General features: G+C 70.4%; 50 protein-coding genes and 2 rRNA genes (1 of these 52 cut by a window edge). 24 read left to right on the top strand and 28 right to left on the bottom strand.

Annotation, left to right across the window (positions count from 1 at the left end; genetic code table 11):
* The 8 genes from DNK56_RS03190 to DNK56_RS03155 all read left to right on the top strand — a co-directional run.
* On the top strand, positions 1-1,463 hold the 3' portion of the coding sequence (locus DNK56_RS03190) for a beta-ketoacyl synthase N-terminal-like domain-containing protein (protein ID WP_111330220.1). 322 nt of this gene lie to the left of the window's left edge; only the last 1,463 of its 1,785 coding nucleotides appear in the window; the start codon falls outside the window, past its left edge; it ends in the stop codon at positions 1,461-1,463.
* Positions 1,460-2,719: a cytochrome P450 gene (locus DNK56_RS03185; RefSeq protein ID WP_111330218.1), complete on the top strand. Its 1,260-nt coding sequence runs from the start codon at positions 1,460-1,462 to the stop codon at positions 2,717-2,719. Before DNK56_RS03190 ends, DNK56_RS03185 begins: the two co-directional genes overlap by 4 nt.
* Positions 2,720-2,777: 58 nt before the next feature.
* The gene (locus DNK56_RS03180) at positions 2,778-3,473 is read left to right on the top strand and encodes a formyltransferase family protein (protein ID WP_241989734.1); all 696 of its coding nucleotides are present in this window, start codon (positions 2,778-2,780) and stop codon (positions 3,471-3,473) included.
* 142 nt (positions 3,474-3,615) lie between these two features.
* Positions 3,616-3,882: a hypothetical protein gene (locus DNK56_RS03175; RefSeq protein WP_111330216.1), complete on the top strand. Its 267-nt coding sequence runs from the start codon at positions 3,616-3,618 to the stop codon at positions 3,880-3,882.
* An 11-nt stretch (positions 3,883-3,893) separates the two neighbouring features.
* The gene (locus DNK56_RS03170) at positions 3,894-4,715 is read left to right on the top strand and encodes a helix-turn-helix domain-containing protein (protein WP_111330214.1); all 822 of its coding nucleotides are present in this window, start codon (positions 3,894-3,896) and stop codon (positions 4,713-4,715) included.
* Between the two features lie 38 nt (positions 4,716-4,753).
* Positions 4,754-5,290 carry a GNAT family N-acetyltransferase gene (locus tag DNK56_RS03165; protein ID WP_446750453.1) on the top strand — a complete coding sequence of 179 codons (537 nt, stop codon included), beginning with the start codon at positions 4,754-4,756 and terminating at the stop codon, positions 5,288-5,290.
* 137 nt (positions 5,291-5,427) lie between these two features.
* On the top strand, positions 5,428-6,267 hold the full coding sequence (locus tag DNK56_RS03160) for an NAD(P)H-binding protein (protein ID WP_111330210.1): 840 nt from the start codon (positions 5,428-5,430) through the stop codon (positions 6,265-6,267).
* A 95-nt stretch (positions 6,268-6,362) separates the two neighbouring features.
* Complete coding sequence (locus tag DNK56_RS03155) at positions 6,363-7,097, top strand: Mut7-C RNAse domain-containing protein (protein ID WP_111330208.1); 735 nt, start codon at positions 6,363-6,365, stop codon at positions 7,095-7,097.
* 40 nt (positions 7,098-7,137) lie between these two features.
* Here DNK56_RS03155 and DNK56_RS03150 read toward each other — a convergent pair whose 3' ends face one another.
* Positions 7,138-7,620 (bottom strand): MarR family winged helix-turn-helix transcriptional regulator, encoded by a 483-nt coding sequence (locus DNK56_RS03150; protein WP_111330206.1) that lies wholly within the window; start codon positions 7,618-7,620, stop codon positions 7,138-7,140.
* Between the two features lie 70 nt (positions 7,621-7,690).
* Positions 7,691-8,155: a hypothetical protein gene (locus tag DNK56_RS03145; RefSeq protein ID WP_111330204.1), complete on the bottom strand. Its 465-nt coding sequence runs from the start codon at positions 8,153-8,155 to the stop codon at positions 7,691-7,693.
* A 120-nt stretch (positions 8,156-8,275) separates the two neighbouring features.
* Here DNK56_RS03145 and DNK56_RS03140 point away from each other — a divergent pair, with 120 nt between their 5' ends.
* The 3 genes from DNK56_RS03140 to DNK56_RS03130 all read left to right on the top strand — a co-directional run bounded on the left by DNK56_RS03140 (position 8,276) and on the right by DNK56_RS03130 (position 10,478).
* Positions 8,276-8,611: a YnfA family protein gene (locus tag DNK56_RS03140; RefSeq protein ID WP_111330202.1), complete on the top strand. Its 336-nt coding sequence runs from the start codon at positions 8,276-8,278 to the stop codon at positions 8,609-8,611.
* Between the two features lie 69 nt (positions 8,612-8,680).
* Complete coding sequence (locus tag DNK56_RS03135; RefSeq protein ID WP_111330200.1) at positions 8,681-9,439, top strand: SDR family NAD(P)-dependent oxidoreductase; 759 nt, start codon at positions 8,681-8,683, stop codon at positions 9,437-9,439.
* A 160-nt stretch (positions 9,440-9,599) separates the two neighbouring features.
* Entirely contained in the window at positions 9,600-10,478 is an 879-nt protein-coding gene (locus DNK56_RS03130; protein ID WP_111330198.1) for a hypothetical protein, read from the top strand.
* A gap of 40 nt (positions 10,479-10,518) precedes the next feature.
* Here the strand turns inward: DNK56_RS03130 and DNK56_RS03125 are convergent, their stop codons facing one another.
* Positions 10,519-11,712, bottom strand: a complete 1,194-nt coding sequence (locus DNK56_RS03125; RefSeq protein ID WP_111330196.1) for an RtcB family protein — start codon at positions 11,710-11,712, stop codon at positions 10,519-10,521.
* A gap of 170 nt (positions 11,713-11,882) precedes the next feature.
* Here DNK56_RS03125 and DNK56_RS03120 point away from each other — a divergent pair, with 170 nt between their 5' ends.
* The 3 genes from DNK56_RS03120 to DNK56_RS03110 all read left to right on the top strand — a co-directional run bounded on the left by DNK56_RS03120 (position 11,883) and on the right by DNK56_RS03110 (position 15,168).
* On the top strand, positions 11,883-12,710 hold the full coding sequence (locus DNK56_RS03120) for a DUF3558 domain-containing protein (RefSeq protein WP_111330194.1): 828 nt from the start codon (positions 11,883-11,885) through the stop codon (positions 12,708-12,710).
* Between the two features lie 131 nt (positions 12,711-12,841).
* A complete protein-coding gene (locus DNK56_RS03115) occupies positions 12,842-13,681 on the top strand; it encodes a DUF3558 domain-containing protein (protein ID WP_111330192.1) in 840 nt (279 codons plus the stop codon).
* 167 nt (positions 13,682-13,848) lie between these two features.
* A complete protein-coding gene (locus tag DNK56_RS03110; RefSeq protein WP_111330190.1) occupies positions 13,849-15,168 on the top strand; it encodes a DUF2637 domain-containing protein in 1,320 nt (439 codons plus the stop codon).
* A 61-nt stretch (positions 15,169-15,229) separates the two neighbouring features.
* Here DNK56_RS03110 and lysS read toward each other — a convergent pair whose 3' ends face one another.
* A complete protein-coding gene (lysS, locus tag DNK56_RS03105; RefSeq protein ID WP_199563901.1) occupies positions 15,230-16,990 on the bottom strand; it encodes a lysine--tRNA ligase in 1,761 nt (586 codons plus the stop codon).
* Between the two features lie 313 nt (positions 16,991-17,303).
* Here lysS and argS point away from each other — a divergent pair, with 313 nt between their 5' ends.
* The 5 genes from argS (at position 17,304) to DNK56_RS35215 (ending at position 23,519) form a co-directional block, all read left to right on the top strand.
* Positions 17,304-19,094 carry an arginine--tRNA ligase gene (gene argS, locus DNK56_RS03100; protein WP_111330188.1) on the top strand — a complete coding sequence of 597 codons (1,791 nt, stop codon included), beginning with the start codon at positions 17,304-17,306 and terminating at the stop codon, positions 19,092-19,094.
* A 180-nt stretch (positions 19,095-19,274) separates the two neighbouring features.
* Positions 19,275-20,060 carry a helix-turn-helix domain-containing protein gene (locus DNK56_RS03095; protein ID WP_111335389.1) on the top strand — a complete coding sequence of 262 codons (786 nt, stop codon included), beginning with the start codon at positions 19,275-19,277 and terminating at the stop codon, positions 20,058-20,060.
* On the top strand, positions 20,057-20,356 hold the full coding sequence (locus DNK56_RS03090; RefSeq protein ID WP_111330186.1) for a DUF397 domain-containing protein: 300 nt from the start codon (positions 20,057-20,059) through the stop codon (positions 20,354-20,356). The genes DNK56_RS03095 and DNK56_RS03090 overlap by 4 nt, the downstream gene beginning before the upstream one ends.
* A 119-nt stretch (positions 20,357-20,475) precedes the next feature.
* Entirely contained in the window at positions 20,476-21,744 is a 1,269-nt protein-coding gene (locus DNK56_RS03085) for a choice-of-anchor A family protein (RefSeq protein ID WP_111330184.1), read from the top strand.
* A 188-nt stretch (positions 21,745-21,932) separates the two neighbouring features.
* Positions 21,933-23,519 carry a serine/threonine-protein kinase gene (locus DNK56_RS35215; protein ID WP_241989733.1) on the top strand — a complete coding sequence of 529 codons (1,587 nt, stop codon included), beginning with the start codon at positions 21,933-21,935 and terminating at the stop codon, positions 23,517-23,519.
* Here the strand turns inward: DNK56_RS35215 and DNK56_RS03075 are convergent.
* Positions 23,489-24,841: a helix-turn-helix domain-containing protein gene (locus tag DNK56_RS03075; RefSeq protein ID WP_111330182.1), complete on the bottom strand. Its 1,353-nt coding sequence runs from the start codon at positions 24,839-24,841 to the stop codon at positions 23,489-23,491. The two genes, DNK56_RS35215 and DNK56_RS03075, sit on opposite strands and share 31 nt — an antisense overlap.
* A 332-nt stretch (positions 24,842-25,173) precedes the next feature.
* Between DNK56_RS03075 and DNK56_RS03070 the strand changes: the two genes are divergently transcribed.
* On the top strand, positions 25,174-25,884 hold the full coding sequence (locus DNK56_RS03070) for a DUF4232 domain-containing protein (protein ID WP_111330180.1): 711 nt from the start codon (positions 25,174-25,176) through the stop codon (positions 25,882-25,884).
* 8 nt (positions 25,885-25,892) lie between these two features.
* Here DNK56_RS03070 and DNK56_RS03065 read toward each other — a convergent pair whose 3' ends face one another.
* Positions 25,893-26,306: a DUF3224 domain-containing protein gene (locus DNK56_RS03065; protein WP_111330178.1), complete on the bottom strand. Its 414-nt coding sequence runs from the start codon at positions 26,304-26,306 to the stop codon at positions 25,893-25,895.
* Between the two features lie 89 nt (positions 26,307-26,395).
* On the opposite strand from DNK56_RS03065, the gene DNK56_RS03060 reads away from it, so the two are divergent.
* The gene (locus DNK56_RS03060; RefSeq protein ID WP_111330176.1) at positions 26,396-26,755 is read left to right on the top strand and encodes a hypothetical protein; all 360 of its coding nucleotides are present in this window, start codon (positions 26,396-26,398) and stop codon (positions 26,753-26,755) included.
* Positions 26,756-26,784: 29 nt separating this feature from the next.
* Here the strand turns inward: DNK56_RS03060 and DNK56_RS03055 are convergent, their stop codons facing one another.
* The 12 genes from DNK56_RS03055 to DNK56_RS03000 all read right to left on the bottom strand — a co-directional run bounded on the left by DNK56_RS03055 (position 26,785) and on the right by DNK56_RS03000 (position 43,904).
* The gene (locus DNK56_RS03055; protein WP_111330174.1) at positions 26,785-27,780 is read right to left on the bottom strand and encodes a MarR family transcriptional regulator; all 996 of its coding nucleotides are present in this window, start codon (positions 27,778-27,780) and stop codon (positions 26,785-26,787) included.
* Between the two features lie 422 nt (positions 27,781-28,202).
* Positions 28,203-31,436: a type I restriction endonuclease subunit R gene (locus DNK56_RS03050; RefSeq protein WP_111330172.1), complete on the bottom strand. Its 3,234-nt coding sequence runs from the start codon at positions 31,434-31,436 to the stop codon at positions 28,203-28,205.
* Positions 31,433-32,698: a restriction endonuclease subunit S gene (locus tag DNK56_RS03045; RefSeq protein ID WP_111330170.1), complete on the bottom strand. Its 1,266-nt coding sequence runs from the start codon at positions 32,696-32,698 to the stop codon at positions 31,433-31,435. Before DNK56_RS03045 ends, DNK56_RS03050 begins: the two co-directional genes overlap by 4 nt.
* A complete protein-coding gene (locus tag DNK56_RS03040; protein ID WP_111330168.1) occupies positions 32,698-34,311 on the bottom strand; it encodes a class I SAM-dependent DNA methyltransferase in 1,614 nt (537 codons plus the stop codon). The genes DNK56_RS03045 and DNK56_RS03040 overlap by 1 nt, the downstream gene beginning before the upstream one ends.
* A 38-nt stretch (positions 34,312-34,349) precedes the next feature.
* Positions 34,350-36,434 carry an N-6 DNA methylase gene (locus DNK56_RS03035; protein WP_111330166.1) on the bottom strand — a complete coding sequence of 695 codons (2,085 nt, stop codon included), beginning with the start codon at positions 36,432-36,434 and terminating at the stop codon, positions 34,350-34,352.
* Complete coding sequence (locus DNK56_RS03030; protein ID WP_111330164.1) at positions 36,431-37,102, bottom strand: Abi family protein; 672 nt, start codon at positions 37,100-37,102, stop codon at positions 36,431-36,433. Before DNK56_RS03030 ends, DNK56_RS03035 begins: the two co-directional genes overlap by 4 nt.
* A gap of 350 nt (positions 37,103-37,452) precedes the next feature.
* A complete protein-coding gene (gene hemB / locus DNK56_RS03025) occupies positions 37,453-38,448 on the bottom strand; it encodes a porphobilinogen synthase (protein ID WP_199563902.1) in 996 nt (331 codons plus the stop codon).
* Positions 38,449-38,586: 138 nt separating this feature from the next.
* Complete coding sequence (locus DNK56_RS03020; RefSeq protein WP_111330160.1) at positions 38,587-40,254, bottom strand: uroporphyrinogen-III synthase; 1,668 nt, start codon at positions 40,252-40,254, stop codon at positions 38,587-38,589.
* A complete protein-coding gene (gene hemC, locus DNK56_RS03015) occupies positions 40,251-41,213 on the bottom strand; it encodes a hydroxymethylbilane synthase (protein ID WP_111330158.1) in 963 nt (320 codons plus the stop codon). Before hemC ends, DNK56_RS03020 begins: the two co-directional genes overlap by 4 nt.
* Entirely contained in the window at positions 41,210-42,592 is a 1,383-nt protein-coding gene (locus DNK56_RS03010; protein ID WP_111330156.1) for a glutamyl-tRNA reductase, read from the bottom strand. The genes hemC and DNK56_RS03010 overlap by 4 nt, the downstream gene beginning before the upstream one ends.
* Positions 42,589-43,356, bottom strand: a complete 768-nt coding sequence (locus DNK56_RS03005) for a redox-sensing transcriptional repressor Rex (RefSeq protein WP_111330154.1) — start codon at positions 43,354-43,356, stop codon at positions 42,589-42,591. Before DNK56_RS03005 ends, DNK56_RS03010 begins: the two co-directional genes overlap by 4 nt.
* Before the next feature lie 272 nt (positions 43,357-43,628).
* Positions 43,629-43,904: a glutaredoxin family protein gene (locus tag DNK56_RS03000; protein ID WP_111330152.1), complete on the bottom strand. Its 276-nt coding sequence runs from the start codon at positions 43,902-43,904 to the stop codon at positions 43,629-43,631.
* A gap of 105 nt (positions 43,905-44,009) precedes the next feature.
* Between DNK56_RS03000 and DNK56_RS02995 the strand changes: the two genes are divergently transcribed.
* From DNK56_RS02995 to DNK56_RS02985, 3 genes are all read left to right on the top strand, one after another.
* Positions 44,010-44,957 carry an HAD family hydrolase gene (locus DNK56_RS02995; protein ID WP_111330151.1) on the top strand — a complete coding sequence of 316 codons (948 nt, stop codon included), beginning with the start codon at positions 44,010-44,012 and terminating at the stop codon, positions 44,955-44,957.
* 286 nt (positions 44,958-45,243) lie between these two features.
* Entirely contained in the window at positions 45,244-46,017 is a 774-nt protein-coding gene (locus tag DNK56_RS02990) for an ECF subfamily RNA polymerase sigma factor, BldN family (protein WP_111330150.1), read from the top strand.
* A 234-nt stretch (positions 46,018-46,251) separates the two neighbouring features.
* Positions 46,252-47,454 carry a DUF5667 domain-containing protein gene (locus DNK56_RS02985; RefSeq protein ID WP_111330149.1) on the top strand — a complete coding sequence of 401 codons (1,203 nt, stop codon included), beginning with the start codon at positions 46,252-46,254 and terminating at the stop codon, positions 47,452-47,454.
* A 28-nt stretch (positions 47,455-47,482) separates the two neighbouring features.
* Here DNK56_RS02985 and DNK56_RS02980 read toward each other — a convergent pair whose 3' ends face one another.
* The 10 genes from DNK56_RS02980 to DNK56_RS02935 all read right to left on the bottom strand — a co-directional run bounded on the left by DNK56_RS02980 (position 47,483) and on the right by DNK56_RS02935 (position 57,610).
* Entirely contained in the window at positions 47,483-48,511 is a 1,029-nt protein-coding gene (locus tag DNK56_RS02980; protein ID WP_111330148.1) for a lysophospholipid acyltransferase family protein, read from the bottom strand.
* Between the two features lie 14 nt (positions 48,512-48,525).
* A complete protein-coding gene (locus DNK56_RS02975; RefSeq protein ID WP_111330147.1) occupies positions 48,526-49,599 on the bottom strand; it encodes an NAD-dependent epimerase/dehydratase family protein in 1,074 nt (357 codons plus the stop codon).
* A gap of 146 nt (positions 49,600-49,745) precedes the next feature.
* On the bottom strand, positions 49,746-49,844 hold the full coding sequence (locus DNK56_RS02970) for a 30S ribosomal protein bS22 (protein WP_003948845.1): 99 nt from the start codon (positions 49,842-49,844) through the stop codon (positions 49,746-49,748).
* A 110-nt stretch (positions 49,845-49,954) separates the two neighbouring features.
* Complete coding sequence (locus DNK56_RS02965) at positions 49,955-50,167, bottom strand: helix-turn-helix domain-containing protein (protein WP_111330146.1); 213 nt, start codon at positions 50,165-50,167, stop codon at positions 49,955-49,957.
* A 127-nt stretch (positions 50,168-50,294) separates the two neighbouring features.
* Positions 50,295-51,110, bottom strand: coding sequence for a phosphatase (locus DNK56_RS02960; RefSeq protein ID WP_111330145.1), 816 nt, complete (start codon positions 51,108-51,110; stop codon positions 50,295-50,297).
* A gap of 77 nt (positions 51,111-51,187) precedes the next feature.
* Positions 51,188-52,360, bottom strand: coding sequence for an acetoin utilization protein AcuC (locus DNK56_RS02955; RefSeq protein WP_111330144.1), 1,173 nt, complete (start codon positions 52,358-52,360; stop codon positions 51,188-51,190).
* Positions 52,329-53,531 (bottom strand): MFS transporter, encoded by a 1,203-nt coding sequence (locus DNK56_RS02950; RefSeq protein ID WP_111330143.1) that lies wholly within the window; start codon positions 53,529-53,531, stop codon positions 52,329-52,331. The genes DNK56_RS02955 and DNK56_RS02950 overlap by 32 nt, the downstream gene beginning before the upstream one ends.
* A gap of 42 nt (positions 53,532-53,573) precedes the next feature.
* Positions 53,574-54,218 carry an HAD family hydrolase gene (locus DNK56_RS02945; protein ID WP_111330142.1) on the bottom strand — a complete coding sequence of 215 codons (645 nt, stop codon included), beginning with the start codon at positions 54,216-54,218 and terminating at the stop codon, positions 53,574-53,576.
* A gap of 70 nt (positions 54,219-54,288) precedes the next feature.
* Positions 54,289-54,405 (bottom strand): 5S ribosomal RNA (gene rrf / locus DNK56_RS02940).
* Between the two features lie 81 nt (positions 54,406-54,486).
* Positions 54,487-57,610 (bottom strand): 23S ribosomal RNA (locus DNK56_RS02935).
* Positions 57,611-57,671: the final 61 nt, after the last annotated feature.

Genomic DNA, 57,671 nt, shown 5'->3' with positions numbered 1-57,671 from the left:
ACGGCGGCTACGACCCGGACCGGGTCGAGGCCGAGGTGGGCGTCTACGGCGCCAACAACCCGCAGACCGCCGCGCTCTACAGCTCCCCGCCGGACCGGGTGTCGGTCGGCCCGGAGGCGATCGAGGCCAGCCTGGCCTGGTCGCCGGACACGATGACGTCCAACGCCCTCTACTACATGGGGCTGACCGGTGAGGCCGTCACGCTGGCCGCGGTCTGCGCCGGCTTCCACTACGCGGTGCACATGGCCTGCCAGTCGCTGCTGCTGGGCCAGACCGACCTGGCGATCGCGGGCGGCGCCATGGTCCGGCTGCCGCATCCGCGCGGGCACCTGTGGGAGGAGAACCGGGTCCTGTCGAAGGACGGCCACTGCCGCCCGTTCGACGCCAACGGCACCGGTACGGCGCTGTCCAGCGGCGTCGTCACGCTGCTGCTCAAGCCGGCGGCGCGGGCGGTCGCCGACCGCGACCACGTCTACGCCGTCGTCAAGGGCTCGGCCGTCAACAACAACGGGGTCAGCGCGATGGCGTACGGCCTGGCGCAGCCGGAGCGGCTGAGCGCCTGCATCGCCGGTGCGATGGAGGTCGGCGGCGTCTCGCCCGACACGGTGTCCATGTACGAGGCGAACGGGCTCGGGCTGCCGATCACCGACGAGCTGGAGGTGCACGCGGCGACGATGGCGTTCGGCAAGCAGACCGGCATCAGCTCGATCGGCGGGGTCAAGGGCAACGTCGGCCACGGCGGTGTGGTGTCGGGCGGCTTCGGCACGATGAAGGCCGTGATGTCGCTCTACCACCGCAAGCTGGCCCGGACGATCAACCTGACGGACGTCAACCCGGACCTCGACTTCCCCAGCACCCCGTTCCTGCCGCAGCTCGAATCGGCGGACTGGCGGCCCGAGTCCGGCATCCGCCGGGCGGGCATCACCTCGATCGGCGGCGGCGGCTACAACGCGCACCTGGTCCTCGAAGAGCCGCCGGCCGCCGCCGAGCGGGAGCCGGAGGCGGCGGGCCGGCCCCGGCTGGCCGTCCTGTCGGCCATGGACGACGAGGCGCTGGCCGACCAGCGGGCGCGGCTGCGGGACCGGCTGCTGGCGGACCCCGGACTGCGCCTGGACGACGTGGTCTTCAGCCTCGCCATGGGCCGCCGGGTGATGGACCGCCGGTGGGCGGCCGTGGTCCGCAGCCGGGAGGAGCTGATCGACATACTGGCCGGTGGCGCCTCCGGCGGCCGGGCCGTCACCACCGCGGACGCGCCCCCGGTGGACGCGGAGTCCTTCCGCCACACGGACGGCGGGATCGCCCCGCGGGACGGGGACCCCTCGGCGCTCCCCGCTCTCGCCGCCGCCTGGGTGGGCGGCCGGCGGGTGGACTTCGCCGCGCTGCACGCCGGGGAGGCCGGTCACCGCGTGCCGCTGCCGACCTATCCGTTCCGGCCGCGCCGCTTCTGGCGTACGGACTGGTGAGCGTGCGCACTCCGGCGCTCGGCACCGTGGACCTCGGCGACCCGGACACCTTCGCGGACCACGACCTGGACGCGTTCTGGCGCACCCTGCGGGACACCGCCCCGGTGTACTGGAACCCTCCGGCCGGCGGCCGCGCCGGGTTCTGGGTGCTCACCCGCCACGAGGACATCCTGGCCACCTACCGGGACGACGTGAACTTCACGTCCGAGCGCGGCAACGTACTGGTCACGCTGCTGGGCGGCGGAGACGCGGCGGCGGGCCGGATGCTGGCCGTGACGGACGGCGACCGCCACCACGAGCTGCGCAAGATCCTCCAGCGGGTGCTGTCGCCCAGGGTGCTGGCCGAGGTCGCGCGCGCCGTACGGGCGAACACCCGGCAGCTGGTCCGCGAGGCCGTCGAGGCCGGCGGCTGCGACTTCGCCGGGCGGATCGCGAGCCGCATCCCGATGACCACGATCTCGAACCTCCTCGGCGTGCCCGAGGAGGACCGGGACTATCTGCTCGGCCTGACGAAGACCGCGCTGTCCACGGAGTCCACGGACGACGAGGACGCCGACGAGGTCGACGAGGTCGACTCCGAGATGGCCCGCAACGAGATCCTGATGTACTTCATGGACGTCGTGGAGGAGCGGCGCGAGTCGCCGGGCGACGATGTGATCAGCATGCTGATCGGCAGTTCGATCGACGGCGTCCCGCTGTCCGACGAGGACGTCGTCCTCAACTGCTACAGCCTGATCATCGGCGGCGACGAGACCAGCAGGCTCACGATGATCGACTGCGTCCGTACGCTCGCCTCCCGTCCCGGCCAGTGGCGGCGGCTCAAGCACGGCGAGGTCGCGATCGACACCGCGGTGGACGAGGTGCTGCGCTGGGCGTCGCCCACGATGCACTTCGGCCGCAGCGTCGTGCGGCCGGCCGAACTGCACGGCGTACGGCTGCGGCCCGGCGAGATCGTCACGCTGTGGCACGCCTCGGGCAACCGGGACGAGCGGGTCTTCGACCGGCCGGGGGAGTTCGACCTCGGCCGCACCCCCAACAAGCACCTGGCCTTCGGCTACGGCCCGCACTTCTGCGTCGGCTCCTACCTGGCGAAGGTGGAGATCGCCGAACTGCTCATGGCCCTGCGGGACTTCACCACCGGTTTCGAGCAGACCGAACCGGCGCGGCGCATCCGGTCCAACTTCCTGACCGGGTTCGCCACGCTGCCCGTGCGGTTGCGTCCCGACCACTCCGGACTGAAAGAGGTCGACCGATGAGCGGCACCCCCTTCAACGACAGCGACGGCGGCGACGGCGCCCGGCCGGTGACGCGCGCGTGAACATCTACATCTCAGGGCGGGGAGCCTTCGCGGTGCAGGTCGCGGAGGCCCTGCTGGACGAGGGACACAAGATCGCCGGGGTGGCCGCGCCCCGGCTGCGCCAGGGGCACTCGGACGAGGCCAACGCCGCGTCCTGGGACCGCCTGCGCTCCTGGGCCTACCCCCGGAGCATCGCGTGGACGGACTCCGGCGAACTGCGCGCGATGCACATCCCGGACGGCGTGGACGTGATCATCGCCGCGCACTCGCACGCCTTCCTCGGCCGCCGGACGCGGGCCAGGGCGGCCGTCGCCACGATCGGCTACCACCCGAGCCTGCTGCCGCTGCACCGCGGCCGGGACGCGATCCGCTGGACGATCCGCGACGGCGACAAGGTGACGGGCGGCAGCGTCTACCACCTGACCGAGCGCACGGACGGCGGTCCGCTCGCCGCCCAGGAGCATCTGCTCGTGCCGCCGGGCTCGACCGCGCAGAGCCTGTGGCGGGAGCATCTGGCGCCGCTCGGCGTGCGGTTGCTGCTGCGCGTGGTCGCGGATCTCGCCGGGGGCCGGCATGTCGAGGTGGAGCAGGACGAGCGGCTGGCGACCTGGGAGCCGGCGATGGGCGCGCCGCCGCTGTTCAAGCCGGAACTCATCGCCCTGCCCGGTTCGACACCCGTCGAAGGAGGCAAGTGGGCCATCCACTCACCGTGAGGACAGGGTGACGTTCTGCGGACCAAAGCGGGCCAGGGCGACAGACCGGTCATAACCGGCCATTCATTGGCCGGAGACTGGTCTTCAGGGGAGCGGGCCGACATGCCGATGCTGGAGGCAACGAGCCTGAAGGAGGCCTGCCATGGGCGACGTGCTGTGGGCCCTGTCCATCCCCGTACTGGTCGGCGCCGGCGGTCTGTACGCGGTCGGCGCCGCGTGGTGGCGGCGCCGGCACCCGGCCCCGCCGTCCCCGTACACGCAGCAGGCCGCCCGGCTGGCCGAGCGGGCGGCACTGGCGGGCGCCGAGCGGATCGTGGACGAGGCGTACGGAACGCTCGGCGCCCTCTACGACGGACAGCCGGGACCGGCCCGCCGGACACCCGCGCGACATGTCGGTGCCGCGTCCTAGGATCGGCCGTCGTGGCAGGTCGTCAGGGGCCCCGGCGCGACACGCGGGGCATCGTGGACGCGTCCGAACTGTTCGCGCGCGTACGGTTCCGGCGCCGTGAGCCCGCGCCCGAACTGCGGCCGTATCTGGAGCACTACTGGCTGATCGACTGGGACCTGACCCGGCCGTACGCCTCCCATCTCGTCCCGCACCCCAGCGTGAACCTCGTCTTCGAGCGCTATCCGGGCTGCGGCGACGAGGAGGCGGGGTACGCGGAGGTGGCGGGCGTCGGCCTGGAGCTGTTCACGCAGAAGCTGGAGGGGCGCGGGCGGGTGTGCGGGGTGCAGTTCCGGCCGGGCGGCTTCCGGCCCTTCGCCCCCGGCGCGCCCGTCTCGCGGTGGACGGGCCGGCGGCTCGCGGCGGCCGACGTGTTCGAGCCGCCCGCACCGCCCGCCGCCGTGCTGGACCCGGCCGACGAGGACGAGCGGGTCGCCGCGCTGGACGCGTACCTGCTGGCGGCCGGGCCGGAGCCGGACCCGCGCGCCGAGCGGGCGATGGCCCTGGTGGACCTGGTGCGCACGGACCGGACGATCCTGCGCGTGGAGGAACTCGCCCGCGCCGAGGGCGTGTCGCCCCGCTCCCTGCAACGGCTGTTCGCCGCGTACGTGGGCGTGGGGCCGAAGTGGGTCATCCTGCGCTACCGCATCCACGAGGCGCTGGAGCGCGCCGCCGCAGGCCCGGCCGCGGACTGGGCGGCCCTCGCCGCGGACCTCGGCTACAGCGACCAGGCACACCTGGTCAGGGACTTCACCGCGACACTCGGCGTCCCACCCACGGCCCTGACACCCCGCTGACTGTCCGAGGCGCGGCCTAGAGTGCGGGCATGGCCGCAATGGAGCAGGGTGCAGGGTCGTCCGTACGGATCGAGCCCTGGGCGCCGGGTGATCTGGAGCTGCTCCGCCGCGCCAACGCGCCGGAGCTGATGGCCCATCTCGGGGGCCCGGAGCCGGAGGGAAAGCTGCTCGGGCGTCATGCCCGCTATCTGGCGCTGAGCGCCGACCGGACGGGCCGGGGGCGGATGTTCCGCATCGCCCTGCCCGGCGTGGCGGAGGCCGTGGGCACGATCGGCTTCTGGGAGCACCACTGGCGGGGCCGGGAGGTGTACGAGACCGGCTGGACGGTCCTGCCGGAGTTCCAGGGCCGGGGCATCGCGTCGGCCGCGACCCGCGCGGTGGCCGGGGCGGCGCGCGCCGAGGGCCGGCACCGCTATCTGCACGCCTTCCCGTCCGTGGCCAACGGCCCGTCGAACGGCGTGTGCCGCAAGGCGGGCTTCACGCTGCTCGGGGAGTACGAGATCGAGTACCCGCCGGGCCATCCGCTGCTCACCAACGACTGGCGGCTGGATCTGCGCGCGGAGGCCACCGCCTGACGCCCGGCGCCGGGGGCCGGGATCGGGGGCCGGTGGGTTTATGCGTTTGACGGGCACCGGGCTCTCCTGGATATTTACCTGCGTCACGCAACCTATGTGCGAGACAGTCACCACCGACCCTCCGAGGAGACCACTCCATGCTCACGCTCGTCACCGGCTGCCGAGGCCGCGTCGGCTCCGCACTCACCGCCCTCCTGCACCAGGGCGGCCACCCCGTCCGCGCCGCCTCGCGCAACGCCGCCGAGCCGGCCCCGCCGCCCGGCGTCCCGGCAGTGACCTGCGACCTCGACGACCCGAGCACGTTCCCCGCCGCCCTGGAGGGCGTGGACGCCGTCTTCCTGTACGCGAACCCCGCGCACATCGACGCCTTCCTCACCGCCGCGCGGACGGCCGGGGTGAGCCACATCGTGCTCCTGTCCTCCAGTTCGGTCCTCGTCCCCGACCCGGCGACCAACCCGATCGCCGCCGAGCACCACGCGGTGGAGCGGGCGCTGACCGCCTCGCCCCTCACCACGACCCTGCTGCGCCCCGGCGCCTTCGCCACCAACGCCTACCAGTGGTCGGGCGCCTTCCGCTCCGGGCGCCCGGTCGGCCTGCCCTACCCGCGCAGCGAGGGCAGCCCCATCCACGAGACCGACATCGCCGAGGCCGCCCTCGCCGTGCTCACCGAACCGGCGCTCCGGGGCGCCGCGTACCACCTGACCGGGCCCGAGTCCCTGAGCGCGGCCGAGCAGGTCGAGATCCTGGCCGCCGCGTCCGGCACGCCGGTCACCGTCGAGGAGATGAGCCCGGCCGCCTGGCAGGAGGCGATGTCCCCCTTCATGCCGGCCGGAGTCGCCGAGGGCCTGCTCATGTACTGGGCGGCCACGGACGGCCGCCGCGCGGAGGTGACCGACGCGGTGGCCACGCTGGCCGGCCACCCGGCCCGCACCTTCGCGGCCTGGGCGACGGAACACGCGGCGGCCTTCCGCACCTGACACGACCGACACACCTGTCGGGCCGGCGCACCTGACGGGCCGACGGCGGGGGAAACCCGTGGCCGGTGCCGTCGCCGCGATGGCATCCTGGCCGGGTGAACGGACCGGAGATCCACCTCGAAGTCGCCCCCGAACTCAGGCTCTTCGTGGCCCATGGACGCCGGCAGGGGCGCACCCCGGTGGTCACGGACGGCTCCTCCACGCTCGGGCACGTCGTCGAGTCCCTGGGCATCCCGCTGACCGAGGCCGGTGAACTCCTCGTGGACGGCCGCCCGGCCCCCGTCTCGCACATCCCGGCGGCGGGCGAACTGGTCCAGGTCCGCCCGGTCCCGCGCCCGCAGCCCGTACCGGGCGCGCCCCTGCGCTTCCTGCTCGACGTGCACCTCGGCACGCTCGCCCGGCGGCTGCGGCTGCTCGGCGTCGACGCCGCCTACGAGAGCGAGGACATCGGCGATCCGGCCCTGGCCGCGCTCTCCGCGAAGGAGCGGCGCGTCCTGCTCTCGCGCGACCGGGGGCTGCTGCACCGCCGGGAGATCTGGGCGGGCGCGTACGTGTACAGCGACCAGCCCGACGCCCAGCTGCGGGACGTACTGGAGCGGTTCGCGCCGGCGCTCGCCCCGTGGACCCGGTGCACCGCCTGCAACGGCCCGCTGGCGGCGGCCGACAAGGACACGGTCGGCCCGCACCTGGAGCACGGGACGCGCCGTTCGTACGACGTGTTCGCGCAGTGCGCGGAGTGCGGCCGGGTCTACTGGCGCGGCGCGCACCACGCCCGGCTGGAGGCGATCGTCGCGGAGGCGGTCCGCGACTTCGGCCCGGTGGCCGGCTGACGGACGAGCCGGGCGGACCGGACGAGCAGGGCGGGCCCGGTCAGGCGTCGCCCTCGCGCAGCCGTGCGATCTGCGCCGCGCTCAGCTCCACGGTGCGCCGCATATGGGTGAGGAGCAGGGCGACCTCGTCGTCGTCGTACGCGTCGAACAGGCTGTCCCAGCCGCCGTTCAGCCGTTTCCAGACCGCGCCGAACTCCGCCATCCGCTCGGGCACGGTCGCCACGAGGACCCGCCTCCGGTCGGCGGTGTCGCGGGCGCGCGTCACATAGCCGGCCCGCTCCAGCCGGTCCACCAGCCGGGTCGCCGAACCGGTGGTGAGCCCGGTCAGCTCCGCGACCCGGCCCGTGGTGACGGGCGCCGCCTCCAGGCTGAGCAGATTGAGGCACTGGAGGTCGGTGGGGTGCAGCCCCAGCCGGTCGGCGACGGCCTGGTTGAACAGCGCGTAGGCGGCCATGTAGCGCCGCGACGCGACGGACAGCTCGGCCAGCAGCGTACTGCGGCGGGGGGACGGAACGGGCGGCATGCGCCGAGTCTACGGAGCCCGCGCGGCCCCGCCGACGACGCGGCGGCCCTCATGGCCTGCGTACACGCCCTCAGAACACGTACGTGTCCCCCGTGGCCAGGGCCAGCACCTCGTGCTCGTCGTTGCCGGTGTCCCGGTCCGTCGCCCCGCCGTTCCACGCGGTGCCGACGCGGACGACGACCTGGTCCGGCTCGCCGCGCAGCCGGAGCCCGAGGGCGATGCGCCGCTGCTGGACGCCGTCCGCGTGCAGCGGGCCGGTCCGGCACAGCACGGTCTGCGGGTCGGCCCGGAGGCAGGCGCCGGGCAGCTCCTGCGGACCGGCCAGTTCCGCGGAGAGCCGCACCCGCACGGTGACGCCGTCGAGGTCCGAAGGGCCCCGGTTCTCGCTGCGCAGCCGGATGTCGAGGGCGGAGCCCCGGAGCGTGACGTACCCGTGGTGCGACACATCCGCCTCCGGCGCGGGAGCGGCGCCGTCCGCCCGCGCCGTGCCGCCCACGAGCGGTGCCACCACCGCAGCGGCGATCGCAGCGGACATCCCCAGCCGAGTCCTACGCGTCAGAACCATGCCCCGAAGATACCCATCAGCCCGAATTGCACATATATACCCACCGGTTCGGCGCGTCCCGGGGGCCGCGGCCCGTGACAGGCTGCTCCCATGTCCGTCCTGCGCTCCACCGCCCTGTTCGTCCTCGCCGCGCTGTTCGAGATCGGCGGTGCCTGGCTCGTCTGGCAGGGCGTGCGCGAGCACCGGGGGTGGGTCTGGATCGGTGCCGGGATCATCGCGCTCGGCGCGTACGGCTTCGTGGCGACGCTCCAGCCGGACGGTGAGTTCGGCCGGGTGCTCGCGGCGTACGGCGGGGTCTTCGTGGCGGGCTCGATCGCGTGGGGGATGGCCGCCGACGGCTACCGGCCCGACCGCTGGGACGTGGCGGGCGCGCTGATCTGCCTGGCCGGGATGGCCGTGATCATGTACGCCCCCCGCAACCACTGACCCGGGCCGGGCCTGCCTATCCTGGCCGGGTTGGACCGCATCGATCACCCGTCCGAGGAGAGCCCGACCATGGCCGCATCCCCCATCGCCGTCGTCACCGGTGCGAGCAGCGGCATCGGCGCCGCGACCGCCCGGCGGCTGGCGGCCTCCGGCTACCGCGTCGTGCTCACCGCCCGCCGCAAGGACCGCATCGAGGCGCTGGCCGCCGAGATCACCGAGGCCGGCCACCAGGCGACGGCCTACCCGCTGGACGTGACGGACCGGGCCGCGGTGGACGAGTTCGCGACCGCGTTCCGCAGCCTGGCCGTGCTGGTGAACAACGCGGGCGGCGCGCTCGGGGCCGACCCGGTGGCCACCGGCGACCCGCAGGACTGGCGCCGGATGTACGAGACCAACGTCATCGGCACGCTCAACGTGACCCAGGCCCTGCTGCCCGCCCTCACGGCGAGCGGCGACGGCACCGTGGTCATCCTCTCCTCGACGGCCGGCCTGTCCACCTACGAGGGCGGTGGCGGCTACGTGGCCGCCAAGCACGGCGAACACGTCCTGGCCGAGACCCTGCGCCTGGAGATCGTCGGCACCCCGGTCCGGGTCATCGAGATCGCGCCGGGCATGGTCAAGACCGAGGAGTTCTCCACCACGCGCTTCCGGGGCGACGCGGAGAAGGCAGCCAAGGTCTACGCGGGCGTCGACGCCCCCCTGACCGCCGAGGACGTGGCCGACACGATCGACTGGGCGGTCGGCCGCCCCAGCCACGTCAACATCGACCTCCTGGTCGTCCGCCCCCGCGCCCAGGCCTCCAACTCGAAGGTGCACCGCACCAGCTGACCTCCCCGAGGGCCCTCACCCATCCGAGGGAACAGCAGCGCGATCCGCGGAAAGTGCGCGGAGCACCGGAATACGGTCGGTCACAACTTCATACAGAACGGCTCTCGGCCCGGATTGCAGCCCGGCCGAGAGCCTGACCACCAAGGAAGTGGAGCTTCCCGTGGCCGAGCACGACCCTAACGCCCCCACACTTTTCGGCAGCGATCTCCTCGCGCCCCGCACCGGCCGGTTCATGGATCTCACCGATCCCGAATACAGCTACATGTTCGGCTTCATCCAGGCCGATGGTCACCTGGCCGCCGGACCGGGCAGAAAAGGCCGCCTCACCGTCGAACTCAACGCGCGTGACATCGCGATCCTCAGCGAGTTCCAGCGACTGACCCCCTACAACTCCAGCATCAGCGAACGCGTCCGGGCCACCAACTTCTCCGATCGCCACCACTCGGCGACCTGGTCCCTCTGCTCCCTCGAAGCCCGGACCGTGATCAATGAACTGGGCCTCCCGTACGGCCGCAAGTCGCGGCGCATCAAGCCGCCTCGCGTCGACTTCTCCTCGCGTGACTACCTACGGGGTGTGATCGACGCTGACGGTTCGCTGGGCTACACCGGCCAGGGCTTCCCGTTCCTGTCACTCACCACGGCCAGCACGGCCGTGGGCGCGTACCTCTGCTTCTACGCGAAGAAAGTCACCGGCACCCGGCGCTCGATCGCACGAAACAGCCGTGATGGCGTCTACAACATCCTGTACACGATGGAGGCCGCGGTAGCACTGGCCGAGCACTTCTACTATCCGGGGTGCCTGGCGCTGCCCCGCAAACAGGCGTCGGCCGCGTCTCTTTCGGCCTGGCAACGCCCGCCGGGGCTCACACCACGGGCGAAGAACCGGCGCTGGAAACCCTGGGAGGACGAACTCCTGCTCCGCCTGGGCGACGCGGCAGTGGAACTCGACCGCACAACGGCCAGTTGCTCGGTCCGTCTGTGGCGGCTGAGATCGGGGCAGATCCCGGCATCGAGCGCCCCTGAAGCGACCACGCCCTGAGCGAAGGCGGGCGGTGCATCCGAACGCGCACCGCCCGCCCTCAGCCCTTCACGCAGATGATCTGCTTCACCTTGGCGACGACCTCCACCAAGTCCCTCTGCTGTTCCATGACCTTCTCGATCGGCTTGTAGGCGGCGGGGATCTCGTCCACGACCCCGGAGTCCTTGCGGCACTCCACGCCCTGCGTCTGCGCCGCTAGGTCACGCGCCGAGAACCGCCGCTTGGCCGCGTTCCGGCTCATCCGGCGGCCGGCGCCGTGCGAGGCCGAGTTGAACGCCTTCTCGTTGCCGAGGCCCTTGACGATGTACGTGGCCGTGCCCATGGAACCCGGGATGATCCCCAGTTCCCCCCGGCCGGCCCGGATGGCGCCCTTGCGGGTCACCAGCAGGTCCATGCCCTCGTAGCGCTCTTCCGCAACGTAGTTGTGGTGGCAGCTGACCTCCTGGCCGAAGGTCACCTTCGCCTTCTTGAACTCCTTGCGGATCACGTTCTTCAGGAGTTCCATCATGACCGCGCGGTTGTACTTCGCGTACTCCTGCGCCCAGAACAGGTCGTTGCGGTACTCGCGCATCGGCTCGGTGTCCGCGAGGAACACCGCGAGGTCGCGGTCGACCAAGCCCTGGTTGTGCGCCAGGCCCTGCGCCCGGCCGATGTGGAAGTCGGCCAGCTCCTTGCCGATGGCCCGCGAGCCGGAGTGCAGCGTGAGCCACACGGCGCCGGCCTCGTCCAGTGAGACCTCGATGTGGTGATTGCCCCCGCCGAGCGTTCCCATCTGCTTCGTGGCCCGTTCCTGACGGAACTTGACCGCTTCGGCCACTCCGTCGAACCGCTGCCAGAAGTCGTCCCAGCCCCCTGCCGCGAGGCCGTACACCTCGGACGGGTCCACCGGGTCCTGGTGCATCCCACGGCCCACCGGAATGGCCTGCTCGATCTTCGAGCGGAGGCGGGACAGGTCGCCGGGCAGGTCGTTGGCGGTGAGCGACGTCTTCACGGCGGACATGCCGCAGCCGATGTCCACGCCGACCGCGGCCGGGCAGACCGCCCCGTGCATCGCGATCACCGAGCCGACCGTGGCGCCCTTGCCGAAGTGGACGTCGGGCATGACGGCCAGGCCCTTGATCCAGGGCAGCGTGGCGACGTTGCGCAGCTGCTGCATCGCCACGTCCTCGACCGACGCCGGGTCCGTCCACATCCGGATGGGCACCCGCGCCCCCGGCACCTCTACGTACGACATAACCCCTCGATTCCCCCGGAAAGTCTCAAAGCGCAAAACCGGCGCCAAGGTCGGCAAAAACATCGCCCGACCGGCGTTCACAGCAGCGCGTGCGATACACATTGTCTCCACCGGCCGCCCTCGGGCGGCAACCGTTTTTCGCACGAAGGGAGCCCAGGACCGTGCGACGAATGGCGTACGCGACCGGCGCCGTGCTCATCGCCGCGCTCGCCGCCGGCTGCACGGGCGGCGGCGGAGCCGATGACCCCGGCGCCGACGACAAGCCCGGCATCGGGAGCGAGTCCCCCGCGCCCCCGGGCAAGTACCGCACGCTCCCCGACGCCTGCCGCGCGATCCCCCGCGCCACCCTCAAGGATCTGCTGCCGGGCACCGCCGACCTGCCCGAGGCCCAGCAGGACAAGGCTTTCGAGGGCGCCGCCACGGTCACGTACGACACCGACCGGCGCATCGGCTGCCGCTGGAAGTCCGACGCCCCGCAGGGCACCCGCGGTATCCACCTCGACTTCGAGCGCGTCGTCTCCTACGACACCTCCGTGAGCGACGACGACCGCGCCCGCGAGGTGTACGCGAAGAAGGAGGGCGCCGCCGACCTCCCCGCCCCCACGCTGCCGGACGAGTCCCCCGACGCCTCCCCCTCCGGCTCGGACACCGCCGACCCCGGCGACACGGACACCGGCACGCCCGACGACGACCCCACGGACGGCTCCGACGGCACCGGCACCCCCGGCGGGCCCGCGTCCGACGGCCCCGCCGACAGCCTCCAGCCCCGGCTCCTCGACGGCCTCGGCGACAGCGCGTTCCTCGACGACGTCCTGACCCGGTCCGGATCGACGGCCCGCTACCGCACCGTCAGCGTGGTGTTCCGCACATCCAACGTCATCGTGACCGTCGAGTACACCGCCCAGCCCGCCCTCCCCACCGAGGTGCCCGACAGCGCGGAACTGCAGGAGAAGGCGCAGGCACTGGCCCGGCAGCTGGTCGATTCGTTCGACGAATGAGACCGCCCGGGGCCCGCCCCGGCCCGCGCCGGACCACCCCGCGGCCCGGCCGGCGAAGGCGGCATCCGTCCGCCGTCCGACGTACCGTGGCCCTCCGGAACCGACCACCGCGCCATCCGAGTGAAGGAACCATGCACCGATCAGCTTCGCGACTCACCCGCATACTCGCCTGCGCCGCCGTACCGGTGATGCTCGTCGTCGCCGGCTGTTCGTCGGACTCCGGCGGGGACAAGGACGCGGACAGCACCGCCTCCGCCTCGCCCGAGGCGACGAAGACGGAACCGGCCGTGGAGCCCGCGAAGTTCGCCGTGCTGCCCGACCCCTGCACGTCGGTCGAGGGGAAGACCGTCAAGTCCCTGGTCCCCTCCGCCAAGAAGAAGAACGGCACCCGCAGCAAGTCCGGCGACGCCTCGCTCCGGGGCGGCTGCTCCTGGAACGGGCTGGCCGACAAGGGCGTCAAGGGCTCCCAGTACCGCTGGCTGGACGTCGGCTTCACCCGCTTCGCCTCCGACCAGACCCTGGGCAGCGGGGCCACCCGCGCCGGCGAGGAGCTCGCCAAGCAGGTCAAGAAGGCCGAGGCCACCGACGACGCGAAGAACGTCGCGTCCGCCGCCGTCACCGGCATCGGCGACGAGGCCACCAAGGTCACGTACGAGCAGAACAAGACCGGCGAGACGTTCCGGTTCACGACGATCGTCGTCCGCACGGAGAACGTCGTCGTGGTCGTCAACTACAACGGCGCCGGTTACGCGGGCTCCAAGACGCCCTCCGCCGAGACCATCCTCAAGGGCGCCACCATGGCGGCCGAGGACGCGGTCGCCGCCGTGGCCGAGGCCAACGAGAGCGCCGCCGCGAGCCCGAAGGCAACGGAGAAGGCGAAGGACGGGGACACCGACAAGGCGTCCGACAGCTCCTCCAAGAAGCCCTCGGCAAAGTCCGGTTCGTCGGCGGGGAAGAAGTCCTCGGACTGACGCCGGAGGAACCCCCAGCTCCTCCCCCCCCCCCCCCGCGACACTCCTCGCACACATGTGCCAGGCTGTGCCCGCCGGAATCAAGCCACGGCGGCTCGGACGAGACGTCAGAACGACGCCCCGGCGCCGAGGACCAGGGAACAGGGAGGGGATGGGGGGTGGCTGCGATGCAGCTGACGCGCACGCATCGGGTGCTCATCGGGCTGGTCGTGGCCGGCGCGGTGCTGATCGCCGCGATCGGCTTCGCCGGTTCGTACGCGGCGGTGCGCGAGCTGGCCCTGAGCAAGGGGTTCGGTGACTTCTCGCTGGTCTTCCCGATCGGCATCGACGCGGGCATCTGCGTCCTGCTGGCCCTGGACCTGCTGCTGACCTGGCTGCGCATCCCGTTCCCGCTGCTGCGCCAGACCGCCTGGCTGCTGACGGCCGCGACCATCGCGTTCAACGGCGCCGCCGCCTGGCCCGACCCGCTCGGCGTCGGCATGCACGCGGTCATCCCCGTCCTCTTCGTCGTCGCCGTCGAGGCCGCCCGCCACGCCGTGGGCCGGATCGCGGACATCACCGCCGACAAGCACATGGAGGGCGTCCGCCTCACCCGCTGGCTGCTCTCCCCGATCCCCACCTTCCGGCTCTGGCGCCGGATGAAGCTGTGGGAGCTGCGCAGCTACGAGCAGGTCATCAAGCTGGAGCAGGACCGGCTGATCTACCAGGCCCGCCTCCAGGCCCGCTACGGCCGCTCCTGGCGCCGCAAGGCGCCCGTGGAGTCCCTGATGCCGCTGCGCCTCGCGAAGTACGGCGTACCGCTCGCCGAGACCGGCCCGGCCGGGCTCGCCGCCGCCGGCATCGAACCGGCCCTCCTGCCCCCGGCCCCCGCCCCGGAACCGGTGGCCGCGCCGCAGGCCGCCCCGGCCGCGCCCGCCGTGGAGAGCGCCCAGCCGCACCCGGAGCTGCCACAGGCCCCGGCCCCGGAGGCCGTCCCCGTACCGGAGGAGCCGCAGGGGCCCCAGCAGGACGCCGGGCCCGACGCCGGGCAGCCCGCCGAGGACGACAACCCGTGGTTCCCGCAGCAGGCGACGGCCAAGGTCTACGAGGGCGCGTACGACCCGGACTACGAGGTCGAGGTCCCGACGCCGCACCAGGTCCCCTCGGGCGCGGGCGGCCGCACCCGGCCCCTGGGCAACGTGGGCACGGTCGGCAGCGTCCCCCCGGACGGCCCGTACGCCCAGGGCCCCGCCCCCACGCCCGTACCCGCCCCCGCGCCCGTGCGGGAGTGGACGCCGGAGGACGAGGAGTTCGGCCAGATCGCGTACGAGGTGTTCTCGGCGTACGTCGCGGAGAACAACGACTACCCGAGCGTCGCGGTGCTGGACATACACCTGTCGGACGGGCACAACGTCCGCCACCCGCGCGGCGAGGCCCTGATCCGGCAGCTGATGCCGGAGTTCAAGCGGCGCTTCCACGCGGAGCTGGAGGCCGACCACATCGCGTAGGCCCCGGATACGCCGATGGGGCCGCCCCCCGCGTGGGAGGCGGCCCCGTCGGCGTATCCGGCTAGGCGCCCAGCAGCCTGCGCACCCGGTCCGCGCCGACCGCCAGCAGCAGCGTCGGCAGGCGCGGGCCCGTGTCACGGCTGACGAGCAGCCGGTACAGCAGCGCGAAGAACGACCGCTGGGCGGTCTTCAGCTCGGGCGTCGGCTTCGCGTCGGGCTCCAGCCCCGCGAGGACCTTCGGCACGCCGTAGACCAGCGTGGTCAGGCCGTCCAGAGACCAGTGCGTGTCCAGGCCCTCCAGGAGCAGCCGGATCGACTCGCGGCCCTCGTCGTCGAGCGAGCCGAGCAGCTCCTTGTCGGGCTCGTCGCGGACGATGGTGCGGGCCTCGGCCGGGACCTGGGTGGTGATCCAGTTCTCGGCGCGGTCGAGGCGCGGTCGGGCCTCGTCCAGCGAGGTGAGCGGGTTGGCCGGGTCCAGCTCGCTGAGGATGCGCAGCGTCTGGTCCTCCGCGCCGGCGGTGATGTCGGCGACGGAGGCCAGCGTGCGGTACGGCAGCGGGCGCGGGGTGCTCGGCAGCTCACCGGCGGCCGTGCGGACCGCGCGGGAGTGCGCGGCGGCGTCGGCCGGGAGCACGGTGCCGTCGGCGACCTTGCGCTCCAGCGAGTCCCACTCGTCGTAGAGCCGCTGGATCTCCTGGTCGAACGCGATCTTGAAGGACTGGTTGGGCCTGCGGCGGGCGTACAGCCAGCGCAGCAGCGGGGCCTCCATGATCTTCAGCGCGTCGGCCGGGGTCGGCACGCCGCCCTTGCTGGAGGACATCTTGGCCATGCCGGAGATGCCCACGAAGGCGTACATGGGGCCGATCGGCTGGACGCCGCCGAAGATCTCGCGGACGATCTGGCCGCCGACGACGAAGGAGGAGCCGGGCGAGGAGTGGTCGACGCCGCTGGGCTCGAAGATCACGCCCTCGTACGCCCAGCGCATGGGCCAGTCGACCTTCCAGACCAGCTTGCCCCGGTTGAACTCGTTCAGCCGGACCGTTTCGGCGAAGCCGCAGGCCGTGCAGGTGTAGTTCAGCTCGGTGGTGTCGTCGTCGTACGAGGTGACGGTGGTGAGGTCCTTCTCGCAGTTGCCGCAGTACGGCTTGTACGGGAAGTAGCCGGCGGAGCCGCCGCTGCCGTCGTCCTCGCTCGCCGCGCCGGAGCCGGCCTCGGCCTCCAGCTCGGCCTCGTCCACCTTCTTCTGCTGCGGCTTCTTGCCGCCCTTGCCGCCGGCCGCCGGGTCCTTCTTGGTGCGGTAGCGGTCGAGGACGGCGTCGATGTCGGCGCGGTGGCGCATGGCGTGCAGGATCTGCTCGCGGTACGTGCCCGCGAGGTACTGCTCCGTCTGGCTGATCGGGTCGTAGTCGACGCCCAGCGCGGCCAGGGACTCCGTCATGGCGGCCTTGAAGTGCTCGGCCCAGTTCGGGTACGCGGACCCGGCCGGGGCGGGCACCGAGGTCAGCGGCTTGCCGATGTGCTCGGCCCACGACTCGTCGATCCCGGCGACGCCGCCCGGCACCTTGCGGTAGCGGTCGTAGTCGTCCCAGGAGATGAGGTGGCGCACGGTGTGGCCGCGCCGGCGGATCTCGTCGGCGACCAGGTGCGGGGTCATGACCTCGCGGAGGTTGCCCAGGTGGATCGGGCCGGACGGGGAGAGCCCGGAGGCGACGACGACCGGTTTGCCAGGCGCACGACGCTCCGATTCGGCGATGACCTCGTCCGCGAAGCGGGAGACCCAGTCGGTCTCGGTGCTGCTCTGACTCTGAGCCACGGTCGGCACGTCCTTCTCTCGGGTAGGACTTCAGAGCGTGTCGGCAGACCCGCGCCCGGGCCCGAGGGGCCTGGCACCGCCGCCTCCCGCGTTGTCGTCGGTCGCCATGGCTCCGCCATGACTCCCTCCTCCGCCTTGGACTCGACGGCACCAGACCCCTCGGCCTGATCCGGACGGGGGTCTGCCGACACGCTCTCATAGGGGCGTCGACCATTCTCCCAGGTGGACCCCGCAGCGCGAAAACGGCTTTGCGTGCGGCCGCGCACGCCGTGGGATACTCGGGATCACCCCTTGTACCCCTACGGAAACGGCAGCCCGTCCCATGCCTGAGCACGGCTCGGTCAATTCCCTCGCTTCCACGCTCCAGCAGCAGCTGGCGGACGCCCTCTCGGCAGCCCTGCCGGAGGCCGGTCACGCCGACCCGCTGCTGCGCCGAAGCGACCGGGCCGACTTCCAGGCCAACGGCATCCTGGCGCTCGCCAAGAAGCTCAAGGGCAACCCGCGCGAGCTGGCCGCCGAGGTGACCGAGGCGCTGCCCGCATCCGACCTGATCAAGGACGTCGAGGTCTCCGGCCCCGGCTTCCTGAACGTCACGCTCACGGACCGGGCGATCACCTCGACGCTCGCCGCGCGCGCCGCCGACGCGGACCGGCTGGGCGTCCCGGTGAACGGGTCGGCCGGCACCACCGTGATCGACTACGCCCAGCCGAACGTGGCCAAGGAGATGCACGTCGGCCATCTGCGGTCCGCCGTGATCGGTGACGCGATGGTGCGGATTCTGGAGTTCACCGGCGAGTCCGTGGTCCGGCGCCACCACATCGGCGACTGGGGCACCCAGTTCGGCATGCTCATCCAGTACCTCGTCGAGCACCCGGACGAGCTGGACCACCGGGCCGCCGCCGGGGACGAGGCGTCCGAGGGCGAGGCCGCCATGTCCTCGCTCAACCGGCTCTACAAGGCGTCGCGGGCCCTGTTCGACTCGGACGAGGAGTTCAAGGCGCGCTCGCGGGACCGGGTGGTGGCGCTCCAGGCGGGCGACCCCGAGACGCTGGCGATGTGGCAGCGGTTCGTGGACGAGTCGAAGATCTACTTCTACTCGGTCTTCGACAAGCTGGACATGGAGATCGACGACCCCGACATCGTCGGCGAGTCCGGCTACAACGACATGCTGGAGGAGACCTGCCGCATCCTGGAGGAGACGGGCGTCGCCGTCCGCTCCGAGGGTGCGCTGTGCGTCTTCTTCGACGACGTCCTGGGCCCCGACGGCAACAAGGTCCCGCTGATCGTCAAGAAGACGAACGGCGGCTACGGCTACGCGGCGACCGACCTGTCCGCGATCCGCGACCGGGTGCGGAACCTCAAGGCGGACACCCTGCTGTACGTGGTGGACGCGCGGCAGTCGCTGCACTTCAAGATGGTCTTCGAGACGGCCCGGCGGGCCGGCTGGCTGAACGACGACGTGAAGGCGCACCAGCTGGCGTTCGGCACGGTGCTCGGCAAGGACGGCAAGCCGTTCAAGACCCGTGAGGGCGTCACGGTCCGGCTGGAGGACCTGCTGGACGAAGCGGTCGACCGGGCGACGGCCGTGGTCCGCGAGAAGGCCGCGAAGGTGGGCCTGTCGGAGCGGGAGATCGTCGAGAACGGCCGGTACGTGGGCGTGGGCGCCGTGAAGTACGCGGACCTGTCGACCTCCGCCGTGCGGGACTACAAGTTCGACCTGGACCAGATGGTGTCGCTGAACGGCGACACGTCGGTGTACCTCCAGTACGCGTACGCGCGCATCCAGTCGATCCTGCGCAAGGCGGGCGACGCGAAGCCCGTCGCGCACCCGGAGCTGGAGCTGGCCCCGGCCGAGCGGGCGCTGGGCCTGCATCTGGACCAGTTCGGCGAGGTACTGGCCGAGGTGGCCGCCCACTACGAGCCGCACAAGCTGGCCGCGTACCTCTACCAGCTCGCGTCGCACCTGACGACGTTCTACGACCAGTGCCACGTCCTGAGCGACGACAACCCGGCCGAGGTCGTGGAGAACCGGCTGTTCCTCGTCGAGCTGACCGCGCGCACCCTGCACCGGGGCATGGCCCTGCTCGGCATCCGGACCCCCGAGCGCCTCTGAACAGGCTTTCGACCCGTACGTGTGGTGTGGCCGCGGCGGCCCACTGATCCGGCGGTATCGCGGACAGTGAGCACCCGTACACATAACTTGTACGGGTCGGGCAGGCGTGAAGTGGGTGCCCGGGTGGGGAGCGAGCACCGTATGCACAACAAGAGCCGTCGGCGCAAAGACGCGTCGATCATGAAGATGATGGGCGCCCTCGTCGCCCATTTCCGCCGCATGGCCGGGCTGACCCAGCAACAACTGGCGGACGCCGCGGTCGTCCAGCCGGAGACGATCGCGTCGATCGAACAGGGCCGCCGGAGCCTGGTCCCGGCCCTGGCCCGGACGCTGGACGGGATCATGGACACGAAGGGCGCGCTGCTGGCGGCGTTGGACAACCTGCCGGAGATGGTCCTGACGCCGGTCTGGGCCGAGGCCTACATGGACCTGGAGAAGCACGCGCTGGCGCTGTCCTGGTACGACAACCAGGTCCTGCCGGGTCTCCTCCAGACCGAGGCGTACGCCCGCGCGGTCTTCCGCAACCGTGTCCCGGCCTTCAGCGAGGAGGAGATCGAGGAGCAGACGACCGGCCGGATCGAGCGCCAGGAGATCCTGCACCGCAAGTCGCCGCCGACGATCAGCTTCGTGATCTGGGAGCCGGTGCTCAGGATGCGGTTGGTCGGCGACGAGGAGCACCGGGAGCAGCTGCGGCATCTGATCCGCGTCGCCCAACTCCCGGGCGTCTGCCTGCAGATCCTGCCCCTGGACAGCCGGGTCCACGCCGGGCTCGACGGCCCATTCATCCTGCTGGAGACGCCCGACTTCCAGCGCGTCGCGTACTCCGAAACGCAGCGCGGCAGCCTGCTGGTGTCCGATCCCGACGAGATCAGCATCCTCACGCAGAAATATGCGATGCTGCGAACCCAGGCGCTGACGCCACAGGAATCTTTGCGCCTGCTGAGGATCTTGCTGGGAGAGCAATGAGCACTGCACGTACGTGGTTCAAGTCCAGCTACAGCGGCAGCGAAGGCGGCCAGTGCCTGGAAGTCGCCTACGACTGGTTCAAGTCGAGCTACAGCGGCAGCGAAGGCGGCGCCTGCCTGGAGGTCGCCTACCACTGGGTGAAGTCCAGCTACAGCAGCGACGAAGGCGGTCAGTGCGTCGAGGTCGCGACGCACACCGCCGCCGTGCATGTGCGCGACTCCAAGAACCTGGAGGGCCCCGTGCTCACCCTGGCGCCCACCAGCTGGGCGGCGTTCACCGGGCACGTGGGGCGCTGAGCTCGTAACCAATGGGGGCCAATGCCCCCATTGGTCTTGACCAATTTCCCCAAATATGAGAATCATGGCCGGAGTCGCCACAGAACCTTCATAACTGCTCCGCAGGAGACCACCGCACTATGCGCATACCGACCTCAGCCGCCCTCGCGGCCCTCGGCGGTGCCCTCGTTCTCGGGCTCACCGTCGCTCCGGCCGCCCAGGCCGCCCCCGCCACGGCGGACTGCACCACCGACGCCTTCGGAATCGCCGGTAAGTACGGCGAGTTCGTCCTCGGGGACGACGTCCACTCCCCCGACGCGGAAGGCGCCGTGGCCGTCGGCGGCAACGCGGACTTCCGGGGCGGGTTCAGCGTCGGCAACGAGCTGACGGCCGCCCAGGTCGACGCGCTGCCCGGCCGGGCCTCGCTCGTCGTGCGCGGCGACCTGCTCAACGGCGGCTCCGCCACCGTCGTCATGAAGGGCAACGCCGTCGTCGGCGGCGCGGTCAAGGACCGCGCGGTCGAGCTGCACAACGGCAGCTTCAGCCAGAAGGCCGACCTCATCGACTTCGACGCCGAGTTCACCAAGCTCCGCGCCTACTCGGACGCGCTGGCCAAGGAGTCCGCGACCTCCGGCGCCGAGGTGAAGCTCGACGGCAGCCGCCTCACGTTCACCGGCACCGACGACGGCCGCAACGTCTTCACCGTCCCCGCCTCCCAGCTGGAGCAGGCCAAGGACATCTTCATCAAGGTCCCGGCGGGCGCGACGACGATCATCAACGTCACCGGCCAGGCGTACGACATGGCCGCCGCCGGCACCACCGGCTTCTTCCTGTCGGGCGGCCAGGACTTCGTCCTGGACGACAAGCTGCAGAGCGCCAACGGCGGCGCGGTCCGCGCCAAGCTCCTGTGGAACTTCCCCGACGCCACCAAGATCGTGAAGAGCAGCAAGGCCGCCTGGCCGGGCAGCGTCCTCGCGCCCGACGCGCACCTGGAACTGGGCACCGCCGCCCCGGTCAACGGTTCGGTGTGGGTCGCCTCGCTGCACGGCTCGGGCGGTGCCGAGACGCACCACTTCCCGTTCACCGGCTGCCTCCCCGAGGTCCCCGGCACGCCGTCCACCCCGTCGCCGAGCACCACCCCGAGCGGCACGCCCTCGACGACGCCCCCGGCGACCGCGACCCCGTCCGCCTCGGTGCCGCCCTCCGGCAGCGCCACGCCGTCCGGCACCCCGTCCGGCACGACGACGCCGGGCGCCCCGGCCCCGTCCGCCAGCCCCTCGGAGCCCGGTGACGGCGACCTGGCGGAGACCGGCAGCAGCAACATGATCCCGATCACCATCGGCGGCGCCCTCGTCGTCGCCGCCGGTGCGAGCATGGTGGTCGTGGCCCGCCGCCGCAAGCGCGCCTGACCCACCTGACGACAACGGCCCCCGAAGCGCCTCCGCCGAGGCACCCGGGGGCCGTTGCCCGTCCACGCCCACCCGGCGGCGTACGGGGAACACCCCTCGCGGCCCTGCGGTAAAGCACCGGCCCGAATCCGGGCCGGATGGCATGATCGGGGCCGGGTTCAGAGCCTGTCGGACGAGGGGACCGGACAGTGGGCGAGCAGCGACTCCTGGGAAACCGCTACCGGTTGGTGCGGCAGCTCGGCGAAGGCGGCATGGGCGAGGTCTGGGAGGCCCAGGACGAGACGCTGGACCGCCGGGTCGCGGTCAAGGTGATCTCGATGCTCGCCGGCGGCGGCAGCCGGGGCGACGAGGCACGCGCCCGCTTCCTGCGCGAGGCCCGGCTCACCGCCCGCCTCCAGCACCCGCACATCGTGACCGTCCACGACCTCGGCGAGAGCGGCCCGGCCGGCGGCAACGCCCCCTTCCTGGTCATGGAACTGGTGCGCGGCGAGGGCCTGGACGCCGCACTGCGCCGGGGCGGTGTCGCGCTCGACGACGCGGCCCGCTGGGGCGCCGAGATATGCGAGGCCCTGGCCGAGGCCCACGCCCAGGGCATCATGCACCGCGACATCAAACCGTCGAACATATTCATCAGCCACACCGGCAAGGTGAAGGTCCTCGACTTCGGCGTCGCACGCGCGGCCGACCCGTACGCCACCACGGACCGCCTCACCCAGACCGGGTTCATCGTCGGCACACCCCCGTACATGGCGCCCGAGCAGGCCCGCGGCTACCCGGAACCGGCCAGCGACCTCTACGCCCTCGGCTGTCTGCTCTTCGAGCTGGTCACCGGCCGCCTCCCCTTCCAGGCCCCCGACAGCATCGGCTACCTGACGGCCCACCTCAGCCAGGAACCCCCGGCCCCCAGCTCCTTCCGCCCCGACCTGCCGGACGGCTGGGACACCCTCGTACTGAAGCTCCTGCGCAAGGACCCGGCCGAGCGGTACGAAAGCGCGTGGGAGGCCGCGGAGACACTGTGGCAGCTGAGCTGGGAGACCGAACCCGACCCGGAGGCGGACCAGGACCTCGATCCGGACGCCGACCTCGCCCCCGAACCCGGGCCCGCGCCCACGCGGGCGCTGACCACACGGGACGCGCCCTACGCGCCGGCCGCCCCCGCCGCTCCCGTGGGCGGCCGGTGGTTACCGATCACAGCCTGGCTGCTGGCCGTGGTGGGGGCCGGTGTACTGGTCTCCGTCAACGCCGACGGCGTCAACGACGGACGCGATGTGGCCTCGGGCCTCCTCGTGGCCGGCCTCGCCACCGTCTGGCTGGCCTGCTGCCGCGCCCTCGCCGCCCGCCCGGCCCTGCGCGCCGCGGTGACCCGGGTGAGCCGCTACGGCCTCCCGCTGCTCCTGATGGTCGTCTACTGGGGCGCGCTCATCGGCGGTACGGACGAGCCGTGGCCGCACGGGGGATACCAGTTCGTCATGAGCGTCTCGACGGCCATCGTGACCGCGCTCCTCGGCGTGGCCGCCGCCCTCACGCCGGAGACCGACGAGGCGACCCGGAAGGTGGGCGACGTGCTCGTGGCGGTGAACGTCCTCGCGGTGTTCGACGCGGTGAGCCAGCAGTTGGACAGCTCCTTCGTCCTCCTCCCGTACCTCACCTTCGGCCCCCCGCAGCCGGTCACGGCCGGCGTGGCCGCGGCGGCCGTCGTGATGTTCCGGGTCCGCGTGGTCGCCACCCGCCGGGCGTCAGCCGTTCAGCGCTTCTCCCAGACCGACGTGTCGTAGCGGTAGTAGTACTCCGGGCGCCCCGCGATGCTGCTCGTGCGGAACGGTTTGCCGCCGTCGTAGACGGGCAGCATGCCGGTCCGGCCGCCGCTGCTCCACTCCAGCTCCAGGTACCAGCTGACGTCGTGGCCCTCCACGTGCACGTCCAGGTCGAAGACCTCCACATCGCTGGACGACACCCGGAACGGGAAGTCCTTCGCCGGTACGACCTCGTCGCCCTGCTGTCCCGCGACCGGGGTGAGCGCGGGGCGGCTGTCGTCCAGGTCCACGTCGAAGGACTGCGGCTCGATGCCGCTGCCGCAGCCGTCGCCCATCGAGAACGCGGCCTGTCGCAGCGGTGCCCGCCGGCTCAGCACCCGTACATGGAGCGCCGTCAGCACGACGGCCTGCTCCGACGTGCCCTGCACGGTCAGCTCCAGCCGCATGGCGCCGCCGTCCACCCCGCCGAGCGCCCGCGCCCAGCCGCGGGTGCCGGCCGGCGGGGCCGGGGGCGGCACGGTCGCCGGGTCCCGGTCGAGCAGGAAGAACTGCCCGCAGGGCTCCTCCCAGTTGTACGAGCTGATGGTGACCGTGGGCGGTCCGCCCTTCCCGCCCTTCCCGCTCTCGGGCCGAACGGCGGTGTGCGACGCGGACGGTGAGGACCGTACGGAGGCGCTGGGCGAGGCCGCGCTCGCGGAGGCGCTGGGCCGCTTCGACGCGCCGGCCGAGGCGGACGGGCTCCGCGGCGGCTCGGAGACCGTGTCGGCCCCCTTCCCCTCCGCGCCGCTCGACGCGTCCGACGCCCCGGCGGCCGCGGTCGAACCGGGCTCCCTGAGCTGGCCGACGACCACGGCGGTGGGCACGGTGAGCGCGACGACGGCCGCGACGGCGAGCAGCACCCGCGTACGACCGGAGGCCCACCACCGACGAGCGGACGGCGCGGCCCCGGAACCCGACTCCACCCGTACGGGCTCGGGCGGCGCGGGGGCCACCGGGGCCTCCGGAGCGACCGGGGCCTCCGGAGCCGGAGCGTCCGCCTCCGGAGGCCCCGGAGGCTCCGTACGCTCCGCCGCCGCCCCCTCCGTACGCCCCCGCCGGCGCGCCGCGTCCGCGAGAATCCACCGCCGGTGGACCTCCACCAACTCGTCGGCACTCGCCCCGCAGAGCCGGGCGAACCGTTCCACGGGCGCGAACTCCCCCGGCACCGCGTCGCCGTTGCAGTACCGGTGGAGCGTGGACGTACTGACGTGCAGCCGCCCCGCCAGCACCCCGTAACTGCGCCCCGAACGGCCCTTCAGTTCCTTCAGCAGGACCGCGAGTTCCTCGGCCTCCGGCGTCGCCATCGCGGCGTTCCCCCTCCTGGTCCGTCCCGGATCACCGTTCCAGGGACGTGGAATCTGCCCAGGTCACAGTACGCGCAGGCATTCCAGCTTCCCCAATGGTCCGGCGGGCGTTGCGGCCGGAATCCGTCGTGCCACAAGCTCGGACCAGACCACGGCGAACACGGGGGACCGACACAGTGCGAACCCTCTTCCGCATCGAACTCGTCGATGCGCTGGCGATCGGGGTGCTGATCGTGACGACCACGATCGTCCTGTTCCTGATCTGCCGGGGCTGACCACCGCACCACGCCCGACGCACCACCGACCGAAACACACTCACGGGAAGTACCACCATGCGCAGCAACCGCATCCGCTTGACCACCTTCGCGGCCACCGCTCTCGTCGCCGCCCTGTCCCTCACCGCCTGCGGCGGGGACGACGGCGCCGACGCGAAGAAGCCGGCCCCGGCCGGCTCGGTGGCCGACCAGGGCGCCGCGTCGCCGACGCCGGACACCCCCGCCGCCCCGGAGAAGGACTCCACCTCGCCGACCGACTCCGAACCGGCCGCCGACACCCGGGAGAAGGCCCCGGCCGCCAAGCCCGGGACCGAGTCCAAGCCCGCGTCCAAGCCCAAGCCCAAGACCCCGGTCACCTGCACCGGGGCCAACACCAGGACGACCGTCACCAAGGTGAGCCGCCCCATCAACCACCTGCTGCTCACGGTGACCAACAAGGGCGACCGCCCCTGCTACGCGTACTACGCGCCCATGCTCCGCTTCGACGACGCGCAGGCGGTGTTCCAGGTGTTCCGGGACAGCAAGCCGCAGGCCGTGGTGACGCTCGACCCCGGCGCGTCGGCGTACGCCGGGATCGCGCTGACCGGCGAGCCCACCGGCAAGAAGCCCTACAAGAGCGCGAACCTCGGGGTCACCTTCGCCGACCGCGCCAACGCGCCCGTCAACTCCTCGCCGGCCGAGCTGAAGCTGCCCGCCGAGACGTACTGGGACGACAACGGCTTCGTCACCTACTGGCAGAGCGAGATGTCCGACGCGCTCGTGTACTGACCGGCCGGCTACCGACCGGGCAGTTCGAAGTCGAACCAGATCCGGTGCGTGCCGTCCTCGTCCACGGCGATACCGCCGCCCCCGCCGATCCCGGCGAGGGCGGCGGTGCCGCTGGACGGCACGATCGTGAAGAACTCGTCCTTGCGGTCGCTGCCGCCGGTCGCGGCCGAGTGCACGAAGTTGAACGTGCCCGCGCGCCCGGCGAGCGTGCCCTCGAAGGACTCCATGGCGATGTACGAACCGACGCCGGTCTCCTGGTCGAAGGCGGCCGTGAACAGCGTCGTCGACCGCCCCGCCACCTCGCCCTCGAAGGTCTTCACGATGGTCGCCAACCCGACCGGGAGCGCGGTGACGACCTCCGGCTCGGGCTTCAGCTCGGACGGGACGAAGGAGTCGACGGTGAACGTTCCGGAAGCTCTCATGCGCCGATCGTAGGGGCGGGGTACGACAGTTGAGGGTCTAGGTAGAACAACTCATGTGCGGCCGTCGCACACCTGGTGGAATCGCGCCCATGTCACAGACCGACGCTCCGGACGTAGACCAGGACGAGTTCACCCGGACCCCCTGGATCGCCCCGCTGGCCTCGACGGTCATCACGCTCCCGGTCGCGTTCTACGCGCTGCTCACCAGCATGCTGATGCCGATGGCCTGCGACTCGTGCACGGAAGCGGAGGCCCACCGCTTCGACGCGAGCTTCGGCCCTGCCTTCGTGGTCTCCTGCTGCGGCCTCGCCCTCAGCCTCTGCGTACTGCTCGCGAGCTGGGTGTGCATGCGGAGGCGTCCGGCGGCCTCGGTCCTCCTCGCCATGGCCGCCCCCATCTCCGTCGTGTTCACCTGGCTGCTCTTCGTGAGCCTGGTGGACACGCCGTAGGTGTCCTTGGCTGGGTCCAGACGGCGAGCTCAGCCCGCCTTCAGCTGCTCGCGGAGCCTTCGCACGTGGCCTCGGACGTCACACCCGGCACCGAAGCCCCCCTCGGGCGCCGGGTCGGCGACCGTGCCCTGAGCGCTGCGGAGGCACGGGCCGCACAGCCCGTCACGGAACACCTCGGCCTTCCCGAGCGCACCGCATTCGGCGCACTCGATCATCAGGCGGCGAGCGGGCGGGCTTTGCGCGGCAGGAAGGTCCGGCGGGAGCTTGTCGAGCAGGCGGCGGCGGACGAAGCCGACGGGTGAGTCGACGGCTTCGGGAAGCCCGGCGGTGAGGGCGCGGGTGAGGTGGTCCGCGTCCGCACCGCGGGCGAACCACTGGGCGGCCAGCTGCTCCAGCACCGCGCAGTCGGCGGCGGAAAGCGCCAGCCGCGGATCGGTACGGCCCAGCCCCGCCAGCGCCAGGTACGCGGGCGAGGGGCCCTGCGACTCCTCGGCGCGCTGCTGCGGCAGGACCGGAGCGGGGGGTGCCGGGGTCTCCGTCGCGTCCGTGGCGGCAGGTTCGGCCGGAACCCACGGCGGCGGCGGACCCTGGGGCGCCACGGCCGGCTGCGGGGCGCAGCGGCTCTCCTCGGCGGCGAGGAAGGCGGCCCACCACTCGTTGTCCCGGGCCGTACGCGACCAGAAGGTGCGGGTCACCCAGCGGATACCCTCGCCGCCATCGACCGCGCACCGGACCTGGCGCAGATGCCCGGCCACAGTCAGGGCCCGCAACGCGCTGCCGACGGCCATCTGCCCGTACAGGGGCTGGCACTTGGCCAGGGACTTGATGCTCATCGCCGCGCCGTCGGGAAGCGTGTCGACGCACCCGGCGATGTACCGCTCCCGCTCGGGGAGAAACGCGAAGTCGTCGGTGGCGGGCGGGTTCTGGCCGGGAACGGCTCGCTTGCCGTAGCCGGGACTGGCCTTCGGATACGGGGCCGAGCGAGCAGACGTCGGCAGGGCGGGGCTAAAGTTTTGTGCAGCCACGAGATCGTCTTTCTAGGTTTTGCGATCTTGGGGTCAGACCCCGGCCGGTGCTTCTACACCGCGTCGGGGTCGTTTCGTCTGGCCGCAACGTAAGCAACCACGACGCCACGTGGCAAGTCGGTCACGGTTAGTCATACTTGCTCGTCGTGACGGGGTAGGGAGGGAGGGAGGGAGGGAGGTTTTCCCAACCCCCCTTCTTTTACCTACCGGTTGTACAACAGCGCTCGGCCCTCGAAGCCCGCATCCCGACGCCCGAGCCCCGGGTCCCAAGACTCGGGCAAAGCGCCCTCCCCGTACACACGAAAGAGGGAACAGAGCCGCCCCGAAGCTCGCACCCCGAGACCCGAGACCTGGGCCCCGAGGCCCGGGCTTCGGGAAGCGCCCCGTGCCGAGGCAAGGCACTCCAGCGACAGCCCTCCGGCTCAGGCCATGGCCTCGGCCAGGTCCTCCGCCTGCTTCAGCACCCGCTCGATCGCCGCAGGCTGCTTGTCCGGCGGATATCCGTACTTCCGCAGGAGCCGGAGCACGCGGGCCATGATCCGGTCCCTGGACTGTTCCTTGAGCTTCCAGTCGACGGTGACGTCCTTGCGGATCTGCTCGTAGAGCTCGTGCGCGATGCGCGCGAGGACCGAGTCCTCCATCTGCTCGACCGCCGAGGGATCGGCGGCCAGCGCGTCATAGAAGGCCAGCTCGTCCTCGGTCAACCCGAGGTCCTCGGCCCGTCCCCGGTCAGCGGAGACCTCCTGCGCCAGTTCGATGAGGAACTTCATGAACTCGGCGGCTGCCAGAAGCCCGTTCGTGTACCGGTTCATCGCCGCCCGCACCCGGCTCGTGAAGCTCTCCTGCCGGGTCAGGTTACGGGGATGGGCATCCCGGATCTCCTTCAGCAGGGCCCGCCGGAGTGCCTCGATCGCCAGGTTCGGATGCTTCGATGCCTGGAGCTTCTTCAGGAGGGATTCGTCCAGGTGAGAGAGGTCCGGCTTGCTCAGGCCGGCCGCGTCGTAGATGTCCACGACACCGTCGGCTGCGATGACCGAGGCGTGGAGCTGCGCGATGAGCAGTTCCACGTCCGCAGCGGTGGCTGTGTCCTGCTCCTGGCGCTCATCCGCCGTGTACTTCTCCCGCGACTTCCGCACGGACTCGAAGAACCGGATGTCGGGCAGCAGATCCTGCACGCGCTGATCGGTCGGGCAGAGCGAGAACGCCTGCCGGAGCAGCCCTGAGTGGTACATGAACCGCTGCTTTCGCGTGGCCTGTTCGAACTCCAGCCCCGGCTCCGGCGCGGCCAGGAACTCCAGGACCTCCACCAGGGCCTCACGGTAGGAGCGTGGGCCACCGACGGCGAGCGTCTGTTTCCACCGGCACCTGTGCAGGATGTCCACGATCTGCTGGTGGCTTTCCCGGACGATCTGGACCGCGCCCGCGAGGTCGGCGCCCAGCATGGGGTCCGCCTGGTCCTGCTCGGAGTACTCGGCGAGGGCTTCCTTGATCTCCCGTATGACGCCCTGGAAGTCGACAACCAGCCCGGAGGGCTTGCCGGGCCAGGTGCGGTTGACGCGGGCGATGGCCTGCATGAGCGCGGCCCCGCGCATGCGCTTGTCCAGGTAGAGCGTGTGCAGGGGCGGCGCGTCGAAACCGGTCAGCCACAGGGACTGGACGATCACCAGCTCCAGTTCGTCATCCGGGTCGGTCACCCGCGCCTGCATCTTCTTCAGCTGGGTGGGCGTGCGGATGTAGTCGGCGACTTCTTCGGTGTCCGTGGCGGCGTTCCCGGTGAAGACGACTCGGATACGCCCGGTGGTGTCGGTCAACAGCCCCGTCTTCGGGTCGCGTTCCCCCTTCCAGTCCGGCCTACGACGGATCACCTCCTCGAACAGTCGCGCGGCGATGGCCCGGGAGGCGCAGACGACCATGCCCTTGCCCGTGTAACCCGTCAGCTTCTGCATCTCCGTGCTGCGCGCATCCCAGTGCTCCAGCAGGCCCCCGGCCAGCTCCCGGATGCGGGCGGGCGAACCGATCAGCTCCTCGTACCGCCCGAACTGCTGGCGCGCGGCACGCTTCTCGTCCTCGCCGAGACCCTCGATCAAGCCTTCCGCACGAGCGTTCAGATCGTCGAGGTCCACGTTTTTGACGAGGTCGACCTTGACGAGATGCGGCTCGTAGAAGACGGGCACGGTGGCCCCGTCGTCGACGGCCTGCGTGAGGTCGTACGTGTGGATGTTCCCGCCGAAGACGCCCTGCGTGCTGCCCGTGCTGTTGTTGATGGGCGTGCCGGTGAAGGCGATGAACGTGGCGTTCGGGAGGGCGTCGCGCAGGTTGCGGGCGTAGCCGTCGATGAAGTCGTAGTGGCTGCGGTGGGCTTCGTCGACGACGACGATCACGTCACGGCGCGGCGAGATCCGCGGATGCCGTACACCGGCTTTGCGCTCGTCCTCGGTCAGCCGGAACTTCTGGAGCGTCGCGAAGATGACCCCGCCGTTACTCTCGGGGCTGTTCAGCAGTCGGCGCAGTTCCCCGGCGTCGTCGGCGGTCTGCAACTCCTCCTTGATCCGCTTGCGCAGGGTGTCGCTGGCGGCGAACGTCCGGAACAGCTGGTCATCGAGGTCGATCCGGTCCGTCAGCATGACGAAGGTCGGACTCGACAGCTCGGGTGTCGAAGCGGCCTTCCCCACGTAGAAGAGCATCTCCTCGCTCTTCCCCGCGCCCTGCGTGTGCCAGACGACACCCGCCCGGCCATCGGTGGCGAGGGCCGCCTCGGTGGCCCGGACGGCGGCGTTCACGGCGATGTACTGGTGTGCCTTGGCGAGCTTGACCGTGTTGACGTCGCCGGACTTCTCGGCGGAGTACGAGAGGAAGTTGCCGATCAGGTCGAGCAGCCGGGCCGGCTCGAACGCCCCGTACAGCATGCGTTCCAGCGCCCGCCCGTCCTCGCGCTGATGCTTGCGCAGCATGCGGTCCTGGTCGTCGGCGTGCCAGGGGGCCATATGCTGCCAGGGCGTGAACGGCGTGCCCATACGGGCGGTGATCCCGTCGGAGGCGAGCATGACGAGGAACGTGGCGAACGTGCCCGTCTGCTTCAGCTCACGGCGGTAGCCCTGGAGCTGGTCGTAGGCGGTGTGCGCGCTGTCGTTGCTGTCGGCCTTCTTCAGCTCGATGACGGCGAGCGGCAGCCCGTTCACGTACAGGACGATGTCGAATATGAACGTCCGGTCCTTGACGCTCGTGATCCGGACCTGGCTGGCGGCGATCAGGTCGTTGGCGTGGGGATCGCCGAAATCGACGGGCCGGATGACCGCGTGGCGCGCTTCACCGGTGGCGGGGTCGTCGTACGGGACGGAGACGCCGCCGGTCAGCCGCTCGTAGAACCGGTGGTTCTCGCGGAGGTCGTGCTGCGTGAGCTGGGCGAGGAGCGCCGGTATGGCGTCGTCGGCCGCGCTCTCGGGCAGCTGCGGGTAGCGCCGCCGGATCGCCTTGCGGAGGTTGGGGTACAGAACGAGGTCGCCCCACCCCTTCCGTACGCCGTACGCGGGCCCCAACTCGGCCCCGGGCACGTGCTGCCACCCGACCTCGCCGAAGATGCCGAGGGCGTGCAGCTCCAACTCCTTCTCGGTGAGCCGGTCGATGGGGGGCTCGCCCGTGGGGTGGGTGCCTCTCATACGGCCTCCTCTACGACGCGGGTGGCGTCCTTGACGCGGATCTTGCCGGTGACGAGCTGGGGGAGGAGGGTGTCGCGGAGGGTGGCTAGGGTGCGGTTTTCGAGCCTGGCCGCCTCGGCACGGGCGTGCAGCGGTGCACATTGCCGATCGAACGCAGCGAGTTCCGACTCCGTGGGCAGCGAAATCTTCAGCGACCGGATGTCACTGAGGCTGAGGTAATCCGCCATGTCGGTCTGCCCCTTCATCCCGGCCGCCTGGCCCCAGAACTCTGGCCCCCGCAGCCAATGGAACAGGTAGGGGGCAGAGAGCGGAGCATCACCGACTGGCCTGAAGAAGCAGACCTGAGGGCTGTAGACGAACTCCGCGTCGTGGGAGGAGATCATCGCCACCCGGCCGACAGTCCCCTTGGTCGTGAGAACAACGTCTCCGGGGCGGGATGTCTTCCTTCCCATCGCTGAACGAAATTCTTCACGGACGTGGTCGCCGAACGAAGGGGTGATCGCCCCCATCCCGACTTCCGCGACTCGCAAAATGGGAAGCCCGGGTGTGCCGTGCTCGGCCTTCTTAGTCCGATATCCGTCGCCGAACTGGAGCGACCCCTCCGCCACGAGCTGCCCGAATGTCGCAACCGGCGCAGCGCCCTGGTGACTCACTTTGTGGTGATAGGAGTCACCCAAGTCCAGCACGGTCGCACAGATCCGCTCGTTGAGCGCGATCTTGTCGTCCAGCGCACCGAGCACCTCTGTGATGGCCCTCCGCTCGCGCTCTGGGGGCAGAGCGACGGGGATGCGACGTACATCCCGCAAGTTGAGCGTTGCCTGCACGGTGGTGTTCTGCCAGTCCCGCATGCACCCTTGGGCAGGCTCGGACATGAGATACAGCTTCAACCAGGCACTACTGACCAACGCCGGTCTCAGAACCGCAATGGCCCGCGCCACGTTCCATCCTGCGAGATCGGAGGGCACCACCGCGACCTCGCCCACCGACCCTACGAGCGAAAGGAGCAGCTCACCCCCACGGAGACGGGTTCTCTCGTAATTCGCCTCTACCCGCCTGGCGACGCGTAGCACGTCGGTTCGGCCGATGCGTCCGCGCCGTACATCCTTGACCCGCACGACGGGAACACCAGTCGGATCGTGGGTCCCGGGCTGCACAATCCCGTAGGCGATCCCTCGGGGCTCCAGCAAGTCCTCAAGGGGCCGATAGTGCCAGCCTTCAGGAAGGCATCGCAGGCCGCCACGGGCATCGGGGGACAGCCCCATCACACCCTCCCCAACTGCTCATCCACAACCCGCGCCAACCGCTCCGACTCCGCGAACTGCTCCCGCAGCAACGCAGTCAGCCGCGCGATCTTCTCCTCCACCGGCTCCGCGTCCGGGTCTACCTCAACCTCCGCCGTCCCCACGTACCGCCCCGGCGTCAGGACGAAGTCGTGTTCCGCGATCGTGTCCACGCCCACGCTCGCGCAGAACCCGGGCATGTCCTCATACGCGCCCGCCCCCTCCGCGCCCCGCCAAGCCCGCACCGTGTCACCGATGCGCCCGACGATCTCCTCCGGGGTCAGCTCCCGCAGCGTCCGGTTCTTCATCACGCCGAACTCGCGCGCGTCGATGAACAGGACCTCACCCTTGCGCCCCCGCACCCACCCCGAGTGGCGTCCCATCCCCTCCGCGAGGAACCACAGGCACGCCGGGATCTGCGTCGACCGGAACAACTGCCCGGGCAGCGCGATCATGCACATCACCAGGTCGTCCTCGACCATGCCCCGGCGGATGTCGCCCTCGCCGGACTGCTTGCTGCTCATCGAGCCGTTCGCGAGAACGACCCCCGCCCGGCCGCTCGGCGCGAGCTTGCTGATCATGTGCTGGAGCCAGGCATAGTTCGCGTTGCCGACGGGAGGAGCCCCGTACACCCACCGCTTGTCCATGCCGAGCATCTCCCCGCCCCAGTCGGAGATGTTGAACGGCGGGTTGGCCATCACCACGTCCGCCTTGAGCGTGGGGTGCTGGTCGTTGCGGAAGGTGTCGGCCGGCTCGTCGCCCAGATTCGCCTCCACGCCGTGGATGGCCAGGTTCATATGGGCCAGCTGCCAGGTGGTCTGGTTGAGCTCCTGCCCGTAGACCGCGACGTTCAGCGGATTGCCGCCGTGCGACTCGATGAACTTCTCCGCCTGCACGAACATGCCGCCCGACCCGCAGGCCGGGTCGTACACCCGCTCGCCCGGCTTCGGCTCCAGCACCTCCACGAGCAGCTGGACCACGCTCTCCGGGGTGAAGTACTCCCCGCCCTTGCGGCCCTCCTTCAGCGCGAACTCGGCCAGGAAGTACTCGTACACCTCCCCCATGATGTCCCGCGCGCCCTTGCGGCGGCCGTCGTCGCCCAGCTGCTCCTGGAACGCGAGCCGGTCCAGCAGCCTGATCAGTCCGACGAGGCGCTCGTCGTCGACCCGGCCGGCGGCGTAAATCTTCGGCAGGGTCTTCTTCAGCGCCGGGTTCTGCGCCTCGATCGCCAGCATCGCCGCGTCGATCGCCTCTCCGACGGTCTGCCCCTCCACGGTCGCGCCGGCCCGCTCCAGAACGGACTCCCAACGGGCGGTCGGGGGTACGTAGAAGATGCCCGCGCCCGTGTACTCGCGCCGCTCCTCCAGCGTGACGAGGATGTCCTCCTCGCTCCAGCCGCCCTCCTCCCGCAGCTCGGCCTCCAACTGTGCACGCTTCTCGCTCATCGCGGCGGAGACGTACTTGAGGAAGACGAGACCCAGCACGTAGTGCTTGTACGCGGCGGCATCCAGGCTGCCGCGCAGCTTGTCCGCGGCCTGCCACAGGATCTGCTTCATGTCGGCAGGTTCGGTCTTCTTCTTGCTACGGGGTGGCACGAAGCACTCGTTTCTCTCGTCGTTCACAGAGGGGGCCGTCAGGCCCGGGGGCCTGGCTCGGACCGCTTACGCAGGCGCAGGTCGCCGTCCGCGACGCCCGCCGCCAGCCGCTCGGCCAGGGTGTCCAGCGCCGACAGTTGTCTGCGTACCTCGGCGCGGTGCCGCTCCGTCTCGGCCAGCACCGCTTCGAGATCGGCGATCTCCTCCGGCGGAAGCTGCGGCAGGTCCATATCCTTCACGCTCACCCGGCGCACGAGCGAACCGCTGCCCCGCTGCTGATTGCGAGGTGCGGCCAGCAGGCGGGCCAGCGCGTGCGGACGCATCCACAGGCCCTCCGGACGGACCGTCCGACCCGCCGCCAGGTCCATCAGGTACTTCCGATACGCGGCGATCCGCAGCCCTTGCACCGGCGCCAGCAGGACACAGCCGCCTGCGTCGTCCACCTGCGTGCGGACACCGTGCTCGGTGAGCATGAAGACATCGCCCTGTTCCGTCATCAGGCTCTGCGGGTAGGCCGCGAGGTCCTCCAGCATGATGCGCCGCTCCCCGATCGGCAGGGCTCCCAGCATCTCTTCCCTGCCGATCACGGGCACGCCCGCGTCACCGATGTCGCTCTCCTTGATGCGGTGGCCCGGCAGGAGCTTGAGCTGCCCTGCCCTCAGCTGCCCGCCGACCTTGAAGTGCTCGGCACGATGCTCCCTCTTACCGACGCCGAGGTCACCGATCCACCGCTTCAGGTGGGGCAACGCAACATACGCGTTCTGCCTGGCCTCCACCGTCGCCACGAAGTGATCGAGCCCCTTCTCCGGGGACGCAAGCCGGTGTGCGGGCAACAGAGAACGTCCGTCGAGCAGATACGAGCTGGCGGGACCGGTGCTGGCCACAGGCACACGCTGCGCCTCCTCGGGCACGGGCATACCCGTACTGCGCAGCAACGCCTCGACGTTCTGCTGCCACGCGTCGCCCACCCGGCGCACCAACCGATCGGCGTCGATCAGCAGCACACCGGAGTCCGTCGGCGCCGACCGCGTGCTCCGCAACACCAACATGGCGTGCTCGGCGCCCGTACGGAAGGTGTGGATACGGCGGGGCAGCTGGACGATCGCCTCCACGGCGCCGGACTTGAGCAGGGCCTCCCGCATCCGGGTGTTCGCCGTGCCGATTCCGCCGCGTGGGCGGGACAGCGTCCAGGACGGGACGACCACCAGCCCCTTGCCCCTCTCCTTCAGACGCTCGACCGCCTCGACCGCCCATCGCAGCGGACCGTCCTCGTCCCGCTCCCGTTCGCCGGCGGCATAGGGCGGGTCGGCCACGACCAGCTCCGCCAGTGGGAATCCATGTTCGTTCAGCTCTGCCGGATCCGAGCACACCAGGGTCTCCCCTGCCGCCCAGTGCGCGAGCAGCCGGTACCGCAGCACGGTGCGCCGCAAGGCGTCCGGCTCCACGGCGGCGACCCGGTTCTCCCCGTCGTCGGCGGCGAGCTTGAGAAGCACGTCCCCCGTACCGGCGCAAAGGTTGACCACGGTCACGGGCCGTCTCATCGACAGCAGCGGCCGAGCCAGGACATCCATCAGTCCGGTCACCGGCACCGGCGTCGCGTCCATCATGAGATCCGACTCCAGACGCCCGGCCAGCCGGAGCACCGCCTCGGCAGCGGCTCCGGCGCTGCCCAGCTCCTCCACCAGCTCGCGCACCGTATGGAGGATCTCGTCACCGGCCAAGTCGAAGTCGCGGAGAAGGGTCGACGGCAGGCTCTCCTCCGTGCTGCCGCCACCTTCTCCCTCCATGGCGGCCACTGCCAGCGCCCGGACGATCAGTTCCTCCGGGCGCAGCGTGCCATGCCCGAGCGTCACCAATCGCCGCAGCCGGAGTCCCTCGCGGAAGCGCTCACCGTATGTCGGCAGGGTGCCGTCCGGGTGCCGTTCGCCATCGGGCACGGGCCGGTCGTCCAGCCAGCCCGCGATCTCCTCCGCGTCAAACAACGGCTTGCTCTCGGAGCCGCCGACCGCCTCGGGAAAGGAGGCATGGCGACGTCGCCAATTGCTGACCGTAGGCCGGCCGACCTCGGCAAGCTCCTTGATCTCGCCGAGCGTCACCGGCTCGTACTGCCGCCGCTCCGTCACAGCACAATCTCCTCCTCGCCCGAAAGGACCCGGGCCCTTCGCGCCAGAACCGCGGGGACCTGGCTGTACTTCTCGTGGCGGGCCGCCAAAGCGGGTGCGACGAGGGCCGTCAGCTGGACGGCTGTCCTGAAGTCCTCCTCCAACCGGCGGTGGTAGACGCGCTCGTGGTGAGCGACGCGGTTGCGCAGGGTCTGCATGATCCCCAGCTGCCTATGGAGATCCGTGCGGCGCACCCCCTTGAAGCAGTGCCGCAGCGCCGGGTTCCAGTACTTCATCTCGTAGTTTCCGGAACCACCCCTGCTGACCAGCCCGACCCAGAAGCCGAACGAGAGTGCGGCGACGATGTCGCACGGAGCAGCGCTCTTGCCATGCTCAGCCAGCTTCGCCCGAGCATCCCGGATTTCCTTCATCGCCCAGTCGTTCGGCGCCGCCCGCCGCAGGTTCCACCAGTCGGCCTGGCCGAACTTGCCGGTGAGCTGTCGGTGGATCCTGTTGCGCAGGCTCACCTCCAGGTCACGCAGAGGGCTGTGCAGCGCCCGGGCCGCCTCCGCGTCCCAGGCGTACAGTCGCAGTGCCACCACCGCATCGCCGTGGCACTCGTCCAGGAACGGCTGAAACCGTTCTGGGGAGATGGCCTCGATTAATTCCTTCTCGCCGTTCGCCGTCATCGCCCACTTCCTTCGTTCGGGCCACCGTGTTACGGTGCCCTAGTACGCCTTGGAGTCCTGTCACCGCTTGCTTCGCCGCATAGCACACAGCCCAGGGCAGAGCCTGGTGTGACGCCCTGCACTGCCCACCGCAATTAGGCAGTGCAGGGCGTCACTGTTTGCCGCTGTGAGAGTCGAGCTGACGCCCCCTCACCGCGATGAGTCAAACCTAGCGCTTCTTCCTGCAGAAGTGAAGAGCGAACAGCACGCTACTGCTGAGAAGCGGGGTTCTCAGCAGTAGCGTGCAACTCGCTGACAATTGAAAAGCGGGCCGCGCTCCGGCGCGACCCGCTTCCGTGACCTCCCGACCGTCAACGGCCCAGCCGCCGTGCGACCTCCGTCGCCCAGTACGTCAGGATCAGCTGCGCGCCCGCGCGCCGGATGCCCGTCAGGCTCTCCAGGATCGCCGCGTCCCGGTCGATCCAGCCCTTCTCGGCGGCGGCCTCGATCATCGCGTACTCGCCGCTGATCTGGTACGCGGCCACCGGCACGTCCGACGCCTCGGCGACCTTCGCCAGGATGTCCAGGTAGGGGCCGGCCGGCTTGACCATGACCATGTCCGCGCCCTCCTCCAGGTCGAGCGCCAGCTCGCGCAGGGACTCGCGGATGTTGGCCGGGTCCTGCTGGTAGGTCTTGCGGTCGCCCTGGAGCGAGGAGCCGACGGCCTCCCGGAACGGGCCGTAGAAGGCCGAGGAGTACTTCGCGGTGTACGCGAGGATCGAGACGTCCTCGTGGCCCGTCTGGTCGAGCGCGTCGCGGATGACGCCGACCTGGCCGTCCATCATGCCGCTGGGGCCCACCGTGTGGGCGCCCGCGTCGGCCTGGACCTGCGCCATCTCCGCGTACCGCTCCAGCGTGGCGTCGTTGTCCACCCGGCCGTCGGCGGTCAGCACCCCGCAGTGGCCGTGGTCGGTGTACTCGTCGAGACAGAGGTCGGACATGATCACCAGATCGTCGCCCACCTCCTCGCGCACCGCCCGCAGCGCGACCTGGAGGATGCCGTCCGGGTCGGTGCCCGCCGTGCCCCGGCCGTCCTTCTTCTCGTCCAGCGGCACACCGAACAGCATGATCCCCGAGACCCCGGCCGAGGCGGCGTCCACGGCGGCCTTCCGCAGGGTGTCCGCGGTGTGCTGCCGCACGCCGGGCATGGCCGCGATCGGGACCGGGGCGTCGATGCCCTCCCGGACGAACGCGGGCAGGATCAGGTTGGCCGGATCGAGCCGTGTCTCGGCGACCATCCGCCGCATCGCGGGGGTCGTCCGCAGCCGACGGGGCCGCGAGCCGGGGAAGTTTCCGTACACAGTCATCCTTCGAGACTAGACCCGCGCACACCGGGCTCTTACCGACACCGGCGCCGGGAAACCCGGCCGGACACACAGCCGGAAAACGCGGCGGGGCCCGACCGCCTCACAAGGAGGCGGACGGGCCCCGCGACCGCGACCGGATCAGGTCGTCGTACGGCGCCTGCGCGCGCCCGGACGCCGCTCGCTGGGACGGGTCACCGGGTCACCGGCCTCCCGCGCCGCGTCCCGGCGCCGCGCGCCGAACTCGGCCAGCGCCTCGGCCAGCTTGTGCACCGAGGGCTCCGGCGACAGCACGTCCACGCGCAACCCGTGCTCCTCGGCGGTCTTCGCCGTGGCGGGGCCGATACAGGCGATGACCGTCACGTTGTGCGGCTTGCCCGCGATGCCGACCAGGTTGCGGACGGTCGAGGACGAGGTGAAGAGCACCGCGTCGAAGCCGCCGCCCTTGATCGCCTCGCGGGTCTCGGCCGGCGGCGGCGAGGCGCGGACCGTGCGGTACGCGGTGACGTCGTCGACCTCCCAGCCCAGCTCGATCAGCCCGGCCACCAGGGTCTCGGTGGCGATGTCCGCCCGCGGCAGGAACACCCGGTCGATCGGGTCGAAGACCGGGTCGTACGGCGGCCAGTCCTCAAGGAGACCGGCGGCGGACTGCTCGCCCGAGGGCACCAGGTCCGGCTTCACACCGAAGTCGATCAGCGCGGCGGCCGTCTGCTCGCCCACCGCCGCGACCTTGATCCCGGCGAAGGCACGGGCGTCCAGCCCGTACTCCTCGAACTTCTCCCGGACCGCCTTCACCGCGTTGACGCTGGTGAACGCGATCCACTCGTAGCGGCCGGTGACCAGGCCCTTGACGGCCCGCTCCATCTGCTGGGGCGTACGCGGCGGCTCGACGGCGATCGTCGGCACCTCGTGCGGCACCGCGCCGTAGGAACGCAGCTGGTCGGAGAGCGATGCCGCCTGCTCCTTCGTCCGCGGCACGAGCACCTTCCAGCCGAACATCGGCTTGGACTCGAACCACGCGAGCTGGTCGCGCTGGGCGGCGGAGCTGCGCTCCCCGACCACGGCTATGACCGGCTGATGGCCCTCCGGCGACGGCAGCACCTTGCCCTGCTTGAACACCTGGGCGATCGTCCCGAGGGTCGCCGTCCAGGTCCGCTGGCGGGTCGTCGTGCCGCCGGCCGTCACGGTCAGCGGGGTGTCGGGCTTGCGGCCCGCCGCGACCAGCTCACCGGCGGCCGCGGCCACCGCGTCCAGCGCCGTCGAGATGACGCACGTCGCGTCGCTCGCGCCGACCTCGCTCCAGCAGCGCTCACCGGCCGTACGGGCGTCGACGAAGCGCACGTCGGCGCCCTGCGCGTCCCGCAGCGGCACCCCGGCGTACGCGGGCACCCCCACGGCGTTGGCGATGCCGGGCACGACCTCGAAGGGGATGCCGGCCGCGGCGCAGGCCAGCATCTCGGAAGCGGCGTTCCCGTCCAGGCCGGGGTCTCCGGCCACGGCACGGACGACCCGCCTGCCGCCCTTCGCTGCCTCCATGACAAGATTGGCCGCGTCCCTGAGAACGGGCACCCCGGCGGCCGTTGACTGCGCGTCAACAACCGCCGGCTCAGGGGTGCTTACCCCTGCCCGCGCATGGCAGCGGACCACACCGAGAACATCCGGCTCGGCGACAAGGACGTCCGCGCTCGCAAGCGCCTCGACGGCGCGCAGGGTCAGCAGTCCCGGATCGCCGGGCCCGGCACCCAGGAAGGTGACCTGCCCTGCGGAGTGGACCGGGAAATCGTGTGAGGCGGGGCCGGTGGGGCTCAAAGTGCTCGCTCCCCCATAAGACCGGCCGCACCCTTGGCAAGCATCTCGGCCGCGAGTTCGCGACCGATCGCCGCCGCGTCGTCGTGCGACGTGGGAACGGGACCGGTGGTGGACATCTGCACCAGCGAGGCACCGTCGGTGGAACCGACGACACCGCGCAGGCGCAGTTCGTTGACAGCCTGACCGTCGGCGAGGAGATCGGCGTACGCACCCACGGGTGCGGAGCAGCCGGCCTCCAGGGCGGCGAGCAGGGCACGCTCGGCGGTCACGGCGGCCCGGGTGTACGGGTCGTCGAGCTCGGCGAGCGCGGCGGCGAGGTCGGCGCTGCTCGCAGCGCACTCGATCGCCAGTGCTCCCTGACCGGGAGCGGGCAGCACGGTGTCGAACGACAGGAAGTCGGTCGCCTCACCGCTCCGGCCCAGACGGCTGAGCCCGGCCGCGGCGAGAGCCACCGCGTCCAGCTCCCCGTCGCGTACAAAACCGATGCGCGTGTCCACATTTCCGCGGATCGGAACGGTCTCGATCTCCATTCCGTGGCTGCGGGCGTACGCGTTGAGCTGGGCCATGCGGCGCGGCGAACCGGTGCCGATCCGGGCACCGGCCGGCAGCCGCTCGAAGGTCAGCCCGTCCCGCGCCACCAGCGCGTCGCGCGGGTCCTCGCGGACCGGTACCGCGGCCAGCACCAGGCCCTCGGTGGGCGCGGTCGGCAGGTCCTTGAGCGAGTGCACGGCGAAGTCCACCTCGCCGCGCAGCAGCGCCTCGCGCAGCGCGGCGACGAACACGCCGGTGCCGCCGATCTGCGCCAGGTGTTCCCGCGAGGTGTCCCCGTACGTGGTGATCTCGACGAGTTCGACGGCGCGGCCGGTCACCTCGCTGACCGCGTCTGCGACGTGGCCGGACTGCGCCATGGCCAGCTTGCTGCGCCGGGTCCCCAGCTTCAGGGGTGAGTTGTCGGTCATGACCGCCCTCGATTCGGGTCGTTCAGGTCTGCCCGTGAGACGGCGGCCACCGTCTGCGGGTCGAGGTCGAAGAGTTCTCGCAGCGCGTCCGCGTAGCCGGCGCCGCCGGGCTCGCTGGCGAGCTGCTTGACCCGCACGGTGGGCGCGTGCAGGAGCTTGTCGACGACGCGGCGCACGGTCTGCGTGATCTCGGCGCGCTGCTTCTCGTCCAGGTCGGGGAGGCGTCCGTCCAGCCGTGTGATCTCGTCCGCGACCACACCGGCGGCCATCGTGCGCAGGGCGACGACGGTCGGGGTGATGTGGGCGGCGCGCTGGGCGGCGCCGAAGGCGGCGACCTCGTCGGCGACGATGGTGCGCACCTGGTCCACGTCGGCGGCCATCGGGGCGTCCGCCGACGCCTCCGCGAGCGACTCGATGTCGACGAGGCGTACCCCGTCGAGGCGCCCGGCGTCCGCGTCGATGTCGCGGGGCATGGCCAGGTCGAGCAGCGCGAGGCGCGCCGGTCCGGTGGACTGGGCGGGGATCAGGCCGCTCGCCGTGTCCCGGCCGAGCGCCCCGGCGACGGCCTCGGCGGTGAGCACGAGTCCGGTGGCCCCGGTGCAGGAGACGACGATGTCGGCACGTGTCAGTTCGCCGGTCACGTCCGCCATCTCCACGGCGTGCGCGCGCACTCCGGTGGAGCCGGGCTGGTTGAGGATCTCGACCAGCCGGTCGGCGCGGGCGCGGGTGCGGTTGGCGACGACGATCTCGGCGACGCCGGTGCGGGCCAGGGTGGCGGCGGCCAGCGAGGACATGGAGCCGGCCCCGATGACGAGGGCGCGCTTGTCCTTCGCCCAGGCCGCGGTGTCGGTGCCCTCGGCGAGCTGTTCCAGGCCGAAGGTGACCAGGGACTGCCCGGCCCGGTCGATCCCGGTCTCGCTGTGGGCGCGCTTGCCGACCCGCAGGGCCTGCTGGAACAGGTCGTTCAGCAGCCGGCCCGCGGTGTGCAGCTCCTGGCCCACGGCGAGCGCGTCCTTGATCTGGCCGAGGATCTGGCCCTCGCCCACGACCATCGAGTCCAGCCCGCAGGCCACCGAGAAGAGGTGGTGGACGGCCCGGTCCTCGTAGTGCACATAGAGATACGGAGTCAGCTCGTCGAGCCCGACGCCGCTGTGCTGGGCGAGCAGCGTGGACAGTTCGGCGACGCCCGCGTGGAACTTGTCCACGTCGGCGTACAGCTCGATGCGGTTGCAGGTGGCCAGGACGGCGGCCTCGGCCGCGGGTTCGGCGGCGAGGGTGTCCTGGAGGAGCTTGGCGCGGGTGTCGGCGGCCAGCGAGGCGCGTTCCAGTACGGAGACGGGGGCGCTGCGGTGGCTCAGCCCCACGAGGAGCAGGCTCATGCCGGCATCACGGCGGGCATGTCCCCGTCGGGTCCCTTCCGGCCGGTGCTGGTGGCGCGCACGGGCGGCGCGGCCGGGTCGGAGGCCGGCTCGGCGCCGTCCTCGCCCGCCTTGCGCTGCTCGTGGAAGGCGAGGATCTGGAGCTCGATGGAGAGGTCCACCTTGCGCACGTCCACGCCGTCGGGCACCGAGAGGACGGTCGGGGCGAAGTTGAGGATGGAGGTGACCCCGGCGGCGACGAGCCGGTCGCACACCTGCTGGGCGGCGCCGGGCGGGGTGGTGATCACGCCGATGGACACGCCGTTCTCGCTGATGATGCGGTCGAGTTCGTCGGCGTGCTGGACGGGGATGCCGGCGACGGGCGTGCCGGTCATCGCCGGGTCGGCGTCGATGAGGGCGGCGACCCGGAAGCCGCGGGAGGCGAAGCCGCCGTAGTTGGCGAGGGCCGCGCCGAGGTTGCCGATGCCGACGATGGCGACCGGCCAGTCCTGGGTGAGGCCGAGCTCGCGCGAGATCTGGTAGACGAGGTACTCGACGTCGTAGCCGACGCCGCGTGTCCCGTAGGAGCCGAGGTAGCTGAAGTCCTTGCGCAGCTTGGCGGAGTTGACCCCCGCCGCCGCCGCGAGTTCCTCGGAGGAGACCGTGGGTACCGAGCGCTCGGACAGCGCGGTCAGCGCGCGGAGATACAGCGGGAGACGGGCGACAGTGGCCTCGGGAATTCCTCGGCTGCGGGTCGCCGGTCGGTGATTTCGGCCAGTTGCCACGATGCTCCTGCGGGATGAGCGGGGCTGCAGGCGGCCGTATGTCCCTAGACCGCCCCGTCGAATGCAGGCTATGTCTTTGTGAACGCGTGCACAAAGATAGTGTCCGGTTTGTCCGGTCAAAGTGACCGGGGTCACGCACATCCGTCGCGCGATCCAGGAACCAGGGATCGCATCAGCCCGTTGCAGGCCCGAAGGGGGCAAAGCCGAACACACTCCTCACAGCTACGCCCCCGAGACCACTCAAAACGCCCATGATGGTAACCGGGTTTCGGTCAGGAAAGCAGCGCGCTGCGCAGTCTCACCGGGTCCACCCGCCAGAACGTGTGCTGTTCGTTATCCACGAGCACGACGGGGATCTGCTCCCAGTACTCCCGGTACAGCTCCTCGTCCCGGGTGATGTCCTTCTCCTCCCAGGAGGCGCCGGTCTCCTCGCACACCGCGCGGACCACGTCGCGGGCGTCGTCGCAGAGGTGGCAGCCCGGCTTCCCCACCAGGGTCACCACCCGCTCGGCGGGGTCCTTCTTCTTACGTCGCGGCAGGGCACTCATGTCCTCATTCTGCGTCGGCGGACGTGGCGCCCCGGACACCAGGAGTTCACGCCCCCGCATCACGGCGGAACCCGGAGCACCGGGCCGACTGGCTATGCTCGCCGCATGGCCGCTCTTGGATGGCTCACCCCCCGCAGGCGTTCCGCTACCGCGCGCAGCGTCCTGGCAGGCGAGGCGGCGGCGGAGGCCGCGCGGAAGTCCTCACTGGAAGCCGGGTCCGCCGCGGCGGAGACCGAGGCCGAGGACACCGGGGCGCGGGAGCCCGAGTTCCCCGTCGTCGGCGACGAACGGGCCGCCGCCTTCTTCGACCTCGACAACACCGTGATGCAGGGCGCCGCGCTCTTCCACTTCGGCCGCGGCCTGTACAAGCGGAAGTTCTTCGAGCGCCGCGAGCTGACCCGGTTCGCCTGGCAGCAGGCGTGGTTCCGGCTGGCCGGCGTCGAGGACCCGGAGCACATGCAGGACGCCCGCGACAGCGCGCTGTCCATCGTCAAGGGCCACCGCGTCTCCGAGCTGATGTCGATCGGCGAGGAGATCTACGACGAGTACATGGCCGACCGCATCTGGCCCGGCACCCGCGCCCTGGCCCAGGCCCACCTCGACGCGGGCCAGAAGGTGTGGCTGGTCACGGCCGCCCCGGTGGAGACCGCCACCATCATCGCCCGCCGCCTCGGGCTGACCGGCGCCCTCGGCACCGTCGCCGAATCGGTCGACGGCGTGTACACCGGGCGCCTGGTCGGCGAACCGCTGCACGGACCCGCGAAGGCGGAGGCGGTGCGCGCGCTGGCCGCGGCGGAGGGCCTGGACCTGGCGCGCTGCGCCGCGTACAGCGACTCGCACAACGACATCCCGATGCTGTCGCTGGTGGGCCACCCGTACGCCATCAACCCGGACGCCAAGCTGCGCAAGCACGCCCGCGCCCTGGACTGGCGGCTGCGCGACTACCGCACCGGCCGCAAGGCGGCCAAGGTCGGCATCCCGGCCGCCGCGGGCGTCGGCGCGCTGGCCGGCGGCACGGTCGCCGCGGTCGCCCTGCACCGTCGCCGCCGCTGACCCTCCGCGCCCGTGTACGTCAACACGGAGCAACGTTTCACCCACCACAACCCGTCGCGCCCACAGACAGATCCCGAAGCAAAACGATCAACAAGTGGTCACGACGAGCGACTCAGTGCGTCGAAAAGTTGGCACAGAAGCGACGCAATCGATGATTTGTGCAACTGGGCGTAGTGCGGCCTGTACGAAGCGTTATTCTCCTCAGACGCATTCCGGACCCGCCGCTCACCACGACGAGTGACGGTTTCGCACTGCTCGTGATGGAAGCTCTGCCTCTGGGAGTCCCGTGTACCCACACGTCGGGGTTGACGCCTCGGGCCTGGCTACGCTGCGCGCATCCGTAGCCGAACGCATGCGCGGCTTCGTCCCCACCGCGTACGCCGTACCCGCATTCGCCACCCCTGCACCTGCCGGCCCCTGCTACGCCCTGGCCGAACGCTCCGCGGCGGTCGGAAGACGCGGCAACCGCGCGGCGGCGACCGCGCCCGTCCGGCGGCCCGCCGCCGACAGCGACAGCGCGCGCATGATGGAGCTCGTCGAGCGCGCGCAGGCCGGCGAGGCCGACGCCTTCGGCCGCCTCTACGACCAGTACAGCGACACCGTCTACCGCTACATCTACTACCGCGTGGGCAGCAAGGCGACGGCGGAGGACCTCACCAGCGAGACCTTCCTGCGCGCCCTGCGGCGCATCTCCACCTTCACCTGGCAGGGCCGCGACTTCGGCGCCTGGCTGGTCACGATCGCGCGCAACCTGGTCGCCGACCATTTCAAATCCAGTCGCTTCCGGCTGGAAGTGACCACCGGCGAAATGCTCGACGCCAACGAGGTCGCCCGCAGCCCCGAGGACTCCGTCCTGGAGTCCCTCTCCAACGCCGCGCTGCTCGAAGCCGTGCGCCGGCTCAACCCCCAGCAGCAGGAATGCGTGACCCTGCGCTTCCTCCAGGGCCTGTCGGTCGCCGAGACCGCCCGTGTGATGGGCAAGAACGAAGGCGCGATCAAGACCCTCCAGTACCGAGCCGTCCGCACCCTCGCCAGGCTCCTCCCGGACGATGCCCGCTGACCTCCACTCCCCCGGTCGGCCTGCCGCCGGCCCCGCCGACGCCTTCGGCGCGCGCTGGTCCGATCATCCTTCGTGCGTAACCCAAGTGCCGCGCCACTCGTTGTGCCGGTTGCAGGCCCCCTGTCGTCACACCATGCCCGCGGACGCTCACTCGATCGTGTGGAAGCGCTCAAGGTGTGCAACCTTCCGGACACCCAGGGGAGTCGACCGTCATGACGAGAGGAGGTGCCGCCAGTGATCGCAAACGTCTCGGCACACCGGCGGGCGAACGCCTTCGCCCAGGCCCTGGAGGAGCAGTCGCTCCGCGGTGCGGCGGCCGTACAGCCCGAGGACCCGGCCGAACAGGCCGACCGAGGAGCGCTGTTGGCCCTGGCGACCGGCCTCGGCGAACTGCCGAAGCCGCAGTTGGACCCCGAGGTCAAAGTGGTGCAGCGAGCCCAGCTCGTCGCCGCCATGGAGGCCGCGTTCGCCGAGGGAGGCGCATCCGCGGACCCTACGGTGCCCGAACAACGGAGCAGGAACAGCCACCGCGCGTCCCCGCTCCGCAAGCTGCGCCCGAGATCCCGCTGGACCAAGGGCCTCGCCGCCGGCGGACTCACGGTCGGTGTGGCGGCCGGCGCCTTCGGCGGAGTGGCCGCCGCCAGCTCCGACGCCCTCCCCGGTGACTCCCTCTACGGCCTGAAACGCGGCATGGAGGACCTCCACCTGGGCCTCACCCGCGACGACACCGACCGCGGTGAGATCTACCTCGACCAGGCGTCCACCCGTCTCAGCGAAGCCCGCCGGCTCATGGAGCGCGCCCGCTCCGGCCACCTCGACCACGAACAGCTCGGCGAGATCCGGCGCACCCTCAACGGCATGACCCACGACGCCACCGAGGGCCACCGCCTTCTGCACGCCGCGTACGAACGGGACGGCGCCCTGGGCCCGATCCAGACCCTGGACTCCTTCTCCCGCTCCCACCGCGCCACCTGGAGCAGCCTTCGCAACCGCCTCCCGGTCCAGCTCAGCGACGTGGGCGACCAGGTCAGCTCCGTGTTCGCCGCCATAGACGAAGAGGTCGCACCGCTCCAGTCGCTGTTCCCGCGCGCCCCGGAACAGGGCGCCGAGTCCCAGCGCTCCGACTCCTCGGACACCCGCACCGGCCCCTCGACCGGCCCGTCGCAGGCCCCCGCGCCCTCCTCCTCCGCCCGCGACGAGGACAGCGGTACGGGCAACAGCTCCTCGCCGCGCCCCTCGGACGCCGGCAGCAGCCCCGCGGAAGGCGGCCTGATCGGCGGCGGCACGGACGGCCTGTTCGACCCGCCCTCGCCCGACACCACCAGCCCGTCGCACGAGACCCCGAGTCAGACGCCTACCCCGGACATCACCATCCCGCCGCTGCTGCCCGGCCTCATCGGCGGACTGGGCATCGACCCCGAGGACGACCGCGGCTGACCCGGCCCCACCGGTGCGGCGGCGGCCGTCAGAAGAACACCGACCGCCGCTGCACCAACAGCCGGTACAGCGTGTGCTGGATCTGCTCCCGCACCTGATCCGTCAGGTTGAACATCAGCATCGGGTCCTCCGCCGCCTCCAGCGGATAGCCGTCCGTCGCGATCGGCTCACCGAACTGGATCGTCCACTTCGTCGGCAGCGGCACCATGCCCAGCGGCCCCAGCCAGGGGAACGTCGGCGTGATCGGGAAGTACGGGAAGCCCAGCAGCCGCGCCAGCGTCTTCGCGTTCCCCACCATCGGATAGATCTCCTCCGCGCCCACGATCGAGCACGGCACGATCGGCACCCCGGCCTTCAGCGCCGTCGACACGAACCCGCCCCGCCCGAAGCGCTGGAGCTTGTACCGCTCGCCGAACGGCTTGCCGATCCCCTTGAAGCCCTCCGGCATCACCCCGACGACCTCGCCGTTGCGCAGCAGCCGCTCCGCGTCCTCCGCGCACGCCAGCGTGTGCCCCGCCTTGCGGGCCAGCTCGTTGACGACCGGCAGCATGAAGACCAGGTCGGCCGCGAGCAGCCGCAGATGCCGGTCGGCCGGATGGTGGTCGTGCACGGCGACCTGGAGCATCAGCCCGTCCAGCGGCAGCGTCCCGGAATGGTTGGACACGATGAGCGCCCCGCCCTCGGCCGGGATGTTCTCGATGCCCTTCACCTCGACCCGGAAGTACTTCTCGTACACCGGCCGCAGCAGCGACATCAGGACCTGGTCCGTCAGCTCCTCGTCGTAGCCGAACTCGTCGACGTCGTACTCGCCGGTGACCCGCCTGCGCAGGAACGCCAGCCCGCCCGCGATCCGGCGGTCCCAGGACCCCCGCCCCTCCTCCCCGGACCGTCCGGCGCCCTCCTGGGGGCTTTCCCGGTCGCCGTCGTCCGCCCGGCCGCCGGGCAGGGCGGACACCGACCCCGTACCGCGTACCGAAGGGCGCCGGCGCGCGGGACGCGGTGATCCCCCCGGCCGCGAACGGTCGTCGTCGAACGGAATGACCTTGGCATCCGCCATCGCGCTGCGCTCCTCTACCTGGCGCTCGGGGTCGGGTCGGGGGCGGCGCCGTCCCCGGCGATCAGGGGCACGGCCGCGGCCACCCGGTCCACGGCCCGGCCCACCGCCTCGGGCGGCAGCAGGCCCGGCGCCCGGCTGCGGGCGAACTCCGCGAACGTCTCGCCCGTGGAGTACTTCGGCGAGAACCCCAGGGTCTCGCGCATCTGGACCGTGGAGACCACCCTGCCATGGGTGAGCAGCCGGATCTGCTCCGGCGAGAAGTCCGTCATGCCGACCGCCCGCAGCGCCTGCCCGACCCAGGTGACCGCCGGCAGCAGCAGCGGCACCGTGGGCCGCCCCAGCCGCCGCGCGCACTGCGAGAGCAGCAGCACCCCGTCGCCCGCGATGTTGAACGTGCCGCTGTTGAGCGTGGAGCGCCGGGGCTCGCTCGCCGCGATGCCCAGGACGTCGAGCACGTCGTCCTCGTGGACGAACTGGAGCCGGGGGTCGTAGCCGAAGACGGTCGGCAGCACCGGCAGCGAGAGATAGTCGGCGAGCGGCGAGTCCGCGTCCGGGCCCAGGATGTTCGCGAACCGCAGCACGCACACCGCGACGTCCGGCCGGCGCCGGGCGAAGCCCCGTACATAGCCCTCGACCTCCGCCGCGTCCTTCGCGAAGCCGCCGCCCGGCAGCGACTTGGGCGGGGTCGTCTCGTGGAAGACCGCCGGGTCGCGCGGCGCCGAACCGTACACGCCGGTACTGGACTTCACCACCAGCCGCTGCACCGAGGGCGCCTTCTGGCAGGCCCCCAGGAGCTGCATGGTACCGATGACGTTGGTCTCCTTGACGGCCGACCGCCCCTGGGCGCCGAGCGCGAACCCGCTGACGTCCAGATGTACGACGGTGTCCACGGAGTGTTCGGCGAGCACGCGGGCGACGGCCGGGCCCCGGATGTCCGCCCGGGTGAAGACGGCGTCGCCCAGGTCGTGATCCGGCGGGACCGCGTCGAGCGCGATCACCCGCTCCACGTCCGGGTCACGCTGGACACGCCGCACGAAACGACCGGCCAGCTGCCGGGCCGCTCCCGTGACGAGCACGACCTTCCCCACGATCAGCGCCTTCCGTCGGTCTCCCGTGCGAGGGGTGAGAAGTACCGCAGAACGTCACCGTAACGGGTGGACACCTCCCGTACACAGCACCGCAGCCCTCCCGCCGGTCGATCGGCGGGAGGGCTGCGGACACGAACTGCGTTCGCCTACTTCTTGTTGCGACGCTGAACGCGCGTGCGCTTGAGCAGCTTGCGGTGCTTCTTCTTGGCCATCCGCTTGCGCCGCTTCTTGATAACAGAGCCCACGACTACCCTCGCTCACTTCTTCTTCACTGGTGCGGGGCGTCTGGGCCCACACGACCTACGTCGGCCTAGCCTACCCGCCACCGCGTGAGGGACGTAATCCGAGGGGAATCTCAGGCCGATGCCACCCCCACGAAGGACTCGCGCAGATACTCGTGAACCGCTTGCTCCGGCACCCGGAAGGACCTGCCCACCCGGATCGCCGGCAGATGACCGCTGTGCACCAGGCGGTACACGGTCATCTTCGACACTCTCATGACCGCGGCGACTTCCGCCACGGTCAGGAACTTGACCTCGCTCAGAGGACTCTCGCTGTCAGCAGCCATGACTCACCTGTACCTTCCGCACGAGACGCGCACCGGCTTCCCCTCCGGTGACTCTTCGTCGCTGTGCGCTCACTCCCCAGGTTAGGGGCGGGTGATGCGAGTGGGGAAGAGGAGAGACGATCGGCCGCTACTGTGACAGACACGCCCGATTGAGTACATAGCGCGTGAGCGGCAAGTAGTACGCGGACCGCACCGCGTCGTCCAGCGGAACCGTCACCGCCACCCGCCCCTCGGCCTCCCCGACGAACAGCGCCGGGTCGTCCGTATCCGCCAGGCCGATCGCCTCGATGCCCAGCTGACCTGCCCCGCAGACCCAGCCGTGATCCCCCACGACCAGCTCCGGAACCGGCCCGCGCCCGGCCGCGGCGGCCTCCAGAGCGACCCGCACCGGCAGTGGGGAATGGGAGTGTGCGCCGGTGCCACCACCGGCCGGCCCCGCGCCGGGTTCACGCACCAGCGCGACACCCCGTACGTAGTCGAGGTTGTGCGTACGTACGCCAAACCGAGTCGTTATGTCGATACATCGCCCCTGCGCCGGGGTGAGGACAGGACATCCCGCCGACGACAAAGCGTCTGCCAGCGCCGCGTAGAAACCGATCAGCCGATGCGGATGCCCGGTCCCGAACAGCACCGGCGCCCGCCGCGCCGCCGCCTCCGACAGCCGGGCCGCGAACGCGTCGAGGCCGGCCACCGTGCGCTCGGGATCGATCACATCGGGCCCCGACACATGGGCGGGATCGTCCGAGACCCCGCACCTGTCCGCCATCAGCTCCAGCAGCTCCCGCTCGCCCCAGCCCCGCTCCGGGGCCAGCCCGAGCGTCACCCGGGGGTCCCGGGCCGCGAACAGCCGATAACTCCGCAGGCTCACCTCGCGCGAGGTGGCCACGGGCCCGGCCAGCCGGGCCGCCAGCAGATGCGCACGCAGCGCTCCGGTGCTCAACACCCCACCGATGCTGCACGAACCGGCCCGCCCAGGGGCCAAAAGCCCGATGACGCCCCACAGTCGGCGTAACCGTGCCGTCAGGTCAGCAGCCCCCGCAGCGGGAACGCCGCCCGCCGCGTCGCCAGCACCGCCTGGTCCAGCCGGTCCGCCGGGTCGTAGCCGTCCTCCCACGACGACCACGCGGGCGTCCGCCCGTCCGTCATCCGGGCCGGCCCCAACTGCCGCGTGCGCGCGTACACCTCGTCCCGCCACGACGACGGGATCACCGACTCCGGGTCCACCGGGGCGTGCGCGGCGATGCCCACCAGATGCGTCCAGGACCGGGGCACCACGTCCACCACGGCGTACCCGCCGCCCCCGAGCGCCACCCAGCGCCCGTCGTCGGCGTAGGTGTGCGCGAGGTCGTGGCAGGCCGCCATCACCGACCGCTGCGCGTCCAGCGACACCGCCAGATGGGCCAGCGGGTCCTCGAAGTGCGTGTCCGCGCCGTGCTGCGAGACCAGCACCTGCGGCCGGAAGTCCGCGAGCAGTTCCGGCACCACCGCGTGGAAGGCCCGCAGCCATCCGGCGTCCCCGGTCCCGGCCGGCAGCGCCACGTTGACCGCCCCGCCCTCACCGGCGCCCGACCCGGTCTCCTCCGGCCAGCCGGTCTGCGGGAACAGGGTGCGCGGATGCTCGTGCAAGGAGATGGTCAGCACCCTGGGGTCCTCCCAGAAGGCCGCCTGCACCCCGTCGCCGTGGTGCACGTCGACGTCGACGTACGCGACGCGCTCGGCGCCCAGTTCCAGGAGCCGGGCGATGGCCAGCGCCGGGTCGTTGTAGATGCAGAATCCAGCGGCCCCGCCGGGCATCGCGTGGTGCAGCCCGCCGGTGAAGTTCACCGCGTGCCGGGTCTCGCCCCGCCACACCGCCTCGGCGGCGGCCACGGACTGCCCGGCGATCAGCGCGGACACCTCGTGCATCCCGGCGAACGCCGGATCGTCCACGGTCCCGAGCCCGTACGCCTGGTCCGCCGACCGGGGGGCGGCCGACGCGGCCTTCACCGCCGCCACGTAGTCCGGCCGGTGCACCAGGCGCAGTGTGGAGTCGCCGGCCGGTTTGGCCGTCACCACGTCCACCGCCCGGTCGAGGCCGAACGCCCGCACCAGACCCATCGTGAGGGCAAGCCGGACCGGGTCCATCGGGTGGCTCTCCCCGAAGTCGTAGCCCGTTACTGCGTCATCCCACATCAGCTGTGCGCGGCCGCTCATGCCCGCCACCGTATCGGGCGGGTTCCGCCCCGAACGACTTGGTGTACAGGAGCGTCGCGAGCACCAGCACCATGGGCACCAGCATCGCGCCCCGGTAGCTCCAGGCGTCCCCGAGCGCCCCGACGAGCGGTGAGCCGACGAGGAAGCCGACGTAGTTGAAGATGTTCAGCCGGGCGATCGCGGTGTCGCTCGCGCCGGGGAACATCCGCCCGGCCGCGGCGAACGTCTGCGGCACGATCACGCACAGCCCGAGCCCCAGCAGGGTGAACCCGAGCATGCCCGTCCAGGCCCCGCCGGCGACGGCCACCACGGCGAACCCGGCCGCCGCCAGCACCGAGCCGCCCCGCACCACGGCCGCCGCCCCGAACCGCCGCACCCCGAGGTCGCCGACGGCCCGCCCCAGCAGCGTGGTCACCATGTAGACGTTGTACGGGACGGTGGCCAGCTGCTCCGAACTGCCCAGCACGTCCTGGAGGTACTTGGCGCTCCAGTTGGAGACCGTCGAGTCCCCGATGTACGCGAAGCACATCACCAGGCACAGCGGCAGCAACAGCCGGAACGAGACGGTCCCGGCCGCCCCCCGGGCCGGTTCGGCGCCCGGCTTCTCGTCCGTGCCCTCCGCGTACCAGCGGCTGCCGACGAGCGCCGCGGGCAGCAGCACCACGACGGCGGGAAGATACGAGACCGGCAACGACAGGTCCCAGTGCGCCCCGGCCCACGCCATCGAGGCCCCGGCGATCCCGCCCAGGCTGTACGCGGCGTGGAACCCCAGCATGATGGAACGCCCGTACGCCCGCTGGAGGCTGACGCCGATCATGTTCATGGACGCGTCGAGCGCGCCGACCGCCAGCCCGAACACCCCGAGGGCGACGGCGGCCTGCCAGATCTCGCTTCCGGCGCCGACGCCGAGGAGCGCGAGGAGCACGACGGGCTGTGCCCAGCGCAGGACCACTCGCGGCCGGACCCGGGCGACCAGCTTCTCGGTGAGCACACTGCCCGCACCGGCCAGGATCGGCACGGCGGCGAGGAACACGGGCAGCAGCCCGTCGGATATCCCGTACCGGTCCTGGATCGCGGGTATCCGCGTCACCAGGAGGGCGAAGGTGACCCCCTGCACGAAGAAGCTCAACGCGAGGGACGCCCTGCCGTGCCGCAACCGTGCATCTGTCATGGCGGCGAGCGTAGAGCCAGTTTCTACCGGTGGGTAGATACGTCAGGCAAGCAATTCCGGCAGCTGGCTCATGTCGGAGAAGTGCCCGGTCACCCCGGTCAGCCGGGCCGCGGGCATCATCGAGGTGAACCCGTACACGTCCATACCGGCGGCCCTGGCCGCTTCGACCCCGAGCGGGCTGTCCTCGATGACGACGCACCGGTCGGGCGCGACGCCCATGCGTTCGGCGGCGTGCAGGAAGAGGTCGGGGGCCGGCTTGCCCACGCGCACGTCCTCGGCGCTGAAGATCCATTCCTCCTCGAACCACTGGTCGAGCCCGGTCCTGCGGTGGCTGACCCGGATGCGCTGGTGGCTGCTGGAGGAGGCGACGCAGTACGGGACGCCGTCGGCAACCAGCATGCCCAGCACGTCGTCGACGCCGGGGACGGGCTCCAGCTCCTCTTCGAACGCGGCGAAGGTCCGCGAGTGGAGCGTGACGTCGAAGTCCTCGGGCAGCTTGGTCCCGGTCCGTTCGAGGATGGTGTCGTGGACGCGGTGCACGGCGGAGCCCATGTAGTCCCGCAGGGACTCCTCGTACGAGGTGGGGTGCCCCAGCTCCGTGAGGTAGCCGGCCAGGATGGTGTTGGCAATCGGCTCGCTGTCGACGAGCACACCGTCGTTGTCGAAGATGACAAGTTCGTAGCGCATGACACGACCTTAAAGGGTCAGAACGCAGAAGAGCCCCGTGCCACAAGGGCACGGGGCTCTTCCAAAAGGAGTTCGGCGGCGTCCTACTCTCCCACAGGGTCCCCCCTGCAGTACCATCGGCGCTGAAAGGCTTAGCTTCCGGGTTCGGAATGTAACCGGGCGTTTCCCTAACGCAATGACCACCGAAACACTATGAAATTCTGAACAGAACCGGACATGGACACGGCTGTTCGTTATTTCAGAACCAACACAGTGGACGCGAGCAACTGAGGACAAGCCCTCGGCCTATTAGTACCAGTCAGCTCCACCCGTTACCGGGCTTCCACATCTGGCCTATCAACCCAGTCGTCTACTGGGAGCCTTAACCAATCAAGTTGGTGGGAATACTCATCTTGAAGCAGGCTTCCCGCTTAGATGCTTTCAGCGGTTATCCTTTCCGAACGTAGCCAACCAGCCATGCCCTTGGCAGAACAACTGGCACACCAGAGGTTCGTCCGTCCCGGTCCTCTCGTACTAGGGACAGCCCTTCTCAATATTCCTACGCGCACAGCGGATAGGGACCGAACTGTCTCACGACGTTCTAAACCCAGCTCGCGTACCGCTTTAATGGGCGAACAGCCCAACCCTTGGGACCGACTCCAGCCCCAGGATGCGACGAGCCGACATCGAGGTGCCAAACCATCCCGTCGATATGGACTCTTGGGGAAGATCAGCCTGTTATCCCCGGGGTACCTTTTATCCGTTGAGCGACAGCGCTTCCACAAGCCACTGCCGGATCACTAGTCCCGACTTTCGTCCCTGCTCGACCCGTCGGTCTCACAGTCAAGCTCCCTTGTGCACTTACACTCAACACCTGATTGCCAACCAGGCTGAGGGAACCTTTGGGCGCCTCCGTTACCCTTTAGGAGGCAACCGCCCCAGTTAAACTACCCATCAGACACTGTCCCTGATCCGGATCACGGACCCAGGTTAGACATCCAGCACGACCAGAGTGGTATTTCAACGACGACTCCACAACCACTGGCGTGGCCGCTTCAAAGTCTCCCACCTATCCTACACAAGCCGAACCGAACACCAATATCAAACTATAGTAAAGGTCCCGGGGTCTTTCCGTCCTGCTGCGCGAAACGAGCATCTTTACTCGTAGTGCAATTTCACCGGGCCTATGGTTGAGACAGTCGAGAAGTCGTTACGCCATTCGTGCAGGTCGGAACTTACCCGACAAGGAATTTCGCTACCTTAGGATGGTTATAGTTACCACCGCCGTTTACTGGCGCTTAAGTTCTCAGCTTCGCCACCCCGAAGAGCAGCTAACCGGTCCCCTTAACGTTCCAGCACCGGGCAGGCGTCAGTCCGTATACATCGCCTTACGGCTTCGCACGGACCTGTGTTTTTAGTAAACAGTCGCTTCTCGCTGGTCTCTGCGGCCACCCCCAGCTCAAGCAGCACGTGCTATCACCAGGAATGGCCCCCCTTCTCCCGAAGTTACGGGGGCATTTTGCCGAGTTCCTTAACCATAGTTCACCCGAACGCCTCGGTATTCTCTACCTGACCACCTGAGTCGGTTTAGGGTACGGGCCGCCATGAAACTCGCTAGAGGCTTTTCTCGACAGCATAGGATCATCCACTTCACCACAATCGGCTCGGCATCAGGTCTCAGACTCATGTGCACGACGGATTTGCCTACCGTGCGTCCTACACCCTTACCCCAGGACAACCACCGCCTGGGCTGGACTACCTTCCTGCGTCACCCCATCGCTTACCTACTACCACCTTGGTTCGTCGGCTCCACCACTACCCTCAACTCCGAAGAGATCGGGCCGGCTTCACGGACTTAGCATTAATGGGCTCAGTACTGGGCGTTTCAAAGCGGGTACCGGAATATCAACCGGTTGTCCATCGACTACGCCTGTCGGCCTCGCCTTAGGTCCCGACTTACCCTGGGCAGATCAGCTTGACCCAGGAACCCTTAGTCAATCGGCGCACACGTTTCTCACGTGTGTATCGCTACTCATGCCTGCATTCTCACTCGTGAACCGTCCACAACTCGCTTCCACGGCTGCTTCACCCGGCACACGACGCTCCCCTACCCATCCCAGCCCCCGTTGGGGGTACATGCTGGAATGACACGACTTCGGCGGTACGCTTGAGCCCCGCTACATTGTCGGCGCGGAATCACTTGACCAGTGAGCTATTACGCACTCTTTCAAGGGTGGCTGCTTCTAAGCCAACCTCCTGGTTGTCTCTGCGACTCCACATCCTTTCCCACTTAGCGTACGCTTAGGGGCCTTAGTCGATGCTCTGGGCTGTTTCCCTCTCGACCATGGAGCTTATCCCCCACAGTCTCACTGCCGCGCTCTCACTTACCGGCATTCGGAGTTTGGCTAAGGTCAGTAACCCGGTAGGGCCCATCGCCTATCCAGTGCTCTACCTCCGGCAAGAAACACACGACGCTGCACCTAAATGCATTTCGGGGAGAACCAGCTATCACGGAGTTTGATTGGCCTTTCACCCCTAACCACAGGTCATCCCCCAGGTTTTCAACCCTGGTGGGTTCGGTCCTCCACGAAGTCTTACCTCCGCTTCAACCTGCCCATGGCTAGATCACTCCGCTTCGGGTCTAGAGCGTGCAACTCAATCGCCCTGTTCGGACTCGCTTTCGCTACGGCTTCCCCACACGGGTTAACCTCGCTACACACCGCTAACTCGCAGGCTCATTCTTCAAAAGGCACGCAGTCACGACATGCAAGCAAGCTTGCATGCGACGCTCCCACGGCTTGTAGGCACACGGTTTCAGGTACTATTTCACTCCGCTCCCGCGGTACTTTTCACCATTCCCTCACGGTACTATCCGCTATCGGTCACCAGGGAATATTTAGGCTTAACGGGTGGTCCCGCCAGATTCACACGGGATTTCTCGGGCCCCGTGCTACTTGGGTGTCTCTCAAACAAGCCGCTGATGTTTCAGCTACGGGGGTCTTACCCTCTACGCCGGACCTTTCGCATGTCCTTCGCCTACACCAACGGTTTCTGACTCGTCTCACAGCCGGCAGACCGTGAAAGAGAGATCCCACAACCCCGCATGCGCAACCCCTGCCGGGTATCACACGCATACGGTTTGGCCTGATCCAGTTTCGCTCGCCACTACTCCCGGAATCACGGTTGTTTTCTCTTCCTGCGGGTACTGAGATGTTTCACTTCCCCGCGTTCCCTCCACACTGCCTATGTGTTCAGCAGCGGGTGACAGCCCATGACGACTGCCGGGTTTCCCCATTCGGACACCCCCGGATCAAAGCTCGGTTGACAGCTCCCCGGGGCCTATCGCGGCCTCCCACGTCCTTCATCGGTTCCTGGTGCCAAGGCATCCACCGTGCGCCCTTAAAAACTTGGCCACAGATGCTCGCGTCCACTGTGCAGTTCTCAAACAACGACCAGCCACCCACCACCCCATCC

This window comes from Streptomyces sp. AC1-42W, assembly GCF_003248355.1.
In the GTDB taxonomy this organism is placed as follows: domain Bacteria; phylum Actinomycetota; class Actinomycetes; order Streptomycetales; family Streptomycetaceae; genus Streptomyces.
Note: the sequence above shows the minus strand (reverse complement) of the source record. Positions and strands in the feature narration are given on the sequence as shown.

What these genes read in the sequence shown, in the direction of transcription:
- DNK56_RS03175 (WP_111330216.1), top strand. Translation starts at nt 3,616, where the DNA reads ATGGGCGACGTGCTGTGGGCCCTGTCCATCCCCGTACTGGTCGGCGCC.
- DNK56_RS03165 (WP_446750453.1), top strand. Translation starts at nt 4,754, where the DNA reads ATGGAGCAGGGTGCAGGGTCGTCCGTACGGATCGAGCCCTGGGCGCCG.
- DNK56_RS03160 (WP_111330210.1), top strand. Translation starts at nt 5,428, where the DNA reads ATGCTCACGCTCGTCACCGGCTGCCGAGGCCGCGTCGGCTCCGCACTC.
- DNK56_RS03150 (WP_111330206.1), bottom strand. Translation starts at nt 7,620, where the DNA reads ATGCCGCCCGTTCCGTCCCCCCGCCGCAGTACGCTGCTGGCCGAGCTG.
- DNK56_RS03145 (WP_111330204.1), bottom strand. Translation starts at nt 8,155, where the DNA reads ATGTCCGCTGCGATCGCCGCTGCGGTGGTGGCACCGCTCGTGGGCGGC.
- DNK56_RS03140 (WP_111330202.1), top strand. Translation starts at nt 8,276, where the DNA reads ATGTCCGTCCTGCGCTCCACCGCCCTGTTCGTCCTCGCCGCGCTGTTC.
- DNK56_RS03135 (WP_111330200.1), top strand. Translation starts at nt 8,681, where the DNA reads ATGGCCGCATCCCCCATCGCCGTCGTCACCGGTGCGAGCAGCGGCATC.
- DNK56_RS03125 (WP_111330196.1), bottom strand. Translation starts at nt 11,712, where the DNA reads ATGTCGTACGTAGAGGTGCCGGGGGCGCGGGTGCCCATCCGGATGTGG.
- DNK56_RS03120 (WP_111330194.1), top strand. Translation starts at nt 11,883, where the DNA reads ATGGCGTACGCGACCGGCGCCGTGCTCATCGCCGCGCTCGCCGCCGGC.
- DNK56_RS03115 (WP_111330192.1), top strand. Translation starts at nt 12,842, where the DNA reads ATGCACCGATCAGCTTCGCGACTCACCCGCATACTCGCCTGCGCCGCC.
- DNK56_RS03110 (WP_111330190.1), top strand. Translation starts at nt 13,849, where the DNA reads ATGCAGCTGACGCGCACGCATCGGGTGCTCATCGGGCTGGTCGTGGCC.
- argS (WP_111330188.1), top strand. Translation starts at nt 17,304, where the DNA reads ATGCCTGAGCACGGCTCGGTCAATTCCCTCGCTTCCACGCTCCAGCAG.
- DNK56_RS03095 (WP_111335389.1), top strand. Translation starts at nt 19,275, where the DNA reads ATGAAGATGATGGGCGCCCTCGTCGCCCATTTCCGCCGCATGGCCGGG.
- DNK56_RS03090 (WP_111330186.1), top strand. Translation starts at nt 20,057, where the DNA reads ATGAGCACTGCACGTACGTGGTTCAAGTCCAGCTACAGCGGCAGCGAA.
- DNK56_RS03085 (WP_111330184.1), top strand. Translation starts at nt 20,476, where the DNA reads ATGCGCATACCGACCTCAGCCGCCCTCGCGGCCCTCGGCGGTGCCCTC.
- DNK56_RS03075 (WP_111330182.1), bottom strand. Translation starts at nt 24,841, where the DNA reads ATGGCGACGCCGGAGGCCGAGGAACTCGCGGTCCTGCTGAAGGAACTG.
- DNK56_RS03070 (WP_111330180.1), top strand. Translation starts at nt 25,174, where the DNA reads ATGCGCAGCAACCGCATCCGCTTGACCACCTTCGCGGCCACCGCTCTC.
- DNK56_RS03065 (WP_111330178.1), bottom strand. Translation starts at nt 26,306, where the DNA reads ATGAGAGCTTCCGGAACGTTCACCGTCGACTCCTTCGTCCCGTCCGAG.
- DNK56_RS03060 (WP_111330176.1), top strand. Translation starts at nt 26,396, where the DNA reads ATGTCACAGACCGACGCTCCGGACGTAGACCAGGACGAGTTCACCCGG.
- DNK56_RS03050 (WP_111330172.1), bottom strand. Translation starts at nt 31,436, where the DNA reads ATGAGAGGCACCCACCCCACGGGCGAGCCCCCCATCGACCGGCTCACC.
- DNK56_RS03045 (WP_111330170.1), bottom strand. Translation starts at nt 32,698, where the DNA reads ATGGGGCTGTCCCCCGATGCCCGTGGCGGCCTGCGATGCCTTCCTGAA.
- DNK56_RS03030 (WP_111330164.1), bottom strand. Translation starts at nt 37,102, where the DNA reads ATGACGGCGAACGGCGAGAAGGAATTAATCGAGGCCATCTCCCCAGAA.
- hemB (WP_199563902.1), bottom strand. Translation starts at nt 38,448, where the DNA reads ATGACTGTGTACGGAAACTTCCCCGGCTCGCGGCCCCGTCGGCTGCGG.
- hemC (WP_111330158.1), bottom strand. Translation starts at nt 41,213, where the DNA reads ATGACCGACAACTCACCCCTGAAGCTGGGGACCCGGCGCAGCAAGCTG.
- DNK56_RS03010 (WP_111330156.1), bottom strand. Translation starts at nt 42,592, where the DNA reads ATGAGCCTGCTCCTCGTGGGGCTGAGCCACCGCAGCGCCCCCGTCTCC.
- DNK56_RS03000 (WP_111330152.1), bottom strand. Translation starts at nt 43,904, where the DNA reads ATGAGTGCCCTGCCGCGACGTAAGAAGAAGGACCCCGCCGAGCGGGTG.
- DNK56_RS02995 (WP_111330151.1), top strand. Translation starts at nt 44,010, where the DNA reads ATGGCCGCTCTTGGATGGCTCACCCCCCGCAGGCGTTCCGCTACCGCG.
- DNK56_RS02980 (WP_111330148.1), bottom strand. Translation starts at nt 48,511, where the DNA reads ATGGCGGATGCCAAGGTCATTCCGTTCGACGACGACCGTTCGCGGCCG.
- DNK56_RS02965 (WP_111330146.1), bottom strand. Translation starts at nt 50,167, where the DNA reads ATGGCTGCTGACAGCGAGAGTCCTCTGAGCGAGGTCAAGTTCCTGACC.
- DNK56_RS02955 (WP_111330144.1), bottom strand. Translation starts at nt 52,360, where the DNA reads ATGAGCGGCCGCGCACAGCTGATGTGGGATGACGCAGTAACGGGCTAC.
- DNK56_RS02950 (WP_111330143.1), bottom strand. Translation starts at nt 53,531, where the DNA reads ATGACAGATGCACGGTTGCGGCACGGCAGGGCGTCCCTCGCGTTGAGC.
- DNK56_RS02945 (WP_111330142.1), bottom strand. Translation starts at nt 54,218, where the DNA reads ATGCGCTACGAACTTGTCATCTTCGACAACGACGGTGTGCTCGTCGAC.